At 57.9% G+C, this 53,651-nt stretch carries 64 protein-coding genes and 1 tRNA gene (2 of these 65 running past the window's edge); 53 read left to right on the top strand and 12 right to left on the bottom strand.

Going from position 1 to position 53,651, the window contains the following annotated elements; translation table 11 throughout:
- The 4 genes from B9Z45_RS06980 to mrdA form a co-directional block, all read left to right on the top strand.
- A protein-coding gene (locus B9Z45_RS06980) for a rod shape-determining protein (RefSeq protein WP_100174197.1) crosses the window boundary here: on the top strand, window positions 1–481 show its end. The gene continues 563 nt to the left of window position 1, outside the view; 481 of the gene's 1,044 nt are visible here — the last part of the coding sequence; its start codon lies beyond the left edge, outside the window; the stop codon is at window positions 479–481.
- Between the two features lie 71 nt (window positions 482–552).
- Window positions 553–1,509, top strand: coding sequence for a rod shape-determining protein MreC (gene mreC, locus B9Z45_RS06985; RefSeq protein ID WP_108406511.1), 957 nt, complete (start codon window positions 553–555; stop codon window positions 1,507–1,509).
- Window positions 1,506–2,027, top strand: a complete 522-nt coding sequence (gene mreD, locus B9Z45_RS06990; RefSeq protein ID WP_108406512.1) for a rod shape-determining protein MreD — start codon at window positions 1,506–1,508, stop codon at window positions 2,025–2,027. The genes mreC and mreD overlap by 4 nt, the downstream gene beginning before the upstream one ends.
- Before the next feature lie 2 nt (window positions 2,028–2,029).
- Window positions 2,030–4,003: a penicillin-binding protein 2 gene (gene mrdA, locus B9Z45_RS06995; RefSeq protein ID WP_108406513.1), complete on the top strand. Its 1,974-nt coding sequence runs from the start codon at window positions 2,030–2,032 to the stop codon at window positions 4,001–4,003.
- A gap of 28 nt (window positions 4,004–4,031) precedes the next feature.
- Here mrdA and B9Z45_RS07000 read toward each other — a convergent pair whose 3' ends face one another.
- The 3 genes from B9Z45_RS07000 to B9Z45_RS07010 all read right to left on the bottom strand — a co-directional run bounded on the left by B9Z45_RS07000 (window position 4,032) and on the right by B9Z45_RS07010 (window position 5,596).
- Window positions 4,032–4,445: a VOC family protein gene (locus B9Z45_RS07000; protein WP_199221859.1), complete on the bottom strand. Its 414-nt coding sequence runs from the start codon at window positions 4,443–4,445 to the stop codon at window positions 4,032–4,034.
- Window positions 4,446–4,474: 29 nt separating this feature from the next.
- Window positions 4,475–4,846, bottom strand: a complete 372-nt coding sequence (locus B9Z45_RS07005) for a TraR/DksA C4-type zinc finger protein (RefSeq protein WP_199221860.1) — start codon at window positions 4,844–4,846, stop codon at window positions 4,475–4,477.
- A 99-nt stretch (window positions 4,847–4,945) separates the two neighbouring features.
- Entirely contained in the window at window positions 4,946–5,596 is a 651-nt protein-coding gene (locus B9Z45_RS07010) for a glutathione S-transferase (RefSeq protein WP_108406515.1), read from the bottom strand.
- A gap of 161 nt (window positions 5,597–5,757) precedes the next feature.
- Here B9Z45_RS07010 and B9Z45_RS07015 point away from each other — a divergent pair, with 161 nt between their 5' ends.
- The 10 genes from B9Z45_RS07015 to B9Z45_RS07060 all read left to right on the top strand — a co-directional run bounded on the left by B9Z45_RS07015 (window position 5,758) and on the right by B9Z45_RS07060 (window position 15,884).
- On the top strand, window positions 5,758–6,123 hold the full coding sequence (locus B9Z45_RS07015) for a DUF2946 family protein (protein ID WP_233252110.1): 366 nt from the start codon (window positions 5,758–5,760) through the stop codon (window positions 6,121–6,123).
- 117 nt (window positions 6,124–6,240) lie between these two features.
- Window positions 6,241–6,708, top strand: coding sequence for a copper chaperone PCu(A)C (locus tag B9Z45_RS07020; protein ID WP_108406516.1), 468 nt, complete (start codon window positions 6,241–6,243; stop codon window positions 6,706–6,708).
- Between the two features lie 28 nt (window positions 6,709–6,736).
- Window positions 6,737–7,102: a DUF2946 family protein gene (locus B9Z45_RS07025; RefSeq protein WP_108406517.1), complete on the top strand. Its 366-nt coding sequence runs from the start codon at window positions 6,737–6,739 to the stop codon at window positions 7,100–7,102.
- Between the two features lie 96 nt (window positions 7,103–7,198).
- A complete protein-coding gene (locus tag B9Z45_RS07030) occupies window positions 7,199–9,328 on the top strand; it encodes a TonB-dependent receptor (RefSeq protein ID WP_108406518.1) in 2,130 nt (709 codons plus the stop codon).
- 94 nt (window positions 9,329–9,422) lie between these two features.
- Entirely contained in the window at window positions 9,423–10,661 is a 1,239-nt protein-coding gene (locus B9Z45_RS07035; protein WP_233252111.1) for a hypothetical protein, read from the top strand.
- Window positions 10,645–11,172, top strand: coding sequence for a hypothetical protein (locus tag B9Z45_RS07040; RefSeq protein WP_146180896.1), 528 nt, complete (start codon window positions 10,645–10,647; stop codon window positions 11,170–11,172). Before B9Z45_RS07035 ends, B9Z45_RS07040 begins: the two co-directional genes overlap by 17 nt.
- A 147-nt stretch (window positions 11,173–11,319) precedes the next feature.
- On the top strand, window positions 11,320–12,342 hold the full coding sequence (locus B9Z45_RS07045; protein ID WP_108406520.1) for a sulfate ABC transporter substrate-binding protein: 1,023 nt from the start codon (window positions 11,320–11,322) through the stop codon (window positions 12,340–12,342).
- Between the two features lie 57 nt (window positions 12,343–12,399).
- Window positions 12,400–13,269 (top strand): TauD/TfdA family dioxygenase, encoded by an 870-nt coding sequence (locus B9Z45_RS07050; protein ID WP_108406570.1) that lies wholly within the window; start codon window positions 12,400–12,402, stop codon window positions 13,267–13,269.
- Between the two features lie 131 nt (window positions 13,270–13,400).
- Window positions 13,401–14,456 (top strand): Fic family protein, encoded by a 1,056-nt coding sequence (locus B9Z45_RS07055; protein WP_108406521.1) that lies wholly within the window; start codon window positions 13,401–13,403, stop codon window positions 14,454–14,456.
- Window positions 14,457–14,882: 426 nt separating this feature from the next.
- A complete protein-coding gene (locus B9Z45_RS07060) occupies window positions 14,883–15,884 on the top strand; it encodes a hypothetical protein (RefSeq protein WP_108406522.1) in 1,002 nt (333 codons plus the stop codon).
- Here B9Z45_RS07060 and B9Z45_RS16905 read toward each other — a convergent pair.
- Window positions 15,850–16,323 (bottom strand): hypothetical protein, encoded by a 474-nt coding sequence (locus tag B9Z45_RS16905; protein ID WP_146180897.1) that lies wholly within the window; start codon window positions 16,321–16,323, stop codon window positions 15,850–15,852. The two genes, B9Z45_RS07060 and B9Z45_RS16905, sit on opposite strands and share 35 nt — an antisense overlap.
- Window positions 16,324–16,651: 328 nt before the next feature.
- Between B9Z45_RS16905 and B9Z45_RS07065 the strand changes: the two genes are divergently transcribed.
- The 6 genes from B9Z45_RS07065 (at window position 16,652) to B9Z45_RS07090 (ending at window position 22,684) form a co-directional block, all read left to right on the top strand.
- The gene (locus tag B9Z45_RS07065; RefSeq protein ID WP_108406523.1) at window positions 16,652–17,644 is read left to right on the top strand and encodes a sulfate ABC transporter substrate-binding protein; all 993 of its coding nucleotides are present in this window, start codon (window positions 16,652–16,654) and stop codon (window positions 17,642–17,644) included.
- Between the two features lie 9 nt (window positions 17,645–17,653).
- Window positions 17,654–18,517 (top strand): sulfate ABC transporter permease subunit CysT, encoded by an 864-nt coding sequence (cysT, locus tag B9Z45_RS07070; protein WP_108406524.1) that lies wholly within the window; start codon window positions 17,654–17,656, stop codon window positions 18,515–18,517.
- Window positions 18,514–19,422 (top strand): sulfate ABC transporter permease subunit CysW, encoded by a 909-nt coding sequence (cysW, locus tag B9Z45_RS07075; protein WP_108406525.1) that lies wholly within the window; start codon window positions 18,514–18,516, stop codon window positions 19,420–19,422. Before cysT ends, cysW begins: the two co-directional genes overlap by 4 nt.
- Before the next feature lie 23 nt (window positions 19,423–19,445).
- The gene (locus B9Z45_RS07080; protein WP_108406526.1) at window positions 19,446–20,540 is read left to right on the top strand and encodes a sulfate/molybdate ABC transporter ATP-binding protein; all 1,095 of its coding nucleotides are present in this window, start codon (window positions 19,446–19,448) and stop codon (window positions 20,538–20,540) included.
- 147 nt (window positions 20,541–20,687) lie between these two features.
- Complete coding sequence (locus B9Z45_RS07085) at window positions 20,688–21,446, top strand: PhaM family polyhydroxyalkanoate granule multifunctional regulatory protein (RefSeq protein ID WP_108406527.1); 759 nt, start codon at window positions 20,688–20,690, stop codon at window positions 21,444–21,446.
- Window positions 21,443–22,684 carry an FIST N-terminal domain-containing protein gene (locus tag B9Z45_RS07090; RefSeq protein WP_108406528.1) on the top strand — a complete coding sequence of 414 codons (1,242 nt, stop codon included), beginning with the start codon at window positions 21,443–21,445 and terminating at the stop codon, window positions 22,682–22,684. Before B9Z45_RS07085 ends, B9Z45_RS07090 begins: the two co-directional genes overlap by 4 nt.
- Here the strand turns inward: B9Z45_RS07090 and tgt are convergent, their stop codons facing one another.
- Both tgt and B9Z45_RS07100 read right to left on the bottom strand, forming a co-directional pair.
- Window positions 22,685–23,881, bottom strand: a complete 1,197-nt coding sequence (tgt, locus tag B9Z45_RS07095) for a tRNA guanosine(34) transglycosylase Tgt (RefSeq protein ID WP_108406529.1) — start codon at window positions 23,879–23,881, stop codon at window positions 22,685–22,687.
- A 28-nt stretch (window positions 23,882–23,909) separates the two neighbouring features.
- Window positions 23,910–24,869, bottom strand: a complete 960-nt coding sequence (locus B9Z45_RS07100) for a LysR family transcriptional regulator (protein ID WP_108406530.1) — start codon at window positions 24,867–24,869, stop codon at window positions 23,910–23,912.
- A 128-nt stretch (window positions 24,870–24,997) separates the two neighbouring features.
- On the opposite strand from B9Z45_RS07100, the gene B9Z45_RS07105 reads away from it, so the two are divergent.
- From B9Z45_RS07105 to B9Z45_RS07120, 4 genes are all read left to right on the top strand, one after another.
- Window positions 24,998–26,263, top strand: a complete 1,266-nt coding sequence (locus tag B9Z45_RS07105; RefSeq protein ID WP_108406531.1) for an aromatic ring-hydroxylating dioxygenase subunit alpha — start codon at window positions 24,998–25,000, stop codon at window positions 26,261–26,263.
- A gap of 2 nt (window positions 26,264–26,265) precedes the next feature.
- A complete protein-coding gene (locus B9Z45_RS07110; protein WP_370445819.1) occupies window positions 26,266–26,739 on the top strand; it encodes a nuclear transport factor 2 family protein in 474 nt (157 codons plus the stop codon).
- A gap of 13 nt (window positions 26,740–26,752) precedes the next feature.
- On the top strand, window positions 26,753–27,067 hold the full coding sequence (locus B9Z45_RS07115) for a non-heme iron oxygenase ferredoxin subunit (RefSeq protein WP_108406533.1): 315 nt from the start codon (window positions 26,753–26,755) through the stop codon (window positions 27,065–27,067).
- 80 nt (window positions 27,068–27,147) lie between these two features.
- A complete protein-coding gene (locus tag B9Z45_RS07120; protein WP_108406534.1) occupies window positions 27,148–27,876 on the top strand; it encodes an alpha/beta hydrolase in 729 nt (242 codons plus the stop codon).
- Window positions 27,877–27,915: 39 nt separating this feature from the next.
- Here the strand turns inward: B9Z45_RS07120 and queA are convergent, their stop codons facing one another.
- Window positions 27,916–29,007: a tRNA preQ1(34) S-adenosylmethionine ribosyltransferase-isomerase QueA gene (gene queA, locus B9Z45_RS07125; RefSeq protein ID WP_108406535.1), complete on the bottom strand. Its 1,092-nt coding sequence runs from the start codon at window positions 29,005–29,007 to the stop codon at window positions 27,916–27,918.
- A 107-nt stretch (window positions 29,008–29,114) separates the two neighbouring features.
- Between queA and recG the strand changes: the two genes are divergently transcribed.
- From recG to ubiA, 3 genes are read left to right on the top strand one after another with little or no spacing between them, the layout of a single operon-like run.
- Entirely contained in the window at window positions 29,115–31,184 is a 2,070-nt protein-coding gene (gene recG, locus B9Z45_RS07130) for an ATP-dependent DNA helicase RecG (RefSeq protein ID WP_108406536.1), read from the top strand.
- 16 nt (window positions 31,185–31,200) lie between these two features.
- Window positions 31,201–32,163 (top strand): LysR substrate-binding domain-containing protein, encoded by a 963-nt coding sequence (locus B9Z45_RS07135; RefSeq protein WP_108406537.1) that lies wholly within the window; start codon window positions 31,201–31,203, stop codon window positions 32,161–32,163.
- A gap of 21 nt (window positions 32,164–32,184) precedes the next feature.
- The gene (ubiA, locus tag B9Z45_RS07140) at window positions 32,185–33,042 is read left to right on the top strand and encodes a 4-hydroxybenzoate octaprenyltransferase (protein WP_108406571.1); all 858 of its coding nucleotides are present in this window, start codon (window positions 32,185–32,187) and stop codon (window positions 33,040–33,042) included.
- A 64-nt stretch (window positions 33,043–33,106) separates the two neighbouring features.
- Here the strand turns inward: ubiA and proC are convergent, their stop codons facing one another.
- The gene (gene proC / locus B9Z45_RS07145; protein WP_108406572.1) at window positions 33,107–33,931 is read right to left on the bottom strand and encodes a pyrroline-5-carboxylate reductase; all 825 of its coding nucleotides are present in this window, start codon (window positions 33,929–33,931) and stop codon (window positions 33,107–33,109) included.
- Window positions 33,932–34,031: 100 nt separating this feature from the next.
- On the opposite strand from proC, the gene glpK reads away from it, so the two are divergent.
- The 20 genes from glpK to B9Z45_RS07250 all read left to right on the top strand — a co-directional run bounded on the left by glpK (window position 34,032) and on the right by B9Z45_RS07250 (window position 46,301).
- A complete protein-coding gene (glpK, locus tag B9Z45_RS07150) occupies window positions 34,032–35,534 on the top strand; it encodes a glycerol kinase GlpK (protein WP_108406538.1) in 1,503 nt (500 codons plus the stop codon).
- A 1-nt stretch (window position 35,535) separates the two neighbouring features.
- Window positions 35,536–37,152, top strand: coding sequence for a glycerol-3-phosphate dehydrogenase/oxidase (locus B9Z45_RS07155; protein WP_233252112.1), 1,617 nt, complete (start codon window positions 35,536–35,538; stop codon window positions 37,150–37,152).
- A 283-nt stretch (window positions 37,153–37,435) separates the two neighbouring features.
- The gene (rplN, locus tag B9Z45_RS07165; protein WP_108406540.1) at window positions 37,436–37,804 is read left to right on the top strand and encodes a 50S ribosomal protein L14; all 369 of its coding nucleotides are present in this window, start codon (window positions 37,436–37,438) and stop codon (window positions 37,802–37,804) included.
- A gap of 9 nt (window positions 37,805–37,813) precedes the next feature.
- Window positions 37,814–38,134, top strand: coding sequence for a 50S ribosomal protein L24 (gene rplX / locus B9Z45_RS07170; protein ID WP_108406541.1), 321 nt, complete (start codon window positions 37,814–37,816; stop codon window positions 38,132–38,134).
- Between the two features lie 2 nt (window positions 38,135–38,136).
- Window positions 38,137–38,676 carry a 50S ribosomal protein L5 gene (rplE, locus tag B9Z45_RS07175; RefSeq protein ID WP_108406574.1) on the top strand — a complete coding sequence of 180 codons (540 nt, stop codon included), beginning with the start codon at window positions 38,137–38,139 and terminating at the stop codon, window positions 38,674–38,676.
- A gap of 8 nt (window positions 38,677–38,684) precedes the next feature.
- Complete coding sequence (rpsN, locus tag B9Z45_RS07180) at window positions 38,685–38,990, top strand: 30S ribosomal protein S14 (protein WP_108406542.1); 306 nt, start codon at window positions 38,685–38,687, stop codon at window positions 38,988–38,990.
- Between the two features lie 18 nt (window positions 38,991–39,008).
- Window positions 39,009–39,404, top strand: a complete 396-nt coding sequence (rpsH, locus tag B9Z45_RS07185; protein ID WP_108406543.1) for a 30S ribosomal protein S8 — start codon at window positions 39,009–39,011, stop codon at window positions 39,402–39,404.
- A 16-nt stretch (window positions 39,405–39,420) separates the two neighbouring features.
- Window positions 39,421–39,954 carry a 50S ribosomal protein L6 gene (gene rplF / locus B9Z45_RS07190; RefSeq protein WP_108406544.1) on the top strand — a complete coding sequence of 178 codons (534 nt, stop codon included), beginning with the start codon at window positions 39,421–39,423 and terminating at the stop codon, window positions 39,952–39,954.
- Window positions 39,955–39,965: 11 nt separating this feature from the next.
- On the top strand, window positions 39,966–40,331 hold the full coding sequence (rplR, locus tag B9Z45_RS07195) for a 50S ribosomal protein L18 (RefSeq protein ID WP_108406545.1): 366 nt from the start codon (window positions 39,966–39,968) through the stop codon (window positions 40,329–40,331).
- Between the two features lie 17 nt (window positions 40,332–40,348).
- The gene (rpsE, locus tag B9Z45_RS07200; protein ID WP_019429274.1) at window positions 40,349–40,867 is read left to right on the top strand and encodes a 30S ribosomal protein S5; all 519 of its coding nucleotides are present in this window, start codon (window positions 40,349–40,351) and stop codon (window positions 40,865–40,867) included.
- Between the two features lie 14 nt (window positions 40,868–40,881).
- Window positions 40,882–41,064: a 50S ribosomal protein L30 gene (rpmD, locus tag B9Z45_RS07205; RefSeq protein WP_108406546.1), complete on the top strand. Its 183-nt coding sequence runs from the start codon at window positions 40,882–40,884 to the stop codon at window positions 41,062–41,064.
- Window positions 41,065–41,074: 10 nt separating this feature from the next.
- Window positions 41,075–41,506 carry a 50S ribosomal protein L15 gene (gene rplO, locus B9Z45_RS07210; RefSeq protein ID WP_108406575.1) on the top strand — a complete coding sequence of 144 codons (432 nt, stop codon included), beginning with the start codon at window positions 41,075–41,077 and terminating at the stop codon, window positions 41,504–41,506.
- A gap of 24 nt (window positions 41,507–41,530) precedes the next feature.
- Complete coding sequence (secY, locus tag B9Z45_RS07215; RefSeq protein ID WP_108406547.1) at window positions 41,531–42,850, top strand: preprotein translocase subunit SecY; 1,320 nt, start codon at window positions 41,531–41,533, stop codon at window positions 42,848–42,850.
- A 159-nt stretch (window positions 42,851–43,009) separates the two neighbouring features.
- On the top strand, window positions 43,010–43,123 hold the full coding sequence (rpmJ, locus tag B9Z45_RS07220) for a 50S ribosomal protein L36 (protein WP_028820150.1): 114 nt from the start codon (window positions 43,010–43,012) through the stop codon (window positions 43,121–43,123).
- A gap of 24 nt (window positions 43,124–43,147) precedes the next feature.
- On the top strand, window positions 43,148–43,513 hold the full coding sequence (gene rpsM, locus B9Z45_RS07225; protein ID WP_019429278.1) for a 30S ribosomal protein S13: 366 nt from the start codon (window positions 43,148–43,150) through the stop codon (window positions 43,511–43,513).
- 19 nt (window positions 43,514–43,532) lie between these two features.
- Window positions 43,533–43,937, top strand: coding sequence for a 30S ribosomal protein S11 (rpsK, locus tag B9Z45_RS07230; protein WP_108406548.1), 405 nt, complete (start codon window positions 43,533–43,535; stop codon window positions 43,935–43,937).
- Between the two features lie 84 nt (window positions 43,938–44,021).
- Window positions 44,022–44,645: a 30S ribosomal protein S4 gene (rpsD, locus tag B9Z45_RS07235; RefSeq protein ID WP_108406549.1), complete on the top strand. Its 624-nt coding sequence runs from the start codon at window positions 44,022–44,024 to the stop codon at window positions 44,643–44,645.
- 100 nt (window positions 44,646–44,745) lie between these two features.
- Window positions 44,746–45,738, top strand: coding sequence for a DNA-directed RNA polymerase subunit alpha (gene rpoA / locus B9Z45_RS07240; protein WP_108406550.1), 993 nt, complete (start codon window positions 44,746–44,748; stop codon window positions 45,736–45,738).
- 81 nt (window positions 45,739–45,819) lie between these two features.
- Window positions 45,820–46,206 (top strand): 50S ribosomal protein L17, encoded by a 387-nt coding sequence (rplQ, locus tag B9Z45_RS07245; RefSeq protein ID WP_108406551.1) that lies wholly within the window; start codon window positions 45,820–45,822, stop codon window positions 46,204–46,206.
- Between the two features lie 18 nt (window positions 46,207–46,224).
- A tRNA-Met gene (locus B9Z45_RS07250) sits at window positions 46,225–46,301 on the top strand.
- Window positions 46,302–46,378: 77 nt separating this feature from the next.
- Here B9Z45_RS07250 and B9Z45_RS07255 read toward each other — a convergent pair.
- From B9Z45_RS07255 to apaG, 4 genes are read right to left on the bottom strand one after another with little or no spacing between them, the layout of a single operon-like run.
- A complete protein-coding gene (locus B9Z45_RS07255; RefSeq protein WP_108406576.1) occupies window positions 46,379–46,837 on the bottom strand; it encodes a CinA family protein in 459 nt (152 codons plus the stop codon).
- Between the two features lie 14 nt (window positions 46,838–46,851).
- Window positions 46,852–47,382, bottom strand: coding sequence for a phosphatidylglycerophosphatase A (locus B9Z45_RS07260; RefSeq protein ID WP_233252113.1), 531 nt, complete (start codon window positions 47,380–47,382; stop codon window positions 46,852–46,854).
- Between the two features lie 2 nt (window positions 47,383–47,384).
- The gene (gene thiL, locus B9Z45_RS07265; RefSeq protein WP_108406578.1) at window positions 47,385–48,344 is read right to left on the bottom strand and encodes a thiamine-phosphate kinase; all 960 of its coding nucleotides are present in this window, start codon (window positions 48,342–48,344) and stop codon (window positions 47,385–47,387) included.
- A 33-nt stretch (window positions 48,345–48,377) separates the two neighbouring features.
- Window positions 48,378–48,770, bottom strand: a complete 393-nt coding sequence (apaG, locus tag B9Z45_RS07270) for a Co2+/Mg2+ efflux protein ApaG (RefSeq protein WP_108406552.1) — start codon at window positions 48,768–48,770, stop codon at window positions 48,378–48,380.
- A gap of 29 nt (window positions 48,771–48,799) precedes the next feature.
- On the opposite strand from apaG, the gene rpe reads away from it, so the two are divergent.
- From rpe to B9Z45_RS07300, 6 genes are all read left to right on the top strand, one after another.
- Window positions 48,800–49,480: a ribulose-phosphate 3-epimerase gene (gene rpe / locus B9Z45_RS07275; protein ID WP_108406553.1), complete on the top strand. Its 681-nt coding sequence runs from the start codon at window positions 48,800–48,802 to the stop codon at window positions 49,478–49,480.
- Between the two features lie 4 nt (window positions 49,481–49,484).
- Window positions 49,485–50,219: a phosphoglycolate phosphatase gene (gene gph, locus B9Z45_RS07280; RefSeq protein WP_108406554.1), complete on the top strand. Its 735-nt coding sequence runs from the start codon at window positions 49,485–49,487 to the stop codon at window positions 50,217–50,219.
- 253 nt (window positions 50,220–50,472) lie between these two features.
- Window positions 50,473–51,972 carry an anthranilate synthase component I gene (gene trpE, locus B9Z45_RS07285; protein WP_108406555.1) on the top strand — a complete coding sequence of 500 codons (1,500 nt, stop codon included), beginning with the start codon at window positions 50,473–50,475 and terminating at the stop codon, window positions 51,970–51,972.
- 4 nt (window positions 51,973–51,976) lie between these two features.
- Window positions 51,977–52,555, top strand: a complete 579-nt coding sequence (locus B9Z45_RS07290) for an aminodeoxychorismate/anthranilate synthase component II (RefSeq protein ID WP_108406556.1) — start codon at window positions 51,977–51,979, stop codon at window positions 52,553–52,555.
- On the top strand, window positions 52,552–53,622 hold the full coding sequence (ltaE, locus tag B9Z45_RS07295; RefSeq protein ID WP_108406557.1) for a low-specificity L-threonine aldolase: 1,071 nt from the start codon (window positions 52,552–52,554) through the stop codon (window positions 53,620–53,622). The genes B9Z45_RS07290 and ltaE overlap by 4 nt, the downstream gene beginning before the upstream one ends.
- Window positions 53,623–53,634: 12 nt before the next feature.
- Window positions 53,635–53,651, top strand: partial view of a LysE family translocator gene (locus tag B9Z45_RS07300; RefSeq protein WP_108406558.1) — the start only. The gene runs 655 nt beyond the window's last position; only the first 17 of its 672 coding nucleotides appear in the window; the start codon lies at window positions 53,635–53,637; the stop codon falls past the right edge of the window.

Raw genomic sequence — 53,651 nt, forward strand, 5'->3', positions numbered from 1 at the left:
GCGCGTAGGCGGTGACAAGTTTGACGAAGCCATCATCAGTTACATCCGCCGCAACTACGGCATGTTGATCGGTGAGCCCACGGCCGAGGCCATCAAGAAAAACATTGGCTCGGCCTTTCCCGGCAGCGAAGTCAAAGAGATGGAAGTCAAGGGCCGCAACTTATCCGAAGGCGTGCCACGCAGCTTCACCATCAGCTCCAACGAAATTCTTGAAGCCCTGACCGACCCGCTCAATCAGATTGTCTCTGCTGTCAAAACAGCACTGGAACACACTCCGCCCGAACTGGGTGCTGATATTGCCGAGCGCGGCATGATGCTCACCGGTGGTGGCGCGCTGCTGCGTGACCTGGACCGTCTGCTGGCCGAAGAAACCGGCTTGCCAGTCTTGGTGGCCGAAGACCCGCTGACCTGCGTGGCCCGTGGCTGTGGCATGGCGCTGGAGCGCATGGACCAGCTGGGCAGCATCTTCACCAGCGAATAAGCCACGCACCGGGCTGCTGAATGGCAGCCAGGTTCCAACTTTTAAAAACCTGAATCCGGCGCACCTCTTTCATGGCCCTGGATACCCTTGAACGCAGTGCTCCGCCGATTTTTCGGCAAGGCCTGTCTGCCACCACCAAATTGGTTCTGCTTGCGCTGCTATCTGTATTGTTGATGGCCTCAGACCACCGCTTTCGGATTTCGCAGCCGCTTCGTGCGGGCATTGCCATCGTGCTGGCCCCTTTTCAGTGGTTGTCATTGCAGCCGGTGCGTGCTGTAGGCGCTGTGGGGCTGTACTTTGGCAATCTGGAAGATGCACAAGATGCCGCTCAGAATTTTCAGACACGCGCCATAGCGCAGGCGCAACGCCTGCAACAAGTCGAACAGTTGAAGCAAGAAAACGCCCAGTTGCGGGAGTTGCTGGCCTTGCGTGAACAAATCGCAGGGCCCACCAAAGCCGTGGAAGTGCTTTACAACACAGCAGACCCTTACACCGACCGCATCGTGGTGGACCGTGGGCAAATCGCTGGCATTGTGCAAGGCTCAGCAGTCATCGATGCTTCGGGTGTTGTCGGTCAAGTCACGCGGGTGTACCCCCTGGTCAGTGAGGTGACCTTGCTGACAGACCGTGACCAGAGCATTCCTGTCATGAATGCCCGCACTGGCAGCCGCCATGTGGCAGTGGGTGACCCGTCCATGCAAGGGGGCTCGCTTGAACTGAAGTTCATGCCCTCCGGTACCGATGTCAAACAAGGCGATTTGCTCACCACCAGTGGCATCGACGGTGTCTACCCGCCTGGGTTGCATGTGGGACATATCAGCCAGATAGACCGCCGAGTGGATTCGTCGTTTGCCCGGGTTCATGCCACCCCGGCGGCCAAACCGAGAGGTCGGCATTTGCTGGTGCTGATGCCTGCAAAAGATTGGCCCGCCGCCCCCGTGGCGACACCAGAGCCCAAACGCCCTGGCAAGGGCCGTGCACCCAATGTGGATGCCGTGGCTAACCCTTCATCAGGAGCCAAGCCATGATCATGCCCGCAGGGCGTCCACTGCTCTTGCCTGCCAATTCCCGTTTCATTGCCTTGACCGTGGTGGTTGGCTTGTTGTTGAACATGTTGCTGGGCTTTGTGGGCTGGCACTGGTTGCCCGATGTTCTGGCCATCGTGGTCGTGTTCTGGAATGTTCACCAGCCTCGCCGTGTGGGGGTGTTGCTGGCTTTCTTGCTGGGCCTTGCGTTGGATGTGCATGAGTCAGCGTTGCTGGGACAAAACGCTTTGTCGTATGTCGTGCTGAGCAGCATGGCGCTGGCCATTCAGCGGCGACTTCTTTGGTTTCCATTGCGTGAGCAAGCCCTGCAAATTGTTCCACTTTTTGTCGCAACTGCATTACTGGAATGGGTGATCCGTTTGATCGTGCAAGATGCCTGGCCGCACTGGACTCAACTTTTCGCCCCCCTCATGCAAGCGGCCCTTTGGCCGCTGATAGGGGCATTGCTGCTCGCACCGCAGCGGCGCGCTTTTGATCCCGACAACATCCGTCCCCTTTGACCATGTCACTCAGGCTGCCCTCACTTGCCGATTTACGGGATAGTCAGGCCGATTTGCAGCGGTTTCGCAGCCGTGTGGCCATTGCTCAGATCGTCGTGTTGGCGTGCTTTGTCCTGGTGATTGTTCGCTTGTCGTATTTGCAAATCGTGCGCCACGAAGACCTGCTGGAGCAGGCTGAAAACAACCGTACTGCAGTGATCCCGACAGTCCCGCCGCGGGGCACCATTCTGGACCGCAATGGCGTGGTGCTGGCCAGCAACTATTCGGCGTACACCTTGGAGATCACACCCTCGAAAGTGCTTAACCTGGAAGCCACGATCGATGCCCTGGGCGAAGTGGTGGACATTCAGGGCAAAGACCGCCGTCGGTTCAAGCGCTTGCGTGAAGACTCGCGAAGCTTTGACTCCTTGCCCATTCGCACGCGCTTGAGTGACGAGGAAGTGGCGCGTTTCAGCGCACAGCGCTACCGTTTTCCGGGTGTTGAAATCAAGGCCCGCTTGTTTCGGCAATACCCCTACGGTGAATTGGCCAGCCATGTGGTGGGCTACATCGGTCGCATCAATACCAAGGAAAAAGAGCGCATTGAAGAAGACGACGATGCGGGCAATTACCGCGGCACCGAATACATCGGGAAACTGGGCGTGGAGCAGCGGTACGAGCGTGAGTTGCATGGCATCACGGGTGTGAACCGGGTCGAAACCTCGGCGGGTGGGCGTGCCACACGCAGTTTGTCGAGCCGTCTGGCGACACCCGGACAGAACGTGGTGCTGTCGATCGACATCCAGTTGCAAAAAATGGTGGAGGACTTGTTTGGCAACCGGCGCGGCGCCTTGGTCGCGCTGGACCCGAACACCGGTGAGGTGCTGGCCTTTGTCAGCAAACCCACGTTCGACCCCAATTTTTTTGTGGATGGCATCGATGTTGACAACTGGAAAATGCTCAACGAGTCGATTGACAAGCCATTGCTCAATCGGGCCTTGCGCGGCACCTATCCACCGGGCTCCACTTACAAGCCTTTCATGGCGATGGCCGCTTTGTCCACTGGCAAACGCAGCGCCAGTACCGTCATCAACGATGCTGGTTCGTGGACGTATGGTGGCCATACTTTCCGCAGTCATGGCGATGCTGGCCTTGGCCCGGTCGACATGGTTCGCTCGATCGTGCTGTCCAGCAACGTGTATTACTACTCGCTGGCCAACGACATGGGGGTGGACGTTATCCACGACTTCATGAAGCCGCTGGGCTTTGGCCAAATCACGGGCATCGACTTGCCCGGTGAGGTTCGCGGCATTTTGCCCAGCACCGAATGGAAGCGCAGTTATTACAAAAAGCCTGAGCAAAAAAAATGGTATGGCGGCGAAACTATTTCGCTGGGCATTGGTCAGGGCTACAACACCTTCACCATGCTGCAGCTGGCTTCGGCCACCGCCACTCTGGCCAGTGGAGGCGTGCAGTTCAAGCCCCGGGTGGTCACGGCCACGCAAGACGCCCTGACCCACGCCCAGTCGCAGGTCAATGCGTCAGAGCCCCTGAACCTGGGCTTCAAGCCCGAGCACATGGAGGTGATACGCAACGGATTGACGGGTGTGGTGACCTCGGGCACATCGGCCCGGGTGTTCGCCGGTGCCGGTTACACCAGTGCAGGAAAAACAGGCACAGCCCAGGCCGTGAGCATTGGGCAAAAAGAAAAATACAACGCCGCCAATTTGTCCGAGTACCAGCGTGACCATGCCTTGTACATGGCCTACGCACCGGCCGAGGCACCCAAAATTGCGCTGGCGGTGGTGGTCGAAAATGCCGGGTTTGGCGCAGCATCGGCCGCGCCCATTGCGCGGCGCGTTTTTGACTATTGGTTGCTGGGGCAATACCCCAGCGAAGAAGACATGGCTGCCACCCAAAAAGGCCAATCGGCCAGCCCGATAGGCAAGCCCCGCACCAAGCAGGATGTGCCGCTGGAAAGCCGGCGGGGCAACTGACTTCTAAGCCAAGGGTTTTGTGGGCGCTTCAGCTGTCGTAAACCGTGCCCAGGTCGGCAAAGCCCTTGACCTCGATCGGGTTGCCAAACGGGTCCATGAAGAACATGGTCCATTGCTCGCCCGGCTGACCCGCAAAGCGCAGATGCGGGTCGACCACAAACTTCATGTGTGCTGCCTGCAGGCGGTCGGCCAGGGCTTGCCAGTCGTCTTTTTGCAAGACCAGGCCAAAGTGCGGCATGGGCACCAGGTGTTCACCGACATGGCCCGTGAGGGTGGTTTTGAAAGCTTCACCCAGATGCAAGGAGATCTGGTGCGAGAAAAAGTCAAAGTCCACCCAGGTGTCTGTGGACCGACCCTCTTTGCAACCCAGCACGCCCCCGTAAAAGCGGCGGGCTTCGTTGAGGTCGGTGACATGAAAGGCAAAATGAAAAAGGCTGCGCATGACCGAAAGCATAGCAGCCAGAATGTGCGTCAGCGCCTTTGCTCAACCAAGGTCTGACAGTCAATGCAGCGCTTGGCCGTCGGGTAGGCCGTCAGCCGGTTGGCGGGAACGGTAACGCCGCAATCGGTACACAAGCCAAAAGTACCCGCCTGAATGCGCTCCAGCGCGGCCTCGATATCGCCCAATTCGGCGGTTTCGTGTTCGTTCATGGCGAACTCAGTCTGCCGCTCGGACTGGATCTGGGCGCGTGACTGGAAGCTGTTGTCAAAGTGATCAGCGGCCACATCGGCGCGTGAGACCACACCGCCGCGTTCGTAGGCGATGCGCTCCAACAGCTGCGCCCGGGCCTTGATCAGCTGGGCTTTGAAAACATCATGGGGGTGTGGAGTGGCTGTGTTCATGGGATCATCATGAATCCACCCTGGGGATGGTTGGTTGATGCAGGTCAACCAACCGGGGGCTGACCCATGATGTGGGTCAAGCTCCCGTGCCCTGGGAAATCAGGCCTTGGCTTTGGCCCGCGCCATCATCAACTCGGTGTTGGCCTTTCGGTCGGTGTTGACCTGTTGCATGACGGGCCGTTCATTCATGCGTTTGAGGTAATCGCGAACGGGCAGTTCCGCCAAATAGTCACGGCCGTAAACCACCTTGGTGGCGGCCGAGACCAAAGGCAAATGCACCACGGCCGCGCAGTCGGCCAGTGTCAGGCTGTCGCCCCACATGAACGGGCTGAACTGGGCCAGCTTGGCAAAAGCGGCCACGTTCTTTTCAAGCTGGGCACCGGTTTTTTCCTTGGCACTGTCGCTGATCTGCCCGCCAAAGAAAGCTTGCGTGTACAGGTTGCGGGCCACCAGCTCCAGGTGCAGCTCCAGAAAAGTCACCAGCTCGCGCACCTTGGCCGCGGCAAACGGGTCAGCTGGAAGCAAGGGGTTTTGCGGGTACTTTTGTTCGATGTACTCCATGATCACCCCCGACTCGCACAACATGCCTTGTTCGGTCTTGAGGTAGGGCACCTTGCCCAGGGGGCTGCCCACGGCATCGGTCTGGCCCACCCAGGCCAGCTCTTCTGTAAAGGGCACGTTTTTTTCGAGCAAGGCCAGTTTGACCTTGTTGTAGTAGTTGCTGGCCGAAAAGCCGCAGAGTGTGAGCATGAGGGTCTCCAGTAAAAGTGAACGAATACTGCCCAAGATTAAACGAGGGTCAACACCGCATGGGTCACGAACTTGACCCGGTGCTGATTTTAAAAAGTCAATCAGCCGTCGGGCCAAGGTGCCTCCGTTTAGTCGGCATCCCTGAATGCCATAATTCGGCTATGACCCCGATGCAAACCCTGCGCAACGCCCCCCACCTCACCCGCCTCGTGCTGGTGTGGTTTGCGTTGTTCATCGGGGTGGCCGTGGCCTCGCCGCTGGTCAACCCCGAGGGCGTGCAACTGGTGTGCACCACAGCGGGGAGTGTCAAGCTGCTCCAGCTCGATGCCGATGGAGAAGAGGCGCAAGGCAGCCAAAACGGCCTGCACTGCCCCTTGTGTTTGCCGGTGACGACGCCCCCCATGGTGTGTGTTCAAGCGCCAGTCCATGGCGGACTGTCTTATGCGCTGCTTCCGATAGAGCAGGCCCGAATGGCCTCGCTCATCGGCCTGCCCTGGCAGGCCCGCGCTCCCCCCGCCTTTATCTGATCACTGCGCCAGTTTGTCGGCTGGGTGCGGCTTGACCTACTTGTCGAAGTGCTGGTGTGCTTGTGCAGGGCGCCACCTGATATTTTCCCTTTTTGTCTTTTTTAACTGGAGTTCGCCATGAAGCGCGTTGTCATTTCTTTAGCAGTTCTTTTTTCGATGGTTGCTGCCCAAGCTCAAGTGACCGTGAAAGACGCCTGGGTGCGTGCTACCGTGGCGCAGCAAAAAGCCACGGGGGCTTTCATGCAGTTGCAATCGGCGCAAGACGCCAAGCTGATCTCGGTCCAATCGCCCGTGGCCGCCGTGGTCGAGGTGCATGAAATGGCCATGGACGGCGGCGTCATGAAAATGCGTGCTGTGCCCAGCCTGGCTTTGCCGGCAGGCAAGGCGGTAGAACTCAAGCCTGGCAGCTACCACGTCATGTTGATGGACCTGAAGGGCCAGGTCAAAGACGGCGACACCGTGCCCGTGACCCTGGTGGTCGAGGGCAAGGACGGCAAGCGCCAGAACATCAACATCAAGGTGCCCGCCCGCTCAGCCGCAGCACCTGCCATGAAGCATGGCGATGGCCAGATGCACAAACATTGAACGACTGACGTCGCACTGAGACTAAGCCGTGTTCATTTTTGCCACCTCAAAACACGCGGTTGCACGGCTGGTTCTGGCGTGGTACGTGTTGTTTGTCGCCGTGTCGGTGATGGCTTCGGTGGCTCAGCCGCGCAGCATGGAGGTAGTGTGCAGCAGCATGGGGGTCATTAAAGTCATCGTCCCAAGCGGTGAAGCCGAGCCAGACCAAGTCATGGCGATGGATTGCCCTTTGTGCGCCCACACCACGCCTGTTTTGTCACCCTTGCCCGCACTGACGAATTCGGTGGCGGTCGTTTCGGCGCTGTCACATGTGCTCATGCCGGTGTCCGAGGCCATTCTGGTCTCGCTCACCGCGCCGCCTTTGCCCTCTCGCGGGCCACCTGTTTTGAATTGATCATTTCTTGACGTCAGCTATCGCCGCAAGGTGATTGGCTTTTGTGATTGACCGTGTGCCGATGATGCTTGCGGTTGCAGATTGATTTGAAACAACATGAATACCCATTTTCAACTTGCTCCTTTGCCGTGGGCTGTGCTTGGCCTTTTCACCAGCTTGAGCGCTGGTGTGTATGCGCAAACCGCCGCTGCACTGGACACCATCGTGGTGTCCGGTTCGCGCTCTGAAACCAAATTGTCCGAAACACCCGTATCCATCGGCTCGGCCAGCCGTACCCAGTGGGATGCAGACAAGCCCAAGTCGGTCGGTGAGATCATCAACCGCATTCCGGGGGTGCACTGGAACGATTTGGGCAACGAGCAGCACAGCATGGCCATTCGCCAGCCCATCAGCACCAATGCGGTGTACCAGTATTTGGAAGACGGCATTCCGATTCGCCCACTGGGCGTGTTCAACCACAATGCGCTCAATGAAATCAACATGAACGGCGCGGGTGGTGTCGAGGTGGTCAAAGGCGCGGCCTCGTCGCTGTACGGCAGCAACGCGGTGGGTGGTGCGATCAACTTTTTGACCCAACGCTCTTCACGCACACCCACGGGCTATCTGGGCATTCGTCATGACCACACCGACGGCTTCACCCGTTTCGACTCGGGCGCCAGCAACACTTGGGGGGATCTGGGTTTGCGTTTTTCACACTACAGCTCGCAGCGTGACAGCCAGAACTGGCAACAGTACAGCGGTGGCAAAAAGGATTCCTTCACACTGCGCGCCGACTACAACTTGGGTGAAAAATCCTGGTTGCGTGCCTCGCTGGTGCACACGAATCTGGACTCGGACACGCCCGGTAGTTTGTTTGAAAACGACTTCCGAACCAACCCCGGAAAAAGCATCAACACCTTCACCTGGCGCAAAGACAAAACCACCCGCGCCAATCTGGCTTGGGAGGGCGAGACCACCCAGGGCGGCTTGACCACCGTCACCCTGTTTGCCCGCAACAACGACCATGGGCAGTTGCCCAATTACACGATCTCTGGTTGCTCGGGGGCCTCATGCAAAGGCACTCTGAACAACAACCACGTTGAATCGTTGGGCGTGGATGTCAAGCACGCGCAAAAGCTGGACTGGCTGCGCGCCCGCCTGGTCGCAGGCGCCTACATTGACCGCAGCCAGAATGACTATGTATCTGACAACCTGGCCATCGTGCGCGATGTGCCCACAGGTCGCCACATTCGCTACACCTTGAACAGCGTGGCCAACCCCAGCGGTGTGCGCAACTATGGTGCAGGCATTGCCAACGATGCGGTGTTTGCACAACTGGAGTTGAGCCCCAGCGAGCAAATCCGTGTGGTGGCAGGTGGCCGTTATGACAGCATCCGCTACGACTTCAAGAACTACTTGACACCCGGTGCCAACTACGGCGCTGCCAACGAAGTGCGCAGCTTTGCCAAGTTCAGCCCCAAGTTGGGTGCGACCTACGCCATCAGTCCCACCAGCAGCCTGTACAGCAACTTGAGCAGGGGCTTCACACCGCCCGAAGTCAGCCAGTTGTATGGCAAGAACGCCATCCCCGAGTTGAACTCTGCGACGTATGACAACGTCGAGGTGGGCTGGCGTGCCTTGTTGGGGCCGGGTATTCGCCTCGATTCCGCGCTGTATCAACTCAAGGGCAAGGACACCATCGTGTCTTACACATCGGACATTGGCAACAGCTTCAACAAGAACGCAGGCAACACCCGCAGCCGGGGCCTGGAGTTGAGCCTGAACCAGGATTTGCGCGAATGGGATTGGCGCGTGGGCGCGACCTGGGCCGAGCACACTTTCGTGTCTTACCGTGTGAGCGATAAAGTGGGGGCCATCGAAGACTATTCGGGCAAAGACATGCCGCAGGCCCCCAACCACACCATCACCGCCCAAGTCGGTTGGAAATTCACACCGACTTCGCGCGTGGCTTTGGGCCTGGTCAAGCAAGGCAGTTACTGGATGAACAACGCCAACACCGTTCGTTATGCAGGCCACAGCTTGCTCAACCTGACGGGCAGCCACAAGCTGCCCGATGGCTGGGAAGTTTGGGGCCAGATTCGTAACCTGACCGATAAGGCATATTCCGACAACGCATCAAGCTCGTACAAAAGCGGTGCTTACAGGCCTAACACGCAAAACACATATGCGGCCGGTGCGCCGCGCAGCTTCATGCTGGGTTTAACCAAGTTGTTTGGCAACCGCTAAAGCCGCAAAGGGCTTGCGGTCACAGAGCTGCAGGGTTCGGTGGATTCGCAAGCCCATTCCCCTTTGAATTGAATCCAACTGTCGTCAGGACTTTATGAACAACTCGACCCGATGGCACTGGTGGTGCGCAATCCTTGGCATGGTGATGGCCTTCGTGTGGCTTGCGCCGCGGGCCGTCGCTCAAGAAGCAGCCTCTGCCAAGACCGCACCCCACATCAACCCCCAGCGCCCTCAACTGGCCACGGGCGCAGCCATTGCGCCCGATGGGCGTTTGTGGGTGGTGGGGCTGACTGCGCAAGCGCAGCTCTTTGTTCAAAGCACGCCTTTGGGCGGCGCTGTGCAGTGGCGCGAAGCGCGCATCCTGAACACCGGCACCGACCCCATTGCGGCCGATGGCGAAAGCCGACCCAAGATTGCCTTTGGCCCCAACAATTGGGCGGTGATCAGCTACACCATGCCGCTGGCCAAGCCCTACACGGGCTTCATTCGCATGCTGCACAGCAGCGATGGCGGGCAAAGCTTCGGCGCAGCTTTCACGGTGCACCAGGACCGGCAGGAAATCACCCACCGTTTTGAATCGGTGGCATTTGATGCACAAGGCGTCTTGCACACGCTGTGGGTGGACAAGCGCGATCAGCCGCCCAAGGGCTCGGCACAAAAATATGCAGGTGCCGCGATTTACCGCAACGAGTCCAAGGATGGTGGCCAGACTTTTGGCCCCGACACCAAACTGGCCGATCATTCGTGTGAGTGTTGTCGCATTGGCCTGGCGCCCAACCCACAAGGGCAGTTGCAAGCCACCTGGCGGCATGTGTTTGCAGGCGGCACGCGCGACCATGCTTTTGCCAGCGTGGCTGCACCGGCCAACCGCATCACCCGCAGCACGCACGACGACTGGCAGATCAACGCCTGCCCGCACCACGGCCCGGGTCTGGCGCTCAATGCGGGCAGCACGCAATCGGGTTACCACACCGTCTGGTTTGGCATTCGAAAAGTCAAGGGGCAAGACCAGGCGGCGGTGCGCTATGCCCGCCTGAATGCACAAGGGGAGCCTTTGCCGGACACCGTGCGCGTTTTGCCCGACCCACGGGCTGAGCATGCCGATGTGCTGGCCGATGGGAAAAACGTGGCTGTGGTCTGGCGCAGCAGCGAAGGGGCGGTGACCACGCTCAAGGCCTGGCTGTCCAAAGATGGCGGGCAAACCTTTGCGCAGAAAACCCTTGGCCAAGTCACCGGCTACAACGACCACCCCCGCCTGGCCCAAAATGGTTCGCGCCGCGTGGTGGTCTGGCGCAACGCACAGGAGATACAAGTCCATGAACTCGAGTTTTAAGACAGCAGCAGGGGTCGCCATGTGCGCGACCCTCCTCGGTGGGGGCGCCTCGGCCGCATGGGCACAGACGCACCAACCCGGGCACCCTGCGCAGCAGGCTGCACCGGCTGGCCGCAGTACATTGCCTTTCGACGAAAAAACCTGGCCGCATCTGCTCCAGCATGGCCCACGCCCTGCGGCCTATTTGTTCACCACTTCGTATTGCAGTACCTGCCCCGCAGCCTTTGTGGTGTTGCACAAGGCCGTGCAACACCGCAAAGAAAAGCCCGAGCTCAACGCGGTCATGATGGATGTCACCGGCCCTCAGGCGTTGCGCCATGCTGCGCATTTCAAGGGCATGACCCGCATGTATGCCTTCGACGGTTTTGAGTCCGCCATTCGCCAGGCGGTTGACCCGGCTTGGCCCAACGTCACACCCTATGTGGTGCTGGTGGACAAAAAAGGCCAGACGCAGCGGGTGATTGGGCCGCCCACGGCAGCGATGTTGAAACGCTGGTTAACGGCGTTTTGAGGCGAGCAGCATGCCGATACGGGTCCAGCAAAGGCTTGATAGATGATTCCCTCATTAAGAAATAGAAAAACAGTCGTTTGAGTTTTAGAGGCTCGCTCGCAGAATCCAGCCCATCAACTTTCTGATGTGCGTTTCTGGAATGACCCGATGAAAATCAAAAGCCACTTGATCAACCTGGCCACCATCGTGACCGTGGTCCTCTCGGGTCTGAGCGCTATGGCCCAAGCCCAAGCCCCGGCCGTGGTTACTTTGCTCAACGTTTCGTATGACCCGACCCGCGAGCTGTACGCCGAATTCAACCAGGCCTTTGCCAAGCACTGGAAAGGCAAAACCGGGCAAGACGTGAGCGTCAAGCAATCGCACGGCGGCTCGGGCAAACAAGCCCGCTCCATCATCGATGGCCTGGACGCCGACGTGGCCACCCTGGCTTTGGCCGGTGACACCGATGCCCTGCACAAAAACGGCAACCTGATCCCCAAAGACTGGCAAAAGCGCTTGCCGCACAACAGTTCGCCCTACACCTCGACCATCGTGCTGGTGGTGCGTGCGGGCAACCCCAAGGGCATCAAGGACTGGGACGACTTGGTCAAGCCCGGCATCAGCGTGATCACGCCCAACCCCAAAACATCGGGCGGTGCGCGATGGAACTACCTGGCCGCCTGGGAATTTGCCAAACGCAAATACGGCAACGAAGCCAAAGCCAAAGACTTTGTGGCGGCGCTTTACAAAAACGTGCCCGTGCTCGACACCGGGGCCCGTGGGTCGTCCATCACCTTTGCCCAGCGTGCACAAGGGGACGTCTTCATCAGCTGGGAAAACGAAGCCAACCTGCTGGAGAAAGAATTCGGCAACAAGTTTGACGTGGTCTATCCTTCCATCAGCATTCTGGCCGAGCCCGCTGTGGCGGTGGTCGATAAAAATGTAGACCGCAAAGGCACCCGTGCCGTGGCCCAGGCCTATCTGGAATTCCTCTACACAGACGAAGGCCAGGACATTGCCGGCAAAAACTTCTATCGCCCGATATCACCCAAGGCCCAGGCCAAATACGCTAAACAATTTCCCAAGATCAAGCTGTTCAAAATCGAAGAAGCCTTTGGAAGTTGGGAGCAAGCCGCCAAAACCCACTTCTCCGATGGGGCTTACTTTGATCAGATTTACACCCAAAAATGACGGGGCCTGCTCAGGGTTGTGAGCTATGTGCCAGACCCGCTCTGGCATGATGAAAACATGACCCTCTTGACCCAAGTCTCCACGGTGTACCAAAGCTTTGTAGCCGAACCGTACACCCCCAATATCGGTGCCACGCTCCATGGTTTGGACTTGACGCAGCCCCTGAGCGACTTGGTTCAAGCCGAGTTGAAAGCCGCATTGGCTCAGTACGAGGTCATTTTTTTTCGCGATCAAATACTCACTCCCGCGCAGCAGGTGGCGTTCACCCGCTGCTTTGGCCAGGTCAATGAAGTCCAAGCCTTCTTTCCAAGGGTGGAAAGCCAGCCTGAGATCGAAATTGTGGAAAGCACCGCCGAGCGACCCAGCGTCTCCAACAACTGGCATGCCGACATCACCTGGCGCGACAACCCGCCCGTGGGCACCAGCCTGTATGCGCAGGTCATCCCGGCCAGCGGAGGCGACACCCTGTGGGCCAGTCTGACTGCTGCCTATGAAACGCTGCCTGCCGAGTTCAAGGTCTATCTGGAAACCCTGAGTGCCATGCACACCTGGGAAATCAGTGGCTGGACCGAATACCTGTTGCAACAAGACGCCAGCGGCCAACAACTGCAAGAAGCCCGTGCCAAATACCCGCCCGTGACGCACCCGGTGGTGCGTGTTCACCCGATCACCGGCAAAAAAATCTTGTATGTGAACCCCACCTTCACCAGCCACATCCATGGCCTGCCACGTGTGCAAAGTGATGCGTTGCTGGCCCAGTTGTATGGGTTGATCACGGTGCCCGAAGTCCAGGCGCGCCTGCGTTGGCAACCCAACACGCTGGCCGTGTGGGACAACCGTTCTACCCAGCACTACGCTGTTGCCGATTTCTTTCCACAGCACCGCAAGCTGCACCGGATCACGTTTACGGCGGATCAGGCGTTCTGAGCCCGCAGCACAACAAAGTCTCCAGAACCCAAATGGGTTCATGGGACCCACGGCCAAAGCCGTGGGTTTTTTTACGGTTGTTCATGGCTATTTGTGGATATTTACAGTTATTTGTGGATATATTTGCGGCTATGTTTAAAACAGACACCCTCCAGATCACCCCCGATGTGCTGTCGCTGATTGCCCAAATTGACGAGTTCAAAGGGGCTTGGCGTTCGCTGGGCTCACTGGCACCAGAACGCCTGCTGGCATTGCGGCATGTGGCCACCATCGAAAGCGTGGCTTCGTCCACGCGCATTGAGGGCAGTAAATTGACCAATGCCGAGGTCGATGCCTTGTTGTCGAACATCAAGGTCAAGAAATTCACCACCCGCGACGAACAAGAAGTCGCGGGCTATGCCGATGTGATGGAACTGCTCTACGCGTCCTGGGAGCACATTCCATTCAACGAAAACCATATCCAGCAACTTCACCGCGACTTGCTGCAGTACAGCAACAAAGACACACACCATCAAGGGCGCTACAAAAAAATTTCCAACAAGATCGTAGCCTTCAATGAAAAGGGCGAACAGGTGGCGGTGGTCTTTGAAACAGCGTCTCCGTTTGACACGCCACGCCTCATGCAAGAGCTGTTGGAGTGGGTGCGCCATGCACGCGACAACAAAACCCTGCACCCGCTGCTGATCGTGGCGATCTTTGTGGTGGTCTTTCTGGAGATACATCCCTTTGAGGATGGCAACGGCCGCTTGTCGCGCATCTTGACCACGCTGCTCATGCTCCAGTTTGGCTACAGCTACGTGCCCTACAGTTCGCTCGAAAGCATCATTGAACAAAACAAGGCTGGCTACTACATCGCCCTGCGGCAGACACAAGGCACGATTCGAACAGACCAGCCCAACTGGCAAGCTTGGTTGGTGTTTTTCCTTTCATCGTTGGCATCCCAAGTCAAACGCCTAGGGGAAAAAGTTGAACGCGAAAAAATGATGTCTCAACGATTGCCCAAGCTCTCGGTTGATCTGCTGGCGCTGGCCAAAGCGCATGGCCATCTCACCACCGCGCAGGCCGAACAACAAACGGGTGCCAACCGCGCCACCATCAAGGTGCACTTGGCCAAACTCGTCAAAGAGGGGCATCTGGTTATGCATGGCATTGGGCGCGGCACTTGGTATGGCGTCGCTGGGCGGTGAATGCTCAATTCACTGGAGGTGTGGGATTAGCGATCAACTCAGAACAGCGCCGTGGGCGACTTTTACCCACAACATCACACAATGCACAGGATCACCTTTACGGCGGATCAGGCGTTGTGACCCCGCGCAACTACAAAGTCTCATGAGTCTGGATGGGTTCATGTAGCCCACGGCAAAAGCCGTGGTTTTTTTGTTTGTAGGGGCGGTGATTTCCTGGCGGGTGGGTGACGAATTTGGTGGATTTATAGATTGGTGGTTTGGGCAGAATGGCGTGAATAAAAAGTCGGCTGAAGGCTGATACCGGACCATCAGCCTCATCGCGCGACCTAAAGCTACCGACCCGTTGCAGACGTAGCCGATGTGGAATGAAGCGCTGCCAAGCGGACGTTCAACCGTAAACTGCTCTGCACCACGCGAGAACACCACATGCCTCTGGAACTCAAGGACCCTGTCAAACTGCATCAAATCATTGGACGGATTCAGGCAGGAGCCTTCGATGAGAATGATGTTGACAACCTACTCATGAAGCTTCGCGCCTATGCGGGAGAGAAGACCGTCTTCCGCGAGGTGGCAGACTTCGTTGCGCATTCAGAGGAACGAAACCGAGGTCTAGCGCAGGAGTCCATCACGGCGTTCGTTCATTCGATTCAATATTTCCAGGAGTACGTGTCGGAGAAGCGACCGCTTGACCTCAGTACCTCCTTCCCTGCGTATATCTACAAACTATTTTTGTCCCAGGCCCGCCTGTCGGACGAGCGCCGCCTGAAGGCCGAGTACAAGATGAGTCACGCAACACTCATCAAGAAGATCGAATCCAATTTCTCTATCGACAAGAAGACGGGCACTTGCAGCATGCGCAACAACAAGGGCGGCGTTGAGTTGTTGGCGGCACTCCAGTTCATCACCAGTTTCATCCACTCAAGAGCAGCCTTCCATATCCGCGACTTTCACACGGAACTGAAGGATGTCATGCGTGCGCAAAGGGTCACATTCGATGAGGCGGCGTGGGAAACTCAGGCAGACCGAATATCGCTCGCGATTTTGTGTCTTGTATCAAACACCCAATTCGTGCTTGCAAACGGAAGCCAAGCAGGCTGCAAGCTGCAAACAGAAAATCACTTCCGGCTTCTCAATGGACAGCGCCGGCTGCCGACCGGCATGATGAGTTCCGAACCAACCAGCTTCGGGCGACTGATGATTCTGGGTGAGGCTGCGATCAATAGGGCGAATGAGGCCCCGTTGCGGATCAGCTTCCCGCTGATCGACACCGACCTTGACCCGCACAAACACTGCGACCCTACACTCTTTGTCCAGGACCAATCTCCAGCGGATTTTGGCGACTGCAATGTCGAAATCATTAACTGGGCTGCCGCCATGTCTTTGACAGAAGACTTCAAACTTGTTCGAACGGACTCTCTGCTCCAATGACATCAGGCGCGGAAGAAGGTGCTCGTTCCTGCTGACGAACCAGACATTGGCGAACGGCTGCTTCTGGCCGTGAGATGTCCTCCGGGACGTGTTTCCTGACCGACCGCAACCGCTGCAATCCAGCCATTGATCTAAATTGACTGAAGTCCGAAGCTTGAGGCCTTATCCCCATCTGTCCATATTCCCAACTCATCGAAGAAACTCCCCATCTGATTTGGTTCTTTTTCATCACAAGGCCGTTTGAATAAAGGCTCACCATCGAATAAGCATGGAATGAGTGATGAAGCAACGTATTGCCCAATGGTCTTTGAGTTTTGGCCTGTTCGGGGCCGCTGCTGTCCAGGCGCAAGACGCCAAATAAAACGTACCGGCTCTGATCTGCATCCGCGTAGCCACTGGCGGTTTGAGCTTGCCCATTCGCACTGGCATCCATGGACATCGATGTCAGCTTTGACAATGTGGGCCACTTCAATTTGTACAACAAAGGCTTGAGGCCACCCAGTATCGGCCTGAAAGTGACGCAAAACTCTTTATAGCGCCCCGGCGCAAGTTGGCAGAGGGGGTAAGACAGGATGGGCGGTGCCCATGCTGCTTGGGTGTGCCGGTTTGAAAAGGTCTCATATATCGAATCGAGCATAAACAAACAACAAATGATTCGTTTGCGATTGAGCCTCTCGCTTCCACAATCCCAACCTTGACTTGATGCTTGCCGATCACCGCGATCGGTAAGGCGTATCAAGCCCCGTCATTTGTTAAAAACAATCTTCATGAAAAAAATCACACCCATCGCTGTGGCGCTCACGCTGGCCTTGTTCGGCGTTTCAGTCAACGCGCAGAACCTGCTCAATGCTTCTTATGACGTGGCCCGGGAGTTCTACAAGGACTACAACGCGGCTTTTGTGGCCCATTACAAAAAGACCACTGGCAAAGACATCAAGATCGACCAGGCCCATGGCGGCTCAAGCGCTCAGGCCCGCGCGGTCAACGATGGTCTGGAAGCCGATGTGGTGACCATGAACACCACCACCGATGTGGATTTTCTGGCCAGCACAGGTGTGGTGGCCAAGGACTGGAACAAGCGTTTTCCACACAGCGCATCGCCCACCACCTCGACCATGCTGTTCCTCACGCGCAATGGCAACCCCAAGGGCATCAAGGATTGGGACGATCTGGTCAAGCCCGGCATCAAGGTAATCGTGGTCAACCCCAAAACCGGGGGCAATGGCCGCATGGCCTATCTGGCGGCCTGGGGCTATGTCAAAAAGAAGGGTGGCTCTGACGCCGATGCCGCCGACTTTGTGGGCAAGCTCTACAAAAACGTGCCCGTGCTGGCCAAGGGCGGGCGCGATGCCACCACCATTTTCTTGCAACGCAACATTGGCGATGTGCTGGTGACATTCGAGTCCGAAGTTGTGTCGGTAGACCGTGAATTTGGCGAAGGCAAGGTGGATTCGGTGCATCCGTCCATCAGCATCGTGGCCGAAAACCCGGTGGCCGTGGTCGAGCGTACCGTGGCCAAAAAGGGCACAGGCGCATTGGCCAAGGAATACCTGGATTACCTGTATTCCGAAGAGGCGCAAGAGATCGCAGCCAAGCATGCCTTGCGTCCCCGGTCACAAGCTGTACTCAAAAAATACAGCAAGACTTTCAAGCCGATTCAGTTGTTCACGGTGAACGAAGTCTTCGGCTCTTTTGCCGAAGCCCAGAAGCTTCACTTCAACGATGGCGGCCAGTTCGACAAGATCTACACCGTCAAATAAGTTCCCGCCATGACCGCACTGCCCATTGCGGCGCCCGCCAAACGGCGGGCGCAAGCCAAAGTGTTGCCCGGGTTCAACCTGACCCTGGGGTTCACCATTTTTTACCTGAGCCTGATTGTGCTGATCCCCTTGTCGGCGCTCGTCTTCAAAACTTTCACCCTGACTTGGGACCAGTTTTGGGCCGCCGTCACCGGGCCTCGCGTCATGGCGTCTTACCGGTTGACCTTTGGCGCGTCACTGATCGCTGCGTTGGTGAATGTGGTGTTCGGCTTGCTGGTGGCCTGGGTGCTGGTGCGCTATGACTTCTTTGGCAAAAAGATCATCGATGCACTGGTGGACTTGCCGTTTGCCTTGCCCACAGCGGTGGCGGGCATCTCGCTCACGGCATTGCTGGCAGGCAACGGCTGGGTGGGTCAATACCTGGAGCCCATGGGCATCGTGCTGGCTTTCAATGCCAACGGGGTGGTGATTGCGCTGATCTTCATTGGCTTGCCTTTTGTGGTGCGCACGGTGCAGCCCGTTCTGGAGGACACCGAAAAAGAACTCGAGGAAGCCGCGACCTGCTTGGGCGCGACAAGCTGGCAAACTTTCAGCAAGGTGATTTTTCCGACCATTGCACCGGCTCTGCTCACGGGCTTTGCCATGGCCTTTGCCCGTGCCATTGGCGAATACGGCTCGGTCATCTTCATTGCGGGCAACATGCCCATGGTGTCCGAGATCACGCCGCTCATCATCATCGGCAAGCTCGAGCAGTACGACTATGCCGGCGCCACGGCTGTGGCGTTGGTCATGCTGATGTTTTCCTTTGTGTTGCTGCTCATCATCAATGCGCTGCAGACTTGGCAGCGTCGCCGTTCAGGAGCCTCCGTATGAGCACTGCGTTGACCTCCAAAAAAGTCCAGGCAGGCACCACCGAGTCACGCTGGATCCGCTACAGCCTGATCGGGCTGGCCCTGACCTTCATGTTTTTGTTCTTGGTCTTGCCACTGGCAGCGGTTTTTACCGAAGCCTTGCGCAAAGGATTGGACGCGTACTTTGAAGCGCTCAAAGAACCCGACGCCTGGTCTGCCATTTACCTCACGCTGATCACCGCAGCAGTGGCTGTGCCACTGAATCTGGTGTTTGGCGTGGCGGCAGCCTGGGCGATTGCCAAATACGAGTTCAAGGGCAAGTCGCTCTTGACCACGCTGGTGGACTTGCCGTTTTCGGTGTCGCCGGTGGTGGCCGGTTTGATCTATGTGCTGATGTTCGGTGCGCAAGGTTGGTTTGGCCCTTGGCTGCAGGCGCACGACATCAAGATCGTGTTTGCCGTGCCCGGCATCATTTTGGCGACGGTGTTCGTGACTTTCCCGTTCATCGCCCGTGAGCTGATTCCGCTCATGCAAGCACAAGGCAGTGACGAAGAGCAGGCCGCCATTGTGCTGGGCGCTACGGGCTGGCAGACTTTCTGGCGCGTCACCTTGCCCAACATCAAATGGGGCCTGTTGTATGGCGTGATTTTGTGCAATGCCCGTGCCATGGGTGAGTTTGGCGCCGTGTCGGTGGTGTCCGGGCACATCCGGGGGCAAACCAACACCATGCCGCTGCATGTGGAGATTTTGTACAACGAATACCAGTCGGTGGCCGCGTTCGCTGTGGCCTCTCTGCTGGCTTTGCTGGCGCTGGTGACCTTGGGCATCAAGTCGGTGATTGAGTGGCGGCATGAGCAGGAAACCAAAGCCGCTGCCAACACCCCTCCCGAGCGGCCTCTGGCATCGACCCCTGACGCAGTCGTCTGAATCTGACGGAAAGCATTTGAACCATGAGCATCGAAATCCGAAACGTCCACAAGCAGTTTGGCGACTTCACCGCGTTGAACAATGTCAGCCTTGACATCGAGTCCGGCGAGCTGGTGGCCTTGTTGGGGCCATCAGGCTGCGGCAAAACCACGCTGCTGCGCATCATCGCTGGTCTGGAAACGGCGGACCAAGGCACGATTGCCTTCAGTGGCGCAGACACCACCCATGTGCATGTGCGCGAACGCCAGGTGGGTTTTGTGTTTCAGCACTACGCCTTGTTCCGCCACATGACGGTGTTTGAGAACGTGGCGTTTGGTCTGCGTGTCAAACCTCGCAAAGAGCGCCCCAGCGAATCAGAAATCAAACGCAAGGTACAGGAGCTGCTGGCTTTGGTTCAGCTCGATTGGCTGGCTGACCGTTACCCATCGCAACTGTCGGGCGGGCAGCGCCAACGCATCGCACTGGCCCGAGCCCTGGCCGTCGAGCCCAAGGTGCTGTTGCTGGACGAGCCTTTTGGCGCGCTCGACGCCAAAGTTCGCAAGGAGTTGCGCCGTTGGTTGCGTCGACTGCACGACGAACTGCATGTGACCAGTATTTTTGTGACCCATGACCAGGAAGAGGCGCTTGAAGTGGCCGATCGCGTGGTGTTGATGAACAAAGGCAATATCGAGCAAATCGGGTCGCCGCAAGAGGTGTGGGACCACCCCGCCAGTCCGTTTGTGTATGGCTTTCTGGGCGATGTGAACTTGTTCCATGGCCGTGCCCATGAAGGCGAGATGCTCATTGGCGCTGACCAGCACGCCATTCGCTTGGACAGTCCCGAGCACGGGCAGGTGCAAGATGCCAAGGCCTTTGCCTATGTGCGACCGCACGATCTGGATGTGACCCGTTACACACCGGGTCAAGCCAATGCAGGCATCGTGGCCAAACTGACCCGCGCCATCGTGGTGGGGCCGGTGGCGCGTCTGGAATTGGAGCCTGTTGAAGCGGGCATGTTTGGCAAGGACGCCATCATAGAAGCCCAACTGTCGGCATCGCAATTCCGCCAGCAAGCCTTCCTGGAGGGTGAAACCCTGGTGCTGACGCCTCGCAAGGCGCGGGTGTTTGTGGAGGGTTGAGCGCGATGCATGCCGGTGCACTTGTTGACTTGCCGCAAGAGACAGGGGGAGGGTCAAAGCGATCGCTCAACAAGCACCTGACTTTGTCAGAAACGAATCAGGGCGTCTTGGAGTAAGCTTTGCGCTGCATTTCATCAGGAGACAAGCATGAGCGACACATCGGCTTTCGGCTTTGGCCAATTCGTCCCCGGTTTTGATTTTTTGCAAAATCTGTCCAAAACGGCGGCTCAGGCGGCGCCAGCGGCTGGCGCTGTACCAGGCATGTCCAGCTGGATTGCGCCGACCCTGAGCATCGAAGAAATCGACAAGCGCATTCAGGAGCTTAAAGCCGTGCAGTTCTGGCTGGACCAGAACGCCACGGCGCTCAAGGCCACCATTCAGGCCATGGAGGTGCAAAAAATGACCTTGTCCACCTTGCAAAGCATGAATGTGAACATGGCTGATCTGGCCAAGGCTTTCACGGCCAAGCCGCCAACGCCAGAGGCTGCCGCTGAAGCCGCACCCGTGCCCAAATCTTCGATTTTTTCACCCAAGCCCAAGCCCGCGACTGCGCCCAAGCCAGAGCCAGAGCCAAAGGCCGAGCCTGCCCCTGCCTCGCAACCGACCGCTGAAGCCGCCAACGACAAGCCCGCCGTGGACCCGATGCAATGGTGGGGGGCTTTGACCGAGCAATTTCAGGGCATTGCCGCCGCGGCCATGAAAGACGTTGCCGGCGAGGCGCTGAAGGCCGGTATGACCGTCAAGCAAGCCGTCAAAGCAGGAACCAAAACGGGCACCAAGAGTGGCGTAAAAAGCAAGCCCAAGGCGACCCCGAAAGCACCGGCCAAAGTCACAGGCAAGCCAACCGCCAGGGCTGCAGCCAAGTCGGCGGCACGCCCGGCAGCCAGGAAACGCGCAGCCCCATGAAGCTGTTTCCCTATGGCCACGCCACCCACCCGCAGTGGCTAATGGCCGCAGGACTGGTGCTGGCCCAATTGCGGGCTCAGATGAGTTTGCCCGACCACGCCAGCTCCCCCCGTTTGGCGCTGCTCTATATCACCGACCACTATGCTGGCCAGGCGCAAGCCATTCTTGACCATCTTCGCCAGGAGTTGCCAGCCGTGACCGATTGGGTGGGCACGGTGGGGGTGGGGCTGGCGGTGAACAACGCCGAATATTTTGACGAACCCGCCATGGCGCTGATGCTGTGTGATTTGCCGCCAGACCAATACCGCGTGTTCTCTGGACTGGCCCCACTGCCGGCAAGTGCCTTGGCCGATGTCGCGCTGGTGCATGCCGACCCTTCTACCCCTGAATTGACCGAGCTGATCAGTGAGATGGCTGGGCGCACGCAAAAGGGGTACTTGTTTGGCGGCCTGACCTCCAGCCGCACCCGCAGTGTGCAATTTGCTGTCAAGGACGGGCAGAGCCTGACCGATGGCGGTGTTTTGGAGGGCGGCTTGAGTGGTGTGGCGTTTGCGCCCGGGGTGGGCTTGTTGTCCCGCGTCACCCAAGGGTGTCAACCCGTGTCCCTTGAGCGCGAAATCACCGAGGTGGACCAACAAGTGGTGCTCAAGCTCAATGGCGTCCCTGCGCTGGATGTGTTGCTGACCGATCTGGACATTTCATTGAGTGACCCCCAAAAAGCCATTGCCGTGGTTCGCACCACCATGGTCGGCTTGAGCCCGGCAGGGCAAACCAGCACGGGTCGGACAGGGCATTTGGGCGGCGATGTGCGCGTCCGCCACATCGTGGGGCTTGATCCGAGGCGACTGGGTGTGGTGGTTGCCGACAACCTGCAGCCTGGCATGCGGCTGACGCTTTGTCGTCGTGATGTGCAGTCTGCCCGGGCCGATCTGGTGCGCGTGTGCGCCGAAATCCGCGAAGAACTCGAGCCCGAAATGTTGTCCATTGAGGCCATCAACGCCTTGAGCGATGACCCGATACCGACCTTGCCGCAGCCCGGCAAACGCATCGCGGGTGCTGTGTATGTCAGCTGCACGGGGCGGGGTGGCCCGCACTTCGGGGGCCCGAATGCCGAGATGCAGATCATCCGCCACGCACTGGGCGATGTGCCTTTGGTGGGGTTTTTTGCTGCCGGAGAGATTGCCCACAACCAGTTGTATGGCTACACCGGTGTTTTGACGGTGTTCACCACCGATTGATCACACGCCGCGTGCGCGCTCCGCCTTGAACTGCGCCCGGAATGCGCTGAACTGCCCCGTGTCCAGCGATTCGCGCACTTCGCGCATCAGGTTCAGGTAGTAGTGCAGGTTGTGGATGGTGGTCAACATGGGGCCGAGCATTTCGCCGCAGCGGTCCAGGTGGTGCAGGTAGGCACGGCTGAAGCCTTCCCGGCCGCCCTGGTCCCACGACACCCCCCCGCCACCAGAGGACGATCCTGTAGGACTGCCGGCACACGCGTAGCAGGTGCAGCTGGTGTCCAGCGGTTGCGGATCAATCTTGTGCCGGGCGTTGCGCAGTTTCAGATCGCCAAAGCGGGTGAACACCGTGCCGTTGCGGGCATTGCGGGTGGGCATGACACAGTCGAACATGTCCACGCCTTCGGCCACGCCCTGCACCAGGTCTTCGGGGGTGCCCACGCCCATCAGGTAGCGCGGCTTGTGGGCGGGCAGGCGGTGCGGCGTGTGCGCCATGATTTGCAGCATTTGCTCTTTGGGTTCGCCCACGCTGACGCCACCGACGGCATAGCCGGGGAAATTCATGTCCACCAGTGCATCCAGTGATTCCTGGCGCAGGTTTTCAAACATGCCGCCCTGCACGATGCCAAACAGTGCGTTGGGGTTTTCCAGTCGGGCAAATTCGTCCTGGCTGCGCACGGCCCAGCGGCGGCTCATCTCCATCGATTTGCGGGCTTCGGCTTCGGTCGTCAGGTGACCCTTGGTCTCGTAGGGTGTGCACTCGTCCAGCTGCATCACGATGTCCGAATTCAAGGTCGTTTGAATCTGCATGCTCACCTCTGGCGACATGAACAGCTTGTCGCCGTTCACGGGCGAGGCAAAGGTCACGCCTTCCTCGGTGATCTTGCGCATGTCGCCCAGCGACCAGACCTGAAACCCGCCCGAGTCGGTCAGGATCGGTTTGTCCCATTTCTCGAACTGGTGCAGACCGCCAAAGCTTTCCATGATCTCCCGCCCGGGGCGCATCCACAGGTGAAAGGTGTTGCCCAAAATGATCTGCGCGCCCATCTCATGCAGGCTGCGCGGCATCACGCCCTTGACGGTGCCGTAAGTGCCGACCGGCATGAAGATAGGGGTTTGCACCACGCCATGGTTCAGGGTCAGTGTGCCGCGTCGGGCGTGGCTGGACGGGTCGGTTTTGAGCAGGTCGAATTGAAGCATGGGGGGATTGTAGGAGGGCACTGCCGGCTCAGGCGGCTGTGGCGGGCATGGCGGGTGCGGTGGTTGCGCCTTCGTCGCCAAAGCATTGCGCCACCACCCCCCGCAGCCACTGGTGCCCCGGGTCTTTGTGCAGCCGTGCATGCCAGAACTGGTGGATCACGCTGCCGTCCACGGCCAGCGGCAAGGGGCGGGTGGTCAGGGCAAAGGGGGCGGTGACGCGCTGTGCAAACCGTTCGGGCACGGTGGCGATCAGGTCGGAATGGCCGAGCACATCACCCAGGGCCACGTAGTGTGGCACCGTGAGGCGAATGCGCCGTTGCAAGCCTTGGCGTGCCAGGGCTTCACTCAGCGCGTCGTCCACCCGGCCGTGGCCCGTGCCTGCGGCAATCACGCGAACATGGCTGGCGCCGGCAAAGTCGGACAAGCCCAGGCTGGGGGCAGCGGCCAGCGGATGGCCTTCGCGCATCAGGCACACATAAGGCTGGCGAAAAAGCGCTTGCTGAAAAAAGCCCGCTTGCAATTGGAGCAGCAGGCCCAGGGCCAGGTCGGTACGGCCAGACGCCATGTCGGTCCCCAAGCTGGCGCTGGTCACGGCGACCACATTGAGCGTGACCCCGGGGGCGGACTGCGCCAGTGCGTCCATCAACACGGGCAGGAAATACATCTCGCCCACATCGGTCATGGCCAGGGTAAAGCTGCGCTGGCTGATGGCCGGGTCAAACGCAGCGCGCACATTGAGCGCTTGTTGCAAGCCATCGAGCGCCAGGGCCACGGGTTCGGCCAGTTGCAGGGCGTAGGGCGTGGGTGCCATGCCGTGCTGGGTGCGCAAAAACAGATCGTCGTCCAGGTGGGTGCGCAGGCGGCCCAGGGCGCTGCTGACGGCGGGCTGGCTCATGCCCAGCACCGTGGCCACAGCCGAGACCCGCTTTTCGCGCAGCAGGTGGTGAAAGACCAGCAGCAGGTTCAGGTCGAGGCGGGCGAGTTCCATGGGTGGGTGTGGGTGGTGATATTTGAAATTCAGATAATGATTATCTACAGATTTCGATTTGCAAAATTCGATCTTGCCGACATGATGTGCAGCATTGGGCGAGCCAAAGCCCACCCTGAGGAGACACCATGCGCGAACAAGCCATTCACTGGGAAACGGAAGGTACCAGCCGCATCCCGTTTGCCGTTTACACCGACGAAGACCGGCACAAGAAGGAGCTGGCGCGCTTCTTTTATAAGAGCCACTGGAGCTATGTGGGCCTGGAGGCCGAGATTGCCAACCCCGGCGACTTCAAGCGCACTGTGGTTGGCGAGCGCTCGGTCATCATGACGCGCGGCACCAACGGGCAGATCCATGTGGTCGAAAACGTCTGTGCCCACCGGGGCATGCAGTTTTGCCGCGAGCGCCATGGCAACAAGAAAGAGTTTGTCTGCCCCTACCACCAGTGGAGCTACAGCCTCAAGGGCGACTTGCAGGGCGTGCCGTTTCGGCGCGGTGTGCGGCAAGACGGCAAAGTCAATGGCGGCATGCCGGCCGACTTCGACCCCAAGGACCATGGCCTCACGGCCCTGAAAGTGGCGACACGCGGCGGCGTGGTGTTTGCCTCGTTCGACCACGAGGTGGAGTCACTCGAAGACTTCATGGGCCCGACCATCCTGCGCTACTTTGATCGGCTGTTCAATGGACGCAAGCTGGTGGTGCTGGGCTACAACCGACAGCGCATTCCGGGCAACTGGAAGCTGATGCAGGAAAACATCAAGGACCCCTACCACCCTGGCCTGCTGCACACCTGGTTTGTGACCTTTGGCCTCTGGCGCGCCGACAACCAAAGTGAGTTGCGCATGGACGCACACCACCGCCATGCGGCCATGATCTCGACCCGCGGCAGCGCGGGCCAGGCCACGGGTGCTGCGTCTCAGGTCACGCAAGTCAGCAGCTTCAAGGAGAGCATGCAACTCAACGACCCAAGCTTTCTGGACATCGTGCCCGAGGACTGGTGGCGCTTGGGCGATCAGGTGCCCTCGGCCGTGATGATGACGCTGTTTCCCAGTGTGATTTTTCAGCAGCAGGTCAACAGCGTGTCCACCCGCCACATCCAGCCCGATGGGCATGGCGCATTTGATTTTGTCTGGACGCACTTCGGCTTTGAAGACGACACGCCCGAGATGCACGAGCGCCGCCTGCGCCAGTCCAACCTGTTTGGCCCGGCCGGTTTTGTGAGTGCGGACGATGGCGAGGTGATCGAGTTTTCGCAGCAGGCCTTCGAGACCAAACCCGAGCACCGCATGCTGGTGGAACTGGGCGGACGCGATGTGGCCGAGACCGACCACATGGTGACCGAGACCCTGATCCGCGGCATGTATGAATACTGGCGCAAAGTGATGGAGGCTTGATGATGGTGAACTTTGAAACCCACATGGCCTTGAGCCGCTTGTATGCCGATTACGCCCTGGCCGTGGACAGCGGCCACTGGGATTTGTGGCCCGAGTTTTTCACCGAGCAGTGCGTGTACAAGCTGCAGCCGCGTGAGAATTTTGAGCGCGGCTTTCCCTTGTGTACCTTGTCTTTCACCAGCAAGGGCATGCTCAAGGACCGCGTGTACGGCATCCAGGAAACGCTGTACCACGACCCCTATTACCAGCGGCACGTGGTGGGCGCGCCCGTGGTGCAGCGCGTGGACGGTGAGCGCATCCATGCCGAAGCCAATTACGCCGTGTTCCGCACCAAACTCGACAAGGAAAGCACCGTGTTCAATGTGGGGCGCTACATCGACACCATCGTGCAAACCCCTGAAGGCCTGAAGTTTGCCGAGCGCTTGTGTGTGTACGACAGCGAAATGATCCCCAACGCCATCATCTACCCCATCTGAAATTGAGCTTCTTATGACCGCTTGGATCGACGTGGCCGCTGAGGCCGATTTGTTTGAAGGCGCAGGCATTGCCGTGGCCCCCGAGGGGCAGGACATCGCTTTGTTCAGCGTGGACGGCGAAGTCTTTGCCATCAACAACCTCTGCACCCACGGCAACGCCAAACTGTGCGATGGTTTTGTGGAAGGGCACAACGTGGAATGCCCCTTCCACCAAGCCCAATTCAGCCTGCGCGACGGCAGCGTGAGCTGCGGCCCGGCGACCGAGCCGGTCAAATCCTGGCCCGTAAAGATCGAACAGGGGCGGGTTTTCCTGCAATTGACGGAGTGAACCTCTCTAGATGTAATGTCTTTTGACCAGTCCTTGTGGGCCTGGTATCTCATAAATTCACAACATTCAGGAGAGAGAAAATGAACGACACCTACGTTCTGGTGCATGGTGCCTGGCATACCGGCGGATTGCTGGAGCCCACGGCCGAATACATCCGCCAACAAGGCCACACCGTGCATTGCCCGACCCTGAAGGGCAACCGTGTGGGGGACGACCGAAGTCACATCGGTCTGGAAGATGCAGCCCAATCGGTGTGTGATTACCTGCGAGAACATGATTTAACGAGTGTGCGGCTGGTGGGGCACAGCTATGGCGGCATGGTCATATCGCGTGTGGCCGATGTGATGCCTGAGCGCATTGCACGCCTGGTCTATGTGAACGCTTTTGTGCCCAACCCTGGCGAGTGCCTGAACGACATGGTTCCCCCACACTACAAACAGCTGTTTGATGCTGTTGCTGCAGCCAGCAACAATGCCGTGATGCTGCCTTTCCCCATCTGGCGCGAAGCTTTTATCAACGATGCGGACATGGCGTTGGCCCAATCTGCTTTTAACCAGCTCAACTTACAACCATACAAAACCTTTACCGACCCGATCTCGCTCAAAGCCCCCTTGGCTGAGCTTGCGATCGGCAAGTCGTATGTGAATTGCCTGCAAGACACCGCCATGCCGCACAGCATGCCTTGGCACCCTCGACTGTCGGAGCGCTTGGGCCTGTTTCGCTTAGTAGAGTGTCAGGGTAGCCACGAAATCTGGTTCACCGACCCGGCCACCATAGCCGACGCAATCATTCGGGCTGGACGGGATTGAGCATGATGGGGAAGCAAAGGCCTGCTTCTCTGATCCTTTTCAGTCGGTCCGACTGAGCAACATCGCATCCCCGTAGCTGAAAAAACGGTACTGATTTGCAATCGCGTGTCGGTACAGGCCCATGATGTGCTCATAGCCTGCAAAGGCGCTGACCAGCATCATCAACGTGCTTTTGGGCAAATGGAAGTTGGTGATGAGGTGGTCCACCACTTTGAACTCAAAGCCCGGCGTGATGAAAATCTGCGTGTCGCCGCTGGCCTGGCCTGATTTAGCCCATGACTCCAGCGTGCGCACGGTGGTCGTGCCCACCGCCAACACCTGGCCGCCCCGTGCCTTGCACGCTGCAATGGCTTGCTGCGTGGCTTCGGGCACTTCGTACCACTCGCGGTGCATGGTGTGATCGGCAATGTTCTCGGTCTTGACGGGCTGAAAGGTGCCGGCGCCCACGTGCAAGGTCACGCTGGCGGTCTGCACGCCTTGCGCTGCCAGGGCTGCCAATACACCCTCGTCAAAATGCAGCGCCGCTGTGGGCGCTGCCACCGCGCCGGGGGCGCGCGCAAAAACAGTTTGGTAGCGTTCGGCGTCTTCTTGGGTGTCCGCGTGATCGGCAGTGCCTGCAGGGCGCTCGATGTAAGGCGGCAGCGGCACCACGCCGTGCTTTTCCATCAGCACATGCGGCTCGTCGCTCAGCTTGAGGTGAAACAGCTGGCCGTTGGCATCGGGCCAGCGGCCGAGCAGCACGGCATCAAACCCGCCGTTGCGGGCGCCGCCGGCCATGAACATCTTGCCACCCAACAGCGGCTTTTTGCTCACCTTCATGTGCGCCACCACCTCGTGGCCGGGAAGCACACGCTCGATCAGCAGCTCCAGCTTGCCGCCCGAAGCTTTCTCGCCAAAGATGCGCGCCTTGACCACCTTGGTGTCGTTGAACACCAGCAGGTCGCCAGATTTAAGCAAGCCGGGCAGTTCATGAAAGATGCGGTTCACCACCGTGGGCGATGAGCCGTCCAGCAAACGCGAGCCGCTGCGTTCGGCGACGGGGTGCTGGGCAATCAGTTCGGGGGGCAGCTCAAAGTCGAAATCGCTGAGCGTGAAGGCGCGGGGCGCGCTGGGGAAGGCAGAAGAAGACATGGTGTATAGGCTTGACAGGCCCGAACAATGGTGAAGACAGGCATTTTGCCTGAAGGATATCTTGTCGTGGCTGCTCCGAGTGCAGGCACTCGCGGCACAATCAGCCCATGTCCGTTGCTTCCCCGCCCAAGCCCGCCAAAACGCTCTCCGCCCCCCAAAAGGCGCTGATCAAGCTCGGCTTGAAGCGGGACATTGATCTGGCGCTGCATTTGCCGCTGCGCTACGAAGACGAGACCCGGATCGTCAAGCTGCGTGATGCCCGCGAGGGGGATGTGGCGCAGATCGAGGCGACGGTGACGGCGTGCGAGATCACGCTGCGGCCGCGGCGCCAGTTGCTGGTGACGGTGGACGACGGCTCGGACACCTGCGTGATGCGGTTTTTCAGCTTTTACCCTTCGCACCAAAAGGCGCTGGCGGTGGGCAGCCGCATCCGTGCGCGGGGCGAGGTCAAGGGCGGTTTCATGGGCCTGACCATGATGCACCCGAGTTTCAAGGCGGCGGGTGGCAGCCTGGCCGAAGCCTTGACGCCGGTTTATTCGACCGTGGCGGGTCTGGCCCAGGCTTATTTGCGCCGGGCCGTGATCACCGGCTTGAACCACGCAGACCTGAGCGAGACCCTGCCCCAGGGCATCGCCTGGCCCGACCGGCGCGGGTCTTGGGCCTTGCGCGATGCCTTGCAGTTTTTGCACCACCCCACGCCCGATGTGTCGCTGGCTGCGCTGGAAGACCGAAGCCACCAAGCCTGGATTCGCCTCAAATGCGAGGAGTTGCTGGCGCAGCAGTTGTCGCAGCTCACAGCCAAGCGCGAACGCGATTTGTTGCGCGCGCCTGCACTGAAATTCAAACCCGATGGTTTGTATGGCCAGCTGTTGGCCGCCCTGCCTTTTGGCCTGACGAATGCCCAGCAGCGCGTGGGGCAGGAGATTGCCCAAGATCTCGCCCGTCATGTGCCGATGCACCGTTTACTGCAAGGCGATGTGGGCTCGGGCAAAACCGTGGTGGCGGCGCTGGCGGCCATGTTGGCGGTCGATGCCGGTTGGCAGTGCGCCCTGATGGCGCCCACCGAAATTCTGGCCACCCAGCACTTTGCCAAGCTGGTTGGGTGGCTGGAGCCTTTGGGTGTGAAAGTCGCCTGGCTGATTGGTAGCCAGAAAAAGAAAGAGCGCGCCACCATGCTGGCGCTGATCGAGTCGGGTGAAGCCGCGCTGGTGGTGGGCACGCACGCGGTGATTCAGGAGCACGTGAAGTTCAAAAATCTGGCACTGGCCGTGATCGACGAGCAGCACCGCTTTGGGGTGGCGCAGCGACTGGCCTTGCGCAGCAAGATGCAAGCCGAAGGCATGGAGCCGCACATGTTGATGATGACGGCCACGCCCATTCCGCGCACGCTCGCCATGAGTTATTACGCCGACCTGGACGTGTCGGTGATCGACGAGTTGCCCCCGGGCCGCACCCCCATCTTGACCCGGGTGGTGTCAGACCACCGTCGCCACGAAGTGGTCGAGCGCATCGGCGCCCAGCTGCAACAGGGGCGGCAGGTGTATTGGGTGTGTCCGCTGATCGAAGAAAGCGAAGCGCTGGACTTGACCAACGCCACCCAAACACATGCCGATCTGAGCGAGGCCTTGCCGGGCGTGATGGTAGGCCTGCTGCATTCGCGCATGCCGGTGGCCGAAAAAAAGGCGGTGATGGACCTTTTCACCCATGGCCAGATGGGCGTGCTGGTCAGCACCACGGTGATCGAGGTGGGGGTGGATGTGCCCAATGCTTCGTTGATGGTGATTGAGCACGCTGAGCGATTTGGCCTCTCTCAGTTGCATCAGTTGCGCGGCCGCGTGGGCCGGGGGGCTGCGGCCTCGGCCTGCGTGCTGCTGTATGGCACACCCGAGGGTGGGCGGCTGAGCGAGACGGCGCGTGAGCGTTTGCGGGCGATGGTGGAGACCAACGATGGTTTTGAGATCGCGCGGCGCGATCTGGAGATCCGTGGGCCTGGTGAATTTTTGGGGGCGCGCCAGTCGGGTGCGCCTTTGCTGCGTTTTGCCGATCTGGACACCGATGCCCATTTGCTGGAGTGGGCCCGTGCGCTGGCCCCGCAGATGCTGGACCAGCACCCGCAACTGGCCGAGCGGCATATCCACCGCTGGCTGGGCGGGAAATCCGAATATTTGAAAGCCTGATGTTCAAATACCGCCTATGACACTGACCGAACTGAAATACATCGTGGCCGTGGCGCGGGAAAAGCATTTTGGCAAAGCTGCTGAGGCGTGCTTTGTCTCGCAACCCACACTGTCGCTGGCCATCAAGAAACTCGAAGAAGAGTTGGCGGTCAAGCTGTTCGAGCGCAGCGCCAGTGAGGTGTCCGTCACCCAATTGGGCGAGGAGATCGTGCGCCAGGCGCAAAGCGTGCTGGAGCAAGCCGCCGAGATCAAGGAAATTGCCAAACGCGGAAAAGACCCCCTGGCGGGCACCATGCGGCTGGGCGTGATCTACACCATTGGGCCGTATTTGCTGCCCGATCTGGTGCGCCAGATCATCACCGACATCCCGCAAATGCCGCTGATGCTGCAAGAAAATTTCACGGTGCGCTTGCTGGAGATGCTGCGCACTGGCGAGATCGACTGCGCCATCCTGGCCGAGCCATTTCCTGAGTCTGGCCTGGCGCTGGCGCCTTTGTACGACGAGACCTTCATGGCGGCCTTGCCCCTGAACCACCCGCTGGCCAAGCAAGCCTTCATCACGCCCGAGCAGCTGAAAAACGAAACCATGCTGCTGCTGGGTACCGGGCATTGCTTTCGCGACCATGTGCTCGAGGTGTGTCCCGAATTTGCCCGTTACGCCAGCCAGACAGATGGCATCCGCAAGACTTTTGAAGGCTCGTCGCTGGAGACCATCAAGCACATGGTGGCGGCAGGCATGGGGGTGACCTTGGTGCCGCGTTTGTCGGTTCCCGAGCTCAAGCCGGTGCAAAAGCGTTCAGGCGGGCGGCACGATTCGCCCGTGCGCTATCTGCCCATCGTGGACCCGGCTGGCGGCAAGCCGCCCACCCGCCGTGTGGTGCTGGCCTGGCGCCGCAGTTACACCCGCTATGAAGCCATTGCCGCTGTGCGAAACGCCATTTATGCCTGCCCGCTGCCCGGTGTGACGCGCTTGTCCTGAAATTTTTGAATGCTGGGCGCCATGACTGGGAAACTCAAGCTTTATCTGGACCTGATCCGCTGGAACCGCCCTGCCGGCTGGTTGCTGTTGCTGTGGCCATCATTGGCGGCTTTGTGGGTGGCTGCAGGGGGCTTTCCTGGTTGGCATTTGATCGCCGTGTTCACTTTGGGCACCATCCTCATGCGCAGTGCGGGGTGCTGCGTCAACGATGTGGCGGACCGTGACTTTGACAAACATGTCCAACGCACGGCCAATCGGCCAGTGACCAGTGGGCGCATCGGCACGAAAGAGGCGCTGCTGGTGGGCGCAGTGCTGGCGCTGTGTGCATTCGCCTTGGTGCTGACGACCAACAAGGCCGCGATCGCCTGGTCATTCGCAGCGCTGGGGGTGACGCTGATTTACCCTTATGCCAAGCGCTATGTGTCCATGCCGCAAGCCGTGCTGGGCGTGGCCTTCAGCTTTGGCATTCCGATGGCCTTTGCTGCCGTGCAAGGCGATGTGCCGCCGCTGGCCTGGGGCTTGTTGCTGGGCAACCTGTTCTGGGTGCTGGCCTACGACACCGAATACGCCATGGTGGACCGCGATGACGATTTGAAGATCGGCATGAAAACCTCGGCCATCACGTTGGGCCGTTGGGACGTGGCGGCCATTGCCGGTTTTTATAGCGCCTACCTGTTGATTTGGGCCGCCTTGCTGGACGCCCCCGCACGTGGCTTGTGGCTTGCACTGGGTCTGGCCGGAGCCGCAGCGCAGGTGGCCTGGCATGTCGTGTTGATCAAGGACAGAAGCCGCGAAGGCTGTTTCAAGGCTTTCCGCTTGAACCATTGGCTGGGGTTCAGCGTGTTTGCCGGGGTGGTGCTTTCTTGCCGCTTTGGCTGAAGTTCTTCTTGGGGCTTAACTTGGCGCGTTGCAGCCCCAAGGCCACCGCAACAAGGCCACCACCTCAGGCCTTGCCGAATTCGTCACCCAGCTCGCGTGCGCGCAGTTCGGCTGCTTGCATGGCTTTTACAAAAGCGGGCTTAATGCCTGAGGCCTCCATGGCGGTAATTGCCGCATAGGTGGTGCCGCCTTTGGAGGTCACACGCTGGCGCAACACCTCGGGTGACTCGGTTGATGCGGCGGCCAAAGCAGATGCGCCTGAAAACGTGGCCACGGCCAGTTTGTAGGCTTGCTCGGTGCTCAGGCCCATGCCCACGCCAGCCTCGGTCATGGCCTCGAGAAAATAAAACACATACGCTGGACCCGAGCCTGACAAGGCGGTCACGGCGTCCAGTTGCGACTCTTTGTCCACCCAAAGGTATTGTCCGGTGGTGCCTATGACTTGCTCCACCAGAGCCTTGTCGGCTGCGGTAACGCTGGGGTTGGGAAACAGCGCCGTGATGCCCTGACCCACCAGCGCAGGGGTGTTGGGCATGCATCGCACCACCCGGTCGGTGCCAACCCAGCGGCAAATGCTGTCGGTGCGAATGCCTGCGGCCACCGACAGGTGCAATGCCTCGCCGGTGTGGGGCATGACGGGTGCAGCAGCTTCGCTGAACATTTGCGGCTTGACCGCCCAGACCACCAGGTCAGCTTGGGCCAGCGCAGCGCCTGCTGCGGGCAAAACGGTGATGCCAAAGTCCTTGAGCAGTTTGCCTGCGGTTTCGGCAAAGGGCTCGATCACGGTGATCTGCATGGGCTGCATGCCCTGACGAATCAGCCCGCCAATGATGGCACTGGCCATGTTGCCGCCGCCAATGAATGCGATGTGTCGTGAGGTGTTGCTCATGCTGGTGTGGCTCCGGGGAGAACGCTGGGGTGTTTGGATGAAAAGGTCAATCGGGGAATTGTCGCTGTTTGTGAGCGCTGCTTTGCGGTAGTCTTGGTGCATGGACTACATCCTTTCAATCGACCAAGGCACGACCAGTTCACGGGCGGTGGTGTTTGACCGTGCCGGCCAGGTGGTGGCCATGGCGCAACGCGAGTTTGCCCAGCACTTTCCCCAACCCGGTTGGGTGGAGCATGACGCCCGTGAGATCTGGCAAAGCCAATTGGCTGTGATACAGCAAGCCATGGCGCAAGCGAACATTCAGGCCAGCCAGTTGCGCGCCATGGGCATCACCAATCAGCGCGAGACCACGGTGCTTTGGGACCGGGCGACCGGTGAGCCTGTCGCCCCCGCCATCGTTTGGCAGGACAGGCGCACAGCCGTGTTTTGCGATGGCTTGCGTGCCGCAGGCCATGGCCCCAAGATCGCCCGCAAGACAGGCTTGGTGCTGGACGCTTATTTTTCAGGCACCAAGCTGGCGTGGTTGCTGGACCATGTGCCAGGTGCCCGGGTGCGTGCCGAGCAAGGCGAGTTGGCCTTTGGCACCATTGACAGCTGGCTGGTCTGGCAACTCACCGGCGGGCGTGTGCATGCCACCGACGCCAGCAATGCTTCGCGAACCCTGTTGTTCAACCTGAAAACGGGCGCCTGGGATCCTGAATTGCTGGCGCTGCTGAAAATCCCTGCCGCCGTTTTGCCTCAGGTGCTGCCTTCGTGCGGCATCGTGGCCGAGACCGATGCCCATTGGCTGGGGGCTTCTGTGCCGATAGCCGGCTGGGCCGGTGATCAGCAGGCAGCCTTGTTCGGGCAGGCCTGTTTTGCACCGGGCATGGCCAAAAACACCTATGGCACGGGCTGTTTCATGCTCATGAACACCGGCAATCAGCCTGTGGCGAGCCGCCACCAATTGCTCAGCACGGTGGCCTGGCAAGGCCCCGCAAGCTCAAAGCATGCCATGGCCTATGCGCTGGAGGGTTCGGTGTTCATGGCGGGCGCAACCGTGCAGTGGCTGCGCGACGGTTTGCAGATCATTGGCCGTGCCGCCGATGTCGAAGCGCTGGCTGCCAGCGTGCCCGACACGGGCGATGTGTTTTTGGTGCCTGCTTTTGCGGGCCTGGGGGCCCCCGATTGGGACGGACAGGCCCGAGCGACGCTGGTAGGCATGACCCGGGGCACGGACCGGGCCCACATTGCGCGCGCGGCTTTGGAGGCGATCGCTTTACAAACCGCCGATGTGTTTCACGCCATGGCCGCCGACAGCGGGTTGGCGCTGCGCGAGCTGCGGGTGGATGGGGGTGCCAGTCGCAACAATTTGCTGATGCAGATTCAGGCCAATGTGTTGGGTGTGCCTGTGGTTCGCAGTCGCGTGACTGAGACGACCGCCTTGGGTGCGGCGTCTTTGGCCGGCTTGGCCACCGGGTTTTGGTCTGGGGCAGAAGAAATATCGGCACTGTGGCAAGAGGAATGCCGCTTTGAGCCTGAATGGGGCGCGGCGCAACGGCAGCAATTCAGCGCGCGTTGGCGCGAGGCGGTGAGTCGATCACGGTCTTGGGCAAGGAACTGATGTGACGGACAAGCCTGTAGAAGTGGGTCCTGCCCCTTTGCCCACTCGGCGAGAAGACCTGCTGGCACAGCTTGTAGCGCCCCAAATTTGGGATTTGTTGGTGGTGGGCGGTGGTGCCACGGGCTTGGGGGTGGCTTTGCAGGCTGCCCGTGAAGGCTTGACGGTGGCGCTTTTGGAGGCCAATGACCTGGCCCAGGGAACGTCGTCACGATCGACCAAGCTGGTGCACGGTGGCGTGCGTTATTTGGCACAAGGCCATTGGCCTTTGGTGAGTGAGGCGCTTCACGAACGCCGGGCGTTGTTGGAGCGTGCGCCCCACCTGGCCCAACCGTTGGCCTTTGTCATGCCCGCTTACCGATGGGGAGAGCAGGCTTTTTATGGGGCTGGGCTCAAGCTGTATGAGTGGCTGGCGGCATCCGCCAGCCTGGGCAAAACCCGATTTTTGAATGCGCAGTCAACCCGCGAGGCAATTGCAGGCATCCGTACAGAGGGCTTGCGTGGAGGTGTTCAATATTGGGACGGTCAATTTGACGATGCCCGCCTTGCGGTGGCGCTGGCCCGAACGGCAGCCCGCGAAGGTGCTTGCGTGCTCAACCATGTGTCTGTTCAGGGCTTGATCTATGAGGGCAAGCGGGTGGCGGGGGTGCAGGCGCGTGATGCAGAGCGTGGCCTTGACTTCGAGCTGCGGGCGCAATGCGTGGTCAATGCCACGGGTGTCTGGGTGGATGGTTTGAGGCAGGCCGATGGCCGGCAGTTGGGTCAGGACTTGCCTGCCTTGGTGTCGCCTAGCCAGGGTGTCCATTTGGTGGTTGATGCGTCTTTTTGGCCCGGTGACAAAGCGCTGCTGGTGCCCCGGACCGAAGATGGCCGGGTTTTGTTTGCCGTGCCATGGCTGGGCAAGGTGTTGCTGGGCACAACAGATACCGGGCGCGAAGATGCGCCCACCGAACCCCGTCCGGCGAGTGAGGAGGTGGACTGGATCCTGCAAGAAGCAGGGCGCTATTTGGCAAAGGCTCCAAGGCGTCAGGATGTCTTGAGCGCCTGGGCTGGGCTTCGCCCCTTGGCAAGACCTGCGGCCTCATCTGCAGCTCAAAACGGCGCCACCCAAAAGGTCAGCCGAGAGCACCAAGTTGAAGTCTCGGCATCCGGCCTGGTGACTGTGACGGGCGGAAAGTGGACCACTTACAGTGCCATGGCTGAAGATGCGTTGGGCCAGGCCAGAAGTTTGGCCGGTTTGAAACCTCCCATTCGGTCGCAGGCTAAAAATTACAAACTGGTCGGGGCGCCGCTAGCAGGTGCTGAGCTTGTCGGGCTCAATCAGCCAGCTGGCTTGCATTTGTTCGGATCTGAGCAAAGCTGGCTCTGCGCGCTGCCGGGTGCAGATATCGAATTGGCCCCAGGTTTGACCGAAGCCATGGTGCGGTTTGCCGCCCGTCATGAATACGCCAGGAGCGTAGAGGATGTGTTGGCCCGACGCTCCAGGTGCCTTTTTCTGGATGCGGCATTGGCCAAAGCACTGGCCCCAAGGGTTGCCCACATCCTGAATGAGGAGTTGGGGATTGACCCGGCTTTGGCGGCCTTTGAAGCTTTGGCCGATGACTATGGGCGTTGCCCCTGAAGGCGTGATCCCATCAAACCAGGCTGTGTGACGGGTCGAAAGGGCGGAGGGAGATGACTGGCGCGGCCCTTTCGGACGCCATCATCACAAAATATTTCTCCGACTTGTTGCGCAGGCCCATTTTTTCAGACATAATCAGGGGCTTCGCTTTGCAAAAGGCGTAAGTATCTGCCCAATCTGAAGTGTTGCGAGTGGTTCGCGGCGTGAATGACGGGTCCAAGACTGATTTCTGCTTGTCGGCCAATAGGTTGGCAGGGAAGAAATACAAGTTGGGAATAAAGAAATGATCCAGACAGAATCTCGGTTGGATGTGGCCGACAACACCGGCGCCAAGTCCGTGCTGTGCATTAAGGTGCTCGGCGGGTCTAAGCGTCGCTATGCAAGTGTTGGCGACGTCATCAAGGTGAGCATCAAGGAAGCCGCTCCGCGTGGTCGCGTCAAAAAAGGCGAGATCTACAGTGCTGTGGTGGTCCGTACAGCCAAGGGCATCCGCCGTGGCGATGGCTCCCTCATCAAATTCGACGGCAATGCAGCTGTATTGCTGAATGCCAAGTTGGAGCCTATCGGCACCCGCATCTTCGGCCCGGTCACGCGCGAACTGCGTACCGAGAAGTTCATGAAGATCGTGTCCCTGGCTCCTGAAGTACTGTAAGGACGCGTCATGAACAAGATTCGCAAAGGCGACGAAGTCATCGTCATCACAGGTCGTGACAAGGGCAAGCGCGGCAAAGTGTCGTTGCGCGCCAGTGATTCGCACCTGTTGATTGAAGGTGTGAACATCGTCAAAAAACACGCTAAGCCAAACCCCATGAAGGGCACAACTGGCGGCATCATCGAAAAGGCCATGCCGATTCACCAATCCAATGTGGCCATTTTCAATGCCGCAGCGGGCAAGGCTGATCGTGTGGGCATCAAGCTGCAAGCTGACGGAAAGCGCGTTCGCGTTTACAAGTCCAGCGGCGAAGAAATCAAGGTGGCATGAGCATGGCACGTTTGCAAAAACTTTTCCGCGAGAAAATCGCTGCTGACCTGGTGACCAAATTTGGTTACAAGTCGGTCATGCAGGTCCCTCGCATCACCAAAATCACCTTGAACATGGGTGTGTCCGAGGCCGTGGCTGACAAGAAGGTCATGGACCACGCAGTCAGCGACTTGACCAAGATCGCAGGGCAAAAGCCTGTTGTGACCAAGGCCAAGAAGGCGATTGCCGGATTCAAGATCCGTGAGCAACAGCCCATTGGTTGCATGGTGACTTTGCGCGGCGTGCAGATGTATGAGTTCCTGGACCGTTTCGTGACCGTGGCTCTGCCACGCGTTCGTGACTTCCGTGGTATCTCCGGCCGTGCATTTGATGGTCGCGGCAATTACAACATTGGCGTGAAAGAGCAAATCATTTTCCCTGAGATTGAATACGACAAGGTAGATGCCTTGCGCGGACTCAACATCAGCATTACCACTACGGCCAAGTCTGACGAAGAGTGCAAAGCTCTTTTGGCGGCTTTCCGCTTCCCCTTCAAGAACTGAGGTGTCACGTGGCTAAAGTAGCTTTGATCGAGCGAGAGCTCAAGCGTGAAAAACTGGCAGCAAAGTACGCGAAAAAATACGCGGAATTTAAAGCCATCGCCAACGATGCCAAGCGCAGCGATGATGAGCGTGCTGCTGCCCGGATGGGTTTGCAAAAGCTCCCGCGCAACGCCAACCCGACTCGCCAACGCAACCGCTGTGCAATCACCGGTCGTCCACGTGGTACGTTCCGTCAATTTGGTCTGGGTCGCGCCAAGATCCGTGAATTAGCCTTCGCAGGCAATATTCCGGGCGTGACCAAGGCCAGCTGGTAATCGGCAGGAGATAACAACATGAGCATGAGTGATCCTATTGCCGATCTGTTGACCCGCATCCGTAACGCACAAATGGTTTCAAAAGCCAATGTGTTGGTTCCATCTTCCAAAGTGAAGGTGGCCATCGCTCAAGTGCTGAAAGATGAAGGCTACATTGACGGCTTCCAAGTCAAAACCGAGGACGGCAAGTCTGTTCTCGATATCGCCCTGAAGTATTATGCCGGTCGCCCAGTGATCGAGCGTATTGAGCGTGTGAGCCGTCCTGGCCTGCGCGTGTACAAAGGCCGTGACGCCATACCGCAAGTCCAAAACGGCTTGGGTGTCGCCATTGTCACCACACCCCAAGGTGTGATGACCGACCGCAAAGCGCGCGCAGCCGGTGTCGGCGGCGAAGTGCTTTGCTATGTCGCTTAAAGGCAGGAGAGACTGAATGTCCCGAGTAGGAAAAATGCCTGTGATCATCCCCGCTGGTGTGGATGTGTCGATCAAACAAGATCAAATCAGTGTGAAGGGCGCGGGTGGTCAATTGGCCACTGCATCCAACATGCTGGTCAATGTGAGCAATGAAGGTGGCAAGCTGAGCTTCGCCCCTGCCAATGACTCACGTGAAGCCAACGCCATGAGTGGCACCTTGCGTCAGCTGGTCAACAACATGGTGACTGGCGTGACCAAGGGCTTCGAAAAGAAGTTGAACCTGGTCGGTGTGGGTTACAAGGCGGCTGCGTCTGGTACCAAACTGAACCTGGCCGTTGGTTACTCACACCCTGTCAACATCGACATGCCTGCTGGCATCTCGGTGGCTACCCCGACCGCGACTGAAATCGTGATCAAAGGTGCCGACCGCCAACGTGTTGGCCAAATTGCTGCTGAGATCCGTGCTGTTCGTCCTCCTGAGCCTTACAAGGGCAAGGGCATCCGTTATTCGGATGAGAAGATCACGATCAAAGAGACTAAGAAGAAATAAGGAGCTGCATCATGTTGACCAAGAAAGAGCAGCGTCTCCGTCGTGCACGTCAAACGCGCATTCGCATTGCACAGCAAGGCGTGGCCCGTCTGACCGTGAACAGGACCAACCTGCATATCTACGCCAGCGTTATCTCTGGTTGCGGTACAAAAGTGCTGGCCACTGCTTCTACAGCAGAAGCCGAAGTGCGCACAGTTTTGGGCGCCACGGGCAAAGGCGGCAATGCCGCGGCAGCCGCAGTCATTGGCAAGCGGATTGCTGAAAAAGCAAAAGCTGCCGGCGTTGAGAAGGTCGCTTTCGACCGCGCAGGTTTCGCTTACCACGGTCGAGTCAAGGCTTTGGCCGAAGCAGCCCGTGAAGCAGGTCTGCAGTTCTAAACGGATCGGAGATACAAATGGCTAAATTTACAGCAAAACCGCAAAGTGACGGTCCTGAAGACGGTCTCCGCGAAAAGATGATCGCGGTCAACCGCGTGACCAAGGTGGTCAAGGGTGGCCGTATTCTCGGTTTCGCCGCATTGACAGTGGTCGGTGACGGTGATGGCAAAGTGGGCATGGGCAAGGGCAAGTCGAAAGAAGTGCCAGCAGCTGTGCAAAAAGCGATGGAAGAAGCCCGTCGCAACTTGGCCAAAGTCCACCTCAAGAACGGAACCATTCACCACGCAGTGCACGGGCACCACGGTGCTGCACGCGTCATGATGGCACCAGCACCCAAGGGTACCGGCATCATCGCGGGTGGTCCAATGCGTGCTGTCTTTGAAGTAGTGGGTATTACTGATATCGTGGCCAAGAGCCATGGTTCGTCCAACCCTTACAACATGGTTCGTGCCACTCTGGACGCATTGTCCAATTGCACCACAGCCTCCAACGTGGCGGCCAAACGTGGCAAGTCCGTTGAAGAGTTGTTCGGCTGAATCGGAGATCCAACATGACGACACAATCAACCGTGAAAGTCCAATTGGTTCGCAGCCCGATTGGCACCAAAGTTTCGCACCGTGCCACTGTTCGTGGTCTGGGTCTTCGCAAGGTCAACTCTGTGAGTGAACTTGAAGACACACCTGCAGTGCGCGGAATGATCAACAAGATCAGCTACCTGGTCAAAGTTCTCTAAGAGGCCGATGATGGAACTCAATAGCATCAAGCCCGCAGAAGGCTCAAAACACGCACCCCGCCGAGTCGGTCGTGGAATCGGTTCAGGTTTGGGTAAAACCGCCGGCCGTGGTCACAAAGGCCAGAAATCCCGCGCAGGTGGTTACCACAAGGTGGGCTTTGAAGGCGGTCAAATGCCTTTGCAGCGCCGTCTTCCCAAGCGTGGCTTTAAATCACACTTGCTAAAGTACAACGCTGAAATCACGCTGACAAGCTTGGCGCGCCTTGACTTGGCCGAAGTGGATGTTTTGACATTGAAGCAAGCCGGTCTGGTGTCGCAAATGGTCAAAGTGGTCAAAGTGATCAAGTCTGGTGAACTTGTCAAAGCGGTCAAACTGACCGGCATAGTCGCGACTGCGGGTGCCAAAGCAGCGATTGAAGCTGCTGGCGGCTCCGTAGCCTGAATTCACAGATAGACGAGACATAACGTGGTAACCAGCGCAAATCAGACAGCCAAAGGAGACAAGTTCGGTGACCTTCGTCGCCGGCTTATCTTTTTGTTGCTTGCGTTGGTGGTTTACCGCGCTGGTGCGCACATCCCAGTCCCAGGCATTGATCCTGAACAACTCAAGCAATTGTTCAATGGCCAGCAAGGCGGCATCCTGAGCTTGTTCAACATGTTCTCGGGTGGCGCCCTGTCGAGATTTACCGTGTTTGCCTTGGGCATCATGCCGTACATTTCTGCTTCCATCGTGATGCAATTGTTGACCTACGTGGTCCCCACCTTCGAACAGATGAAGAAAGAGGGCGAAGCAGGTCGACGCAAAATTACACAGTACACACGCCTGGGTGCACTGGCTTTGGCCGTGTTTCAGTCCCTGGGTATTGCGGTTGCATTGGAAGCTTCGGCAGGGTTGGTGATCAACCCAGGCATGGGTTTTCGCATGACTGCTGTGGTCAGCTTGACCGCGGGCACTATGTTCCTGATGTGGTTGGGTGAACAGATCACTGAGCGCGGTTTGGGCAATGGAATTTCCATACTGATCTTTGCCGGTATCGCTGCTGGCTTGCCAAGTGCACTGGGGGGCTTGTTTGAACTTGTCCGTACAGGTGCCATGAACCCATTTATTTCAATTCTGATCATCGTGGTCGTGGCCCTTGTGACCTACTTCGTGGTCTTTGTTGAACGAGGTCAGCGCAAGATACTGGTTAATTACGCGCGCCGTCAGGTGGGCAACAAGGTTTACGGTGGCCAATCTTCGCACTTGCCGCTGAAACTGAACATGGCCGGTGTGATTCCGCCAATCTTTGCGTCTTCGATCATTCTTTTGCCGGCCACTTTGATTGGTTGGTTCAGTTCGGGGACATCTGAAAGCTTTGTGGTTCGGTTCTTCAAGGATGTTGCCAATGCATTGGCACCTGGACAGCCTGTATACGTGATGTTTTACGCTGCGGCCATCATTTTCTTCTGCTTCTTTTACACAGCGTTGGTTTTCAACAGCCGTGAAACTGCAGATAACCTGAAGAAAAGTGGAGCTTTCATCCCTGGTATCCGTCCAGGTGATCAAACGGCCAAGTACATTGACAAGATTTTGTTGCGTTTGACCGCAGTGGGAGCCGCTTACATCACATTCGTGTGTTTGCTGCCTGAATTTTTGATTCTGAAATACAATGTTCCATTTTACTTTGGCGGTACATCACTGCTGATCATTGTGGTTGTGACCATGGATTTCATGGCTCAAGTACAAAATTATTTGATGTCGCAACAATACGATTCTCTTTTGAAGAAGGCCAGTTTCAAGTCTTGAGCAAACAGATGGGGCTTGTTCTCCTCTGATGCCGAAACATGATGCAGTGTTATTGGGACGAAGTTGAGTTTGGTAGAGATCCTTGCTATTTGTGCAAGGCCAATAAATTTGATCCAGTCTGATAAGGGCTGGGTGAACGATGAGTTTTAGGAGAAAACCATGAGAGTTTCTGCTTCGGTGAAGAAAATTTGCCGCAACTGCAAAGTCATTCGCCGTAAAGGCGTTGTTCGTGTGATCTGCACAGATCCACGTCACAAGCAGCGTCAAGGCTGATTGAATTAGTATTAGAGGACGAAAATGGCACGTATCGCTGGCATCAACATTCCGCCGCATAAACATGCTGAAATTGGCTTGACAGCCATTTTCGGTATTGGACGCACTCGCGCACGACAAATTTGCGAGGCATCTGGCATCGCATATTCCAAAAAGATCAAAGATCTGACGGACGCGGATCTCGAAAAAATTCGCGATCAAATCGCAGTTTTCACCATTGAAGGTGACCTGCGCCGCGAAACAACCATGAACATCAAGCGTTTGATGGACATTGGTTGCTACCGTGGTTTCCGTCACCGTCGCGGTTTGCCCATGCGCGGTCAGCGTACCCGTACCAATGCACGCACTCGCAAGGGTCCGCGCAAAGGTGCAGCGGCTCTGAAGAAATAAGCAGGATTGAGAGACCACCATGGCTAAAGCACAATCAAACAGCGCATCACAACGTGTACGCAAAAAAGTCCGCAAGAACATTGCTGACGGCATTGCACACGTTCACGCGTCTTTCAACAACACCATCATCACGATCACCGACAGACAGGGCAACGCCTTGGCGTGGGCTTCTTCGGGTGGCCAGGGTTTCAAGGGTTCGCGTAAATCGACTCCTTTTGCTGCCCAGGTTGCTTCAGAAGTTGCAGGTCGTGCGGCTCAAGAACAAGGCATCAAAAACCTTGACGTCGAAATCAAGGGTCCCGGCCCTGGTCGCGAGTCATCGGTTCGCGCCTTGGGTGCGTTGGGCATCCGCATTACATCCATCGCCGATGTGACGCCGGTACCACACAACGGCTGCCGCCCTCAAAAGCGTCGTCGTATCTAATTCAAACCAAGCCCACCGCCAGGCAATGCTTGCATCGCCTGGCTCCCGCATTTCTGATGCGGTAGTTGCATAAAGGAAAATCAAGTGGCACGCTATCTCGGCCCCAAGGCCAAACTCTCTCGCCGTGAAGGCACTGACTTGTTCCTCAAGAGCGCACGTCGCTCGATCGCGGACAAGTCCAAATTTGACACCAAGCCAGGCCAACACGGTCGTACGTCGGGTCAGCGCACCTCGGATTACGGTCTGCAGTTGCGTGAAAAGCAGAAAGTCAAACGCATGTACGGCGTGCTTGAAAAGCAATTCCGACGCTATTTTGCTGAAGCAGATCGCCGCAAGGGCAATACAGGCTCCAATTTGCTGGGATTGCTGGAATGCCGTCTCGACAATGTGGTTTACCGCATGGGTTTTGGCTCGACACGCGCTGAAGCACGTCAGATGGTTTCTCACAAAGCCATCACGGTGAACGGTCAATCTGTCAACATCCCTTCCTACCTGGTCAAGGCTGGTGACATGATCGCTGTTCGCGAAAAGTCCAAAAAGCAAAACCGTGTGGTCGAGGCTTTGCAATTGGCACTTCAAGTGGGCATGCCTGCTTGGGTTGAAGTCAATGCTGACAAAGCAGAAGGAACCTTCAAGAAGGTCCCTGATCGCGATGAATTCGCTGCTGACATCAACGAATCGTTGATCGTCGAACTGTATTCACGTTAATTCGTTGTTTCAATCGTTCCCGGTACACAAGGCATTGTGTGTCGGGTGCTTCATCTGCCTTACCGGTGTAACGAACCGGGGGTATTGAGAGGAAGTCTGAATGCAAACCAATCTGTTGAAACCCAAAGCCATCCAAGTCGAACAACTTGCACCTAACCGTGCGAAAGTTACATTGGAGCCGTTTGAACGTGGTTATGGCCACACACTCGGCAATGCATTGCGTCGCGTTTTGTTGTCTTCCATGGTGGGCTACTCCGCCACAGAAGTGACCATCGCCGGTGTCGTGCATGAGTACTCTTCCATTGACGGCATTCAAGAAGACGTCGTTAACATCTTGTTGAACCTCAAAGGTGTGGTTTTCAAGTTGCACAACCGTGATGAAGTGACGCTGAGTTTGCGCAAAGATGGCGAAGGCGCCGTGACTGCCGCTGACATTCAGACGCCGCATGACGTTGAAATCATCAACTCTGAGCACATCATTGCCAACTTGTCGCATGGCGGCAAACTGGACATGCAGATCAAGGTCGAAAAGGGCCGTGGTTATGTGCCAGGCAGCATGCGCAGGTTTGCAGACGAGCCAACCAAAGCCTTGGGCCGGATCGTTCTGGACGCATCGTTCTCGCCGGTAAAGCGGGTGAGCTACACCGTTGAAAGCGCACGTGTTGAGCAGCGCACAGACCTTGACAAGCTGGTCATTGAAATTGAAACCAACGGTGCGATCACGGCAGAAGACGCCGTACGCTCCTCTGCCAAAATTCTGGTTGAGCAACTTGCTGTGTTTGCGCAGCTTGAGGGCAGTGAGTTGTCTGCCTTCAACGAGCCTGCTCAACGTGGTGGCACAAGCAGCTTCGACCCGATTTTGTTGCGTCCTGTGGATGAGCTCGAACTCACTGTTCGTTCTGCCAATTGCCTCAAAGCAGAAAACATTTACTACATCGGCGATCTGATTCAGCGAACCGAAAACGAATTGCTGAAGACCCCTAACCTGGGTCGTAAATCGCTCAATGAGATCAAGGAAGTTCTCGCTTCCCGCGGTTTGACTTTGGGCATGAAGCTCGAAGCTTGGCCTCCAGCAGGTCTGGAAAAGCGTTAACATCAAATTCCCGGATAACTCCGGTGTGTGCACGGGCAGTACCTGATACGGCTGTCTGTTTAATAAAGAAAGGTAAGCACCATGCGTCACGGACACGGCCTCCGTAAGTTGAACCGCACCAGCGAGCACCGTCTCGCTATGTTGCGCAACATGATGAACTCGCTCATCGAGCACGAAGTCATCAAAACAACACTCCCCAAAGCCAAAGAGTTGCGTCGCGTCATTGAGCCGATGATCACCTTGGCCAAAGAAGACAATCTGTCGAACAAACGCTTGGCATTCAACCGCCTGCGTGACCGCGACAGCGTCGTCAAATTATTTGCCGATCTGGGCCCACGTTTTGCTAAGCGCCCTGGTGGTTACACACGTATTTTGAAAATGGGTTACCGTGTTGGCGACAACGCACCCATGGCCTTGGTTGAATTGGTTGATCGTGCAGAAACTTCTGCCGAACAAGCTGCAGATTAAGATACAATGTAAATATACCGCGGGGTGGAGCAGTCTGGTAGCTCGTTGGGCTCATAACCCAAAGGTCGTTGGTTCAAATCCGGCCCCCGCAACCAGAAAATTTCAACTTTGGTTGGAAACAAAAAACCCTCTTCGGAGGGTTTTTTTGTTTGCAGGATTGCCGCCAGCCAGTTTAAAGTGAAAGTCGAGCAATCAAGCCCTTGAGTGCGCAGACAGTTGTGGCCTCTCTGATCTGCTGACGATTGCCATCAAAGTGATGGATCTCAGCCGTCACAAGTCCATTGATGCACCATGCCAACCAGACAGTTCCGACTGGTTTGTCAGGCGTTCCACCGCTGGGGCCCGCCACGCCTGTGACAGCCACTGAAACGAGAGATTTGGAACGGTATACAGCCCCCAGCACCATCGCTCGCGCTACAGACTCGCTAACAGCACCATTGGCCTCCAGCAATTCATTGGACACACCCAGCATTTGGGTTTTAGCATCATTGGAGTAAGTCACAAATCCACGGTCAAACCACACACTGGAGCCTGCCAAGTCGGTACATCGGGCCGCAATCAAACCACCGGTGCAGCTTTCGGCTGTTGCGAGCATCCAATTCAAACGGGTTAATTGATGTGCAAGCTGCATAGTCAAATCAGGGATCAAAGCCACCTCCACAAAGCAATGGTCATCAGTGTGCAAAAAGCCGCAACGAGATCATCCCAGATGATGCCCCAGCCACCACGCCAGCCAAAGCCTTTGAAAAGTTGATCAGCCCGCCCGACAGGCCCGGGTTTGACGATGTCAAAAAAACGGAACATGGCAAATGCGGTCAGTTGTCCCCAAAAACCTGTGGGCATGATCAAAAAGAAAATCAACCAAATGGCGATCACTTCGTCCCACACAATGGCGCCGGGATCGCTGACGCCCATGTCTTGCGCTGTCACGGTGCAGGCCCACCAGCCCAGCAAAAGTCCCAGGGCAATCAAAGCGGCTTGTGCAGGCAAAGAGAGGTAGTTTTGAATCACAAGCCACGAAGCCCAGCCCCACAAGCTACCTATGGTGCCAGGTGCTTTGCGTGCCAAGCCAGACCCCAGTCCAAGCGCGATGGCATGCGCCGGATGCGACAGCATGAATTTGGCCGTGGGTCTGATGGACCGAATGACGGGATCGGCTTCAGAAGAGGCGGTCATCTTCAGGCAAAGTGGTCAAAGGAGCGAAATGCAGTCGTGACAGCTTGGCCCTTGGCATCCAGCAAAGACAAAGTTCGTGTTGGCGTGATGCGGCCGATGCGTGTGACGCGCGTGCCGCAAGCATGGGCAGCGGCGTGAACCTGCTCAGAAGACGCAACAGGTGCGGTAAAAATCAATTCGTAATCATCCCCGCCTGACATCACGCAAGTCATGGCCAAATTAAGGGGGCAAGACCACTGGTCAGCGGTTTGCATCAGTGTTGCCGCGATGTGCGTGTCAATTTCAGCACCGACTTGACTGGCTTTGAGGATGTGACCCAAGTCACCGAGCAGGCCGTCGCTGACGTCAGCCATGGCGTGGGCAATGCCGCGAAGCGACTGACCCAGCGAAACACGGGGTGTTGGGCATTCCATGCGAAGCCTCGCCGCATCCAACACGGCCTGAGGCAAGCTGACCGTGCCACGAAAGGCTTCAAGGGCCAAGCGGGCGTCGCCCAAATGGCCACTGACATACAAGTCGTCCCCTGCTAGGGCACCGCTGCGCAATATGGATTGTCCTTGGGGAACTTCCCCCATCACCGTGATGGCAATGTTCAAAGGACCTTGCGTGGTGTCACCACCTATCAATTCGCATGCATGGGCATCTGCCAACTGGAAAAGCCCTTCGGTAAAGCCGGACAGCCAATGGACATCGGCATGGGGCAAAGACAAGGACAGAAGGAAGGCTTGGGGGACGGCACCGCATGCGGCCAAGTCACTCAAATTCACAGCCAGTGCTTTGTGACCAAGATGATGAGGGGCAACTGTGGATAAAAAATGACGACCCTCAACCAGCATGTCGGCCGAAAATGCCAACTGGTAGCCGGCCCGTGGTGACCAAACGGCGCAGTCGTCGCCAATGCCAACGTCCGCCCGTTGTGGAGGTCGTTTGAAAAACCGTTCGATCAGGTCAAATTCACCCATGGTCATCAGCTTAACCGCAAGAAAGCGATGCCCTTAATGCAGTGTGCGGCCCGTCAGTCCGGAATTGGAGGATTCGAGCACAAAAGGTTCAATGGGCACATCAAATTTGTGCCCATCTTCGGCCACGAAAAAGTAGCTGCCGCGCATGGTGCCACTGGGCGCGCGAAGACGGCAACCGCTTGAGTACTGAAATGACTCGCCTGGCCGCAGCAAGGGTTGCTGGCCCACAACGCCAAGGCCATTGACTTCATCGGTGTGCCCGCGCTCATCCTGAATCACCCATTGGCGGGAGATCAGCTGTGCGGGCACGGTTCCCATGTTGGTCACAGTGACGGTATAAGCAAAAGCAAAAATCTCTTGCAGCGGGTTGCTCTGGTCTGCCACGTATTGGGGCAGCACTTCAATTTGAACGGCGTATGCAGACATTCCTATATGTTAACTGCGACAATTCGAGTATGACAACGACCTTTCGAATTGCCCCTTCCATCCTCTCGGCTGACTTCGCCCGCTTGGGCGAAGAAGTCAAAAGCGTCATCGACGCCGGTGCCGACTGGATCCACTTCGATGTGATGGACAACCATTACGTGCCCAACCTCACTTTTGGTCCGATGGTTTGCCAAGCCCTCAAACCTCATGCCAAAACCGCAGCGGGTGTGGCTGTACCGATCGATGTACACCTGATGATTTCTCCTGTTGATGCATTGGCCGCCGCCTTTGCCGAAGCTGGCGCAGACCTCATCAGTTTTCACCCCGATGCCAGTGGGCATGTCCACCGGAGCATTCAAGCCATCAAGAGCAAAGGCGTGCAGGCCGGCCTTGTGTTCAATCCGGCTGAAACATTGGATGTGCTGGCGTGGACCATCGATGAGATTGACTTGATCCTCATCATGAGCGTCAACCCCGGCTTTGGCGGCCAGAGTTTCATCGACTCGGCCCTGCGCAAAATCGAGCAAGCGCGCAAGTTGATTGAAGCCAGTGGGCGTGATATCCGCCTTGAGGTTGATGGTGGCATCAAGGTCGACAACATTCGCCGTGTGGCCTATGCAGGCGCCGACACCTTCGTGGCCGGCAGTGCCATTTTTGGCAAACCCGATTACAAAAGGGTGATCGACCAGATGCGCTTGGCTTTGGGCTGAAAAAATGCCGGCCATCGCCCAAGACCTGACCCGAATCGAGGCCGTTATTTTTGACCTGGACGGCACCATGGTGCACACACTGGGTGATTTCCAGGTGGCCTTGCACCGAACCATGGCCGACTTGGGCCTGCCGCCAGTGTCGGATGCCCTGATTGAAGAGACCATCGGCAAGGGCTCGGAGCACCTGATTCGCACCCTGCTGGCCCATCAGCGAACCAGAGCCGAGGCTCGAAGGGTGGGGCAAGAATTAACGGCGTGGTCTGTAGACGCTTTGTTCGAACAGGCGTGGCAGGCTTACCAAGGCCATTACCTTCAGGTCAACGGGCAGTTTTCAAGCGTTTACCCAGGGGTACTTCCGGCTTTGCAGGCATTGTCTGTACAAGGCATGCCCATGGCCTGCCTGACCAACAAACCGCTGTCGTTTGCCCGTGCGCTGCTGAAAGAAAAATCGCTGGACCATTTTTTTGGCCCTGTATTTGGCGGGGACAGTTTCGAGCGCAAAAAACCTGACCCATTGCCAATTCTCAAAACCTGTGAAGCCCTGGGTATTCCCGTAGCCAGAACCTTGATGGTTGGCGACTCCAGCAATGATGCCCAAGCCGCTCACGCGGCGGGTTGCCCTGTGGTGCTGGTGACATACGGCTACAACCACGGCCAGCCTGTACAGGGTACGCCCGCTGCCGCGTGGCTGGATTCCCTGGCGGTTCTGCCGTACCGCTTGAGGGCCGCCCCCCATTGATCAAATGCAAGGCCGCTCCAGAAACAGCCCCTCGGCTTTGCTACACTCGAACCATCATGTTCATCGTCCACAGTAACTCCTGCGCAGCCTACCTGCCGAGCCTCACCGGCCGGGGAGCCTGGCCCTGGCGTCAGCCAGCCTGACCCCTACGCTGTGCGGCATTGCCGCAACCCGCACCCAGCATTGGCTGGGCACCTGGATGAATGAAAAGCACCTCGCCTGAGGTCGCTGAGCTTTTTGGAGGCTCTTGCCCGTGATCACCGAACTTGAATTCAAAAGCCTGGCCAGCCAAGGCTACAACCGCATACCCCTCATGCTGGAGGCCTTTGCGGACCTGGAAACCCCCTTGTCACTTTATTTGAAGCTGGCACACACCAAAGACAATGGCAAGTTCAGCTTCTTGCTGGAGTCTGTTGTGGGTGGCGAGCGTTTTGGCCGATACAGCTTTATCGGCTTGCCTGCGCGTACGCTGCTGAGGGCCAGCGGATTTGGTTCTGACGCCAAGACTGAAGTGGTGTGTGATGGCATGGTGATCGAGACCGCAACAGGCAATCCGCTGGACTTCATTGAACAGTATCAAAAGCGTTTCAAAGTTGCCCTGCGTCCGGGCTTGCCACGTTTTTGCGGCGGTTTGGCGGGCTATTTCGGTTACGACGCGGTGCGCTATATCGAGAAAAAACTCGAAAAATCCTGTCCACTGGACACTTTGGGAACCCCCGACATCCTGCTGTTGCAATGCGAAGAATTGGCGGTGATCGACAACTTGTCGGGCAAGCTGTATTTGATTGTTTATGCCGACCCCGCCACGCCTGAAGCCTATGTGAGCGCCAAAAAACGCCTGCGAGACCTCAAGGAGCAGTTGAGGTATTCGGTCAGTGCCCCGGTGGTCAAACCCACCCAGTCATACCCCGCCGAACGTGACTTTGCAAAAGCCGATTACATCGCTGCTGTCGAGCGTGCCAAAGAACTGATCGCGGGAGGTGATTTCATGCAGGTGCAGGTGGGCCAGCGCATCAAAAAGCGCTACACCGAGAGCCCCTTGTCCTTGTACCGTGCGCTGCGTTCGCTCAACCCCAGCCCCTACATGTATTTCTACAACTTTGGAGATTTCCATGTGGTGGGCGCCAGCCCGGAAATTCTGGTTCGTCAGGAGCAAACGGAACAGGGTGCCAAAGTCATCATTCGCCCCTTGGCTGGAACGCGACCCCGAGGCGCCACCCCCGAATTAGACAAAGCAGCAGAGCACGAGCTGATCAATGACCCGAAAGAGCGGGCTGAGCATGTGATGTTGATCGACTTGGCACGCAACGACATTGGCCGCATTGCAACAATCGGATCGGTCAAGGTGACCGAGGCTTTTGTGGTCGAGCGCTACAGCCATGTCATGCACATCGTGAGCAATGTCGAGGGCGTACTGAAAGAGGGCATGACCAACATGGATGTGCTCAAGGCCACTTTCCCTGCGGGCACGCTGACGGGCGCACCCAAGGTCCATGCCATGGAGTTGATCGACCAGTTCGAGCCCGTCAAGCGCGGTATTTATGGGGGGGCCTGCGGCTACATCAGCTATGCCGGTGACATGGATGTGGCCATTGCCATTCGCACGGCCGTCATCAAGGACCAGACCTTGTATGTTCAGGCGGCAGCTGGTGTCGTGGCCGATTCAGTGCCCGAGATGGAGTGGCGAGAAACCGAACACAAGGCGCGCGCCTTGTTGCGGGCAAGCGAGTTGGTCGAAGAAGGCCTGGAGTGAAGTCATGAAAAAAATCAAACTCCTCATGATCGACAACTACGACTCCTTCACCTTCAACATCGTTCAGTACTTTGGCGAACTCGGCGCAGAGGTCGAGGTTTTTCGCAATGATGAAATCACCCTCGAAGGCATCGATGCACGCAGCCCTGACCGGCTGGTGATTTCGCCAGGCCCTTGTTCCCCTGCTCAGGCTGGCATTTCGGTGGCCGCCATTCAGCATTTCGCGGGCAAGATGCCCATTTTGGGCATTTGTTTGGGGCATCAAAGCATAGGCGCCGCATTTGGTGGAAAGATCGTGCGCGCCAAAGAGCTGATGCATGGCAAGACCAGTCTGATCACGACCACACAAGAGGGCGTATTTTCGGATTTGCCGAAGCAATTTACCGTCAACCGTTACCACTCCCTGGCGATTGATGCGGCCACTTGCCCACCCTGCCTGAAAGTCACGGCCTGGACAGAAGATGGTGAGATCATGGGTGTTCGCCATAAGGAGCTTGACATTGAGGGCGTGCAGTTTCACCCGGAATCCATCCTGACCGAGCATGGGCACGCCATGCTCAATAACTTTCTATCACGACCATGATCATTGACCTGCGCAGCGATACGGTCACGCAGCCCACGGCGGCGATGCGTGATGCCATGCTGAAAGCCCCATTGGGCGATGATGTATTTGGCGATGACCCTACGGTCAATGCCTTGCAAGAACGCATTGCGCAAATCACAGGCAAAGAGTTTGCGTTGTTCATGCCCTCCGGAACGCAGAGCAATCTGTGCGCCCTGATGGCGCATTGCGAACGCGGTGACGAATACATCGTTGGACAAAACGCGCACACCTACCGCTACGAAGGCGGGGGCGCCGCTGTGCTGGGCAGCATTCAGCCGCAACCGCTGGCACAAAACACCTCGGGCGAAATGGCGCTGGCCGACATCGCTGCCGCCATCAAACCGGTGGATTGTCACTTTGCACGCACCCGTTTGCTGGCTCTTGAAAACACCTGGAATGGTCACCCCATGTCACAGGCCTATCTCGCGCAAGCGACAGGTTTGGCCAGGCAACATGGCCTGGCTACGCACTTCGACGGCGCCCGTCTGTTCAACGCCGCCGTGGCACAAGCCCAAGGAGGCACTGTGGCCGACAGCGTGCGCCGGATCGTGGACCACTTTGACAGCGTTTCCGTGTGTTTCAGCAAGGGTTTGGGTGCGCCTGTCGGTTCTGCCTTGTGCGGTAGCAAAGAGCTGATCGCGAAGGCGCTGCGTTGGCGCAAAGTATTGGGTGGTGGCTTGCGTCAGTCCGGCATTCTGGCGGCAGCTGCTTTGCATGCGCTGGACCACCATGTGGACCGTCTGGCGGACGATCACGCATTGGCCCAGCGCTTGGCCCAAGGGTTGCTCGGCATTGAAGGACTGAGCGTGCGGTCGGTTCAAACCAATATTGTTTTTGTGGATGTGGCCGATGACCGTGGTCCTGCGTTGCTGAGCGACTTGAAAGCCCACGGTGTTCTGGCCACCGGATTGATCGGTCTGCGCTTTGTGACCCACATGGGTGTGGATGCCGAAGGGATTGACCATGCACTGGTGTGCATTCGCCGCCACATGGGCAGTCAATCCACTGAGGCTTCACGTGCTCAAGGGGCTTTCGGTGTTTACTGATCGTTGCAAGCCATGCCAGAAGCCCAGCA

This window comes from Limnohabitans sp. 2KL-17 (assembly GCF_003063415.1).
In the GTDB taxonomy this organism is placed as follows: domain Bacteria; phylum Pseudomonadota; class Gammaproteobacteria; order Burkholderiales; family Burkholderiaceae_C; genus Limnohabitans_A.

Excerpts from the sequence above, each read along its gene's own strand:
- mreC (WP_108406511.1), top strand. The coding sequence starts at position 553 with ATGGCCCTGGATACCCTTGAACGCAGTGCTCCGCCGATTTTTCGGCAA.
- mreD (WP_108406512.1), top strand. The coding sequence starts at position 1,506 with ATGATCATGCCCGCAGGGCGTCCACTGCTCTTGCCTGCCAATTCCCGT.
- mrdA (WP_108406513.1), top strand. The coding sequence starts at position 2,030 with ATGTCACTCAGGCTGCCCTCACTTGCCGATTTACGGGATAGTCAGGCC.
- B9Z45_RS07000 (WP_199221859.1), bottom strand. The coding sequence starts at position 4,445 with ATGCGCAGCCTTTTTCATTTTGCCTTTCATGTCACCGACCTCAACGAA.
- B9Z45_RS07005 (WP_199221860.1), bottom strand. The coding sequence starts at position 4,846 with ATGAACACAGCCACTCCACACCCCCATGATGTTTTCAAAGCCCAGCTG.
- B9Z45_RS07010 (WP_108406515.1), bottom strand. The coding sequence starts at position 5,596 with ATGCTCACACTCTGCGGCTTTTCGGCCAGCAACTACTACAACAAGGTC.
- B9Z45_RS07015 (WP_233252110.1), top strand. The coding sequence starts at position 5,758 with ATGACCCCGATGCAAACCCTGCGCAACGCCCCCCACCTCACCCGCCTC.
- B9Z45_RS07020 (WP_108406516.1), top strand. The coding sequence starts at position 6,241 with ATGAAGCGCGTTGTCATTTCTTTAGCAGTTCTTTTTTCGATGGTTGCT.
- B9Z45_RS07030 (WP_108406518.1), top strand. The coding sequence starts at position 7,199 with ATGAATACCCATTTTCAACTTGCTCCTTTGCCGTGGGCTGTGCTTGGC.
- B9Z45_RS07035 (WP_233252111.1), top strand. The coding sequence starts at position 9,423 with ATGAACAACTCGACCCGATGGCACTGGTGGTGCGCAATCCTTGGCATG.
- B9Z45_RS07040 (WP_146180896.1), top strand. The coding sequence starts at position 10,645 with ATGAACTCGAGTTTTAAGACAGCAGCAGGGGTCGCCATGTGCGCGACC.
- B9Z45_RS07045 (WP_108406520.1), top strand. The coding sequence starts at position 11,320 with ATGAAAATCAAAAGCCACTTGATCAACCTGGCCACCATCGTGACCGTG.
- B9Z45_RS07050 (WP_108406570.1), top strand. The coding sequence starts at position 12,400 with ATGACCCTCTTGACCCAAGTCTCCACGGTGTACCAAAGCTTTGTAGCC.
- B9Z45_RS07055 (WP_108406521.1), top strand. The coding sequence starts at position 13,401 with ATGTTTAAAACAGACACCCTCCAGATCACCCCCGATGTGCTGTCGCTG.
- B9Z45_RS07060 (WP_108406522.1), top strand. The coding sequence starts at position 14,883 with ATGCCTCTGGAACTCAAGGACCCTGTCAAACTGCATCAAATCATTGGA.
- B9Z45_RS16905 (WP_146180897.1), bottom strand. The coding sequence starts at position 16,323 with ATGTCCATGGATGCCAGTGCGAATGGGCAAGCTCAAACCGCCAGTGGC.
- B9Z45_RS07065 (WP_108406523.1), top strand. The coding sequence starts at position 16,652 with ATGAAAAAAATCACACCCATCGCTGTGGCGCTCACGCTGGCCTTGTTC.
- cysT (WP_108406524.1), top strand. The coding sequence starts at position 17,654 with ATGACCGCACTGCCCATTGCGGCGCCCGCCAAACGGCGGGCGCAAGCC.
- cysW (WP_108406525.1), top strand. The coding sequence starts at position 18,514 with ATGAGCACTGCGTTGACCTCCAAAAAAGTCCAGGCAGGCACCACCGAG.
- B9Z45_RS07080 (WP_108406526.1), top strand. The coding sequence starts at position 19,446 with ATGAGCATCGAAATCCGAAACGTCCACAAGCAGTTTGGCGACTTCACC.
- B9Z45_RS07085 (WP_108406527.1), top strand. The coding sequence starts at position 20,688 with ATGAGCGACACATCGGCTTTCGGCTTTGGCCAATTCGTCCCCGGTTTT.
- B9Z45_RS07090 (WP_108406528.1), top strand. The coding sequence starts at position 21,443 with ATGAAGCTGTTTCCCTATGGCCACGCCACCCACCCGCAGTGGCTAATG.
- tgt (WP_108406529.1), bottom strand. The coding sequence starts at position 23,881 with ATGCTTCAATTCGACCTGCTCAAAACCGACCCGTCCAGCCACGCCCGA.
- B9Z45_RS07100 (WP_108406530.1), bottom strand. The coding sequence starts at position 24,869 with ATGGAACTCGCCCGCCTCGACCTGAACCTGCTGCTGGTCTTTCACCAC.
- B9Z45_RS07105 (WP_108406531.1), top strand. The coding sequence starts at position 24,998 with ATGCGCGAACAAGCCATTCACTGGGAAACGGAAGGTACCAGCCGCATC.
- B9Z45_RS07110 (WP_370445819.1), top strand. The coding sequence starts at position 26,266 with ATGGTGAACTTTGAAACCCACATGGCCTTGAGCCGCTTGTATGCCGAT.
- B9Z45_RS07115 (WP_108406533.1), top strand. The coding sequence starts at position 26,753 with ATGACCGCTTGGATCGACGTGGCCGCTGAGGCCGATTTGTTTGAAGGC.
- B9Z45_RS07120 (WP_108406534.1), top strand. The coding sequence starts at position 27,148 with ATGAACGACACCTACGTTCTGGTGCATGGTGCCTGGCATACCGGCGGA.
- queA (WP_108406535.1), bottom strand. The coding sequence starts at position 29,007 with ATGTCTTCTTCTGCCTTCCCCAGCGCGCCCCGCGCCTTCACGCTCAGC.
- recG (WP_108406536.1), top strand. The coding sequence starts at position 29,115 with ATGTCCGTTGCTTCCCCGCCCAAGCCCGCCAAAACGCTCTCCGCCCCC.
- B9Z45_RS07135 (WP_108406537.1), top strand. The coding sequence starts at position 31,201 with ATGACACTGACCGAACTGAAATACATCGTGGCCGTGGCGCGGGAAAAG.
- ubiA (WP_108406571.1), top strand. The coding sequence starts at position 32,185 with ATGACTGGGAAACTCAAGCTTTATCTGGACCTGATCCGCTGGAACCGC.
- proC (WP_108406572.1), bottom strand. The coding sequence starts at position 33,931 with ATGAGCAACACCTCACGACACATCGCATTCATTGGCGGCGGCAACATG.
- glpK (WP_108406538.1), top strand. The coding sequence starts at position 34,032 with ATGGACTACATCCTTTCAATCGACCAAGGCACGACCAGTTCACGGGCG.
- rplN (WP_108406540.1), top strand. The coding sequence starts at position 37,436 with ATGATCCAGACAGAATCTCGGTTGGATGTGGCCGACAACACCGGCGCC.
- rplX (WP_108406541.1), top strand. The coding sequence starts at position 37,814 with ATGAACAAGATTCGCAAAGGCGACGAAGTCATCGTCATCACAGGTCGT.
- rplE (WP_108406574.1), top strand. The coding sequence starts at position 38,137 with ATGGCACGTTTGCAAAAACTTTTCCGCGAGAAAATCGCTGCTGACCTG.
- rpsH (WP_108406543.1), top strand. The coding sequence starts at position 39,009 with ATGAGCATGAGTGATCCTATTGCCGATCTGTTGACCCGCATCCGTAAC.
- rplF (WP_108406544.1), top strand. The coding sequence starts at position 39,421 with ATGTCCCGAGTAGGAAAAATGCCTGTGATCATCCCCGCTGGTGTGGAT.
- rplR (WP_108406545.1), top strand. The coding sequence starts at position 39,966 with ATGTTGACCAAGAAAGAGCAGCGTCTCCGTCGTGCACGTCAAACGCGC.
- rpsE (WP_019429274.1), top strand. The coding sequence starts at position 40,349 with ATGGCTAAATTTACAGCAAAACCGCAAAGTGACGGTCCTGAAGACGGT.
- rpmD (WP_108406546.1), top strand. The coding sequence starts at position 40,882 with ATGACGACACAATCAACCGTGAAAGTCCAATTGGTTCGCAGCCCGATT.
- rplO (WP_108406575.1), top strand. The coding sequence starts at position 41,075 with ATGGAACTCAATAGCATCAAGCCCGCAGAAGGCTCAAAACACGCACCC.
- rpmJ (WP_028820150.1), top strand. The coding sequence starts at position 43,010 with ATGAGAGTTTCTGCTTCGGTGAAGAAAATTTGCCGCAACTGCAAAGTC.
- rpsM (WP_019429278.1), top strand. The coding sequence starts at position 43,148 with ATGGCACGTATCGCTGGCATCAACATTCCGCCGCATAAACATGCTGAA.
- rpsK (WP_108406548.1), top strand. The coding sequence starts at position 43,533 with ATGGCTAAAGCACAATCAAACAGCGCATCACAACGTGTACGCAAAAAA.
- rpoA (WP_108406550.1), top strand. The coding sequence starts at position 44,746 with ATGCAAACCAATCTGTTGAAACCCAAAGCCATCCAAGTCGAACAACTT.
- rplQ (WP_108406551.1), top strand. The coding sequence starts at position 45,820 with ATGCGTCACGGACACGGCCTCCGTAAGTTGAACCGCACCAGCGAGCAC.
- B9Z45_RS07255 (WP_108406576.1), bottom strand. The coding sequence starts at position 46,837 with ATGCAGCTTGCACATCAATTAACCCGTTTGAATTGGATGCTCGCAACA.
- B9Z45_RS07260 (WP_233252113.1), bottom strand. The coding sequence starts at position 47,382 with ATGACCGCCTCTTCTGAAGCCGATCCCGTCATTCGGTCCATCAGACCC.
- thiL (WP_108406578.1), bottom strand. The coding sequence starts at position 48,344 with ATGGGTGAATTTGACCTGATCGAACGGTTTTTCAAACGACCTCCACAA.
- apaG (WP_108406552.1), bottom strand. The coding sequence starts at position 48,770 with ATGTCTGCATACGCCGTTCAAATTGAAGTGCTGCCCCAATACGTGGCA.
- rpe (WP_108406553.1), top strand. The coding sequence starts at position 48,800 with ATGACAACGACCTTTCGAATTGCCCCTTCCATCCTCTCGGCTGACTTC.
- gph (WP_108406554.1), top strand. The coding sequence starts at position 49,485 with ATGCCGGCCATCGCCCAAGACCTGACCCGAATCGAGGCCGTTATTTTT.
- B9Z45_RS07290 (WP_108406556.1), top strand. The coding sequence starts at position 51,977 with ATGAAAAAAATCAAACTCCTCATGATCGACAACTACGACTCCTTCACC.
- ltaE (WP_108406557.1), top strand. The coding sequence starts at position 52,552 with ATGATCATTGACCTGCGCAGCGATACGGTCACGCAGCCCACGGCGGCG.